Genomic DNA, 57671 nt, shown 5'->3' with positions numbered 1-57671 from the left:
ACTCCGGGAATATCATTAAAAATAGTTTTCGATTTTAATTTTGCCAATTTACAGCTTGACAAATACGATTCTTCATATAGATTACCATTCTTGTATATAAATGATAATGAAGTCGATTTTAAATCTTCTACCGAACTTGAATACGTTCTGAAATTTTGTGTTACCTTAATTTTAAATTTATTACCAACAAAATTTGCTTCGTCAATTATATTATATGAAAAAGGGGCATATCCCAGAATACTATGAGATTCTTTCTCCTTAATTTCATCTTTCATAATATAGAAAATAAAATCTCGATTTGTGTTTGCATTTCCTCCCAACATTCCTTCAGATGATCTGCTAACTACATAATCTGTGATTCCGTCATTATTAAAATCTCCTTTTTCAAAAATTGAAAATGAAACTGTATAAGGATCGCCATCATTTGCAAACGAAACGTAATAAGGCGATTCGGATATTTGCATTTCCTTATATTTTTGTTCGCCAATTTCTTCATTAATAAGCCTTTTTAAAAATTTACTTTCTATTTCGGTCAGAATTACTTTTTCTTCTTCTGGTTCTACAGCCGAAACCGTGTCTTTTGTACTTTTTTTATGCACTGCTTTTATTTCTTTTTTACATGAAAATGCTAAGAAAATAAAGGCAAGAAGAATTATTTTATTACTATGAAAGTATACTGATTTAAAGGTCATAAATGAATCTGTTTTTTATCTGTTAAAAATTTTAAATTTAATTGATTTTTTGGCATTTATTATTTGCAACACAGCTTCAAATTAACAAATAAAAAACCACAAACTCACAAGATAAATTTGCAAATTTGTGGCAAAAACTAATTAAATTTTAATTCTAAATCCCAAAAAAGCTTTCAGAATTCCTAGTAGTTTCCTCCGCAACCACAATTCCCGAAACCCCTTTAAACTGCGCCACAGTTGCTGCAACAAAAGGCAGAAAAGCAGGTTCGCAACGGCTTTCGTGGTTTTTTCATCAAATCTATTTTAGGATTTTATCATTCGGGCAAAAAATAAATCCAACTCCTCATTTATCTTATTCCCACTTCCCAACTTACTGGCATTCTCCTGATTAAATTGTACTGTTTTCAATAAAAAATCAGTTATTAAAGTTTCTTTTGGGTGCAGGTATTTTTCGTTCTGGCTGGCTTTTATTTGTTGTAACTCTATTATTTTATCTTGTACGTTTTGTGGTGCGATTGGCAATAAATCAGCAAAAGCAACAGGCGGAAACGAATTGTTTTCGACAATCCATTTTCCGGCTAAAGCGGTGCGTAAGGCGTAGAAATAACTTTTTAGTTTTACTTCTTCCCTTTCGCAGACTTCCATGAAATTTTTTGTCGTTCCTAAATAGTGGTGTAAAACCGCTATGGGCGAAAAACATTCTGTGGCTATGTCCTGCATTTGTTTTGCAAAGGCATCGTTCTGGTAATACACCACAGGCGAAAACAACCACTCGATCAAAGGTGCGTTAGATTTTGCTAATAATTTTACAGATTTTCGTAAGTCCCAACCGGAACCGTCGAGATCGTCCTGGGTCATGAATTCGATCACGTCTGGTTTTTCCCAAAGCGAGAGATAATACCCGGGTTTGTGTTTGTAGATAAAACGAATATCGTAATCACTGTCCGGCGAGGCAAATCCCCAGGCTCGACTTCCTGATTCTACGGCAAAAAGTATTTCTACGTCGTTTTGTAGTGCTATTTCGTTTAACTTTTTTAGTATTTTTTCTTTCATGGTGGTTTTCAAATATAAATAAACAGGGGACTTTTGAACCAAGTACAAACATGTGTTTTTATGGGGAGAGTTTTTTTTCTTTTGTGATACGATTGGGGTTACTGGGTGTTTTTTAATCGCGCAAAGCCGCAAAGTTTTCAAGCTCCTTTGTTAACCTGTGTACCTTTGAACCTCTGAACCTTTGAACCTAAAAAAAAAAAAAAGGTGTGCATGGACTCGAACCTGCAACCGCTTGCTTGATGGGCAAGAGCTCTTCCAATTGAGCTAACACCTTTTTTGTATTTGCCGAAAAGGTACTAAGCCGCAAAGTTTTTTTATTTTGACTTTTCAACCTCTGAACCTTTGAGCCTCTGAACCTCTGAACCTTTGAATGAACCTCCAAAAAAAAAGGTGTGCTGGGACTCGAACCTGCATCCTCTCCCTGTGCGTGGGAACGCTCTTCCAATTGAGCTAACACCTTAGCAGGATAGTTGGGACTCGAACCCAAAACTTATTCCAAGCCGCAATTGTTTGTCCAGTTAAACTACTATCCTGTTTTTACCATGGAGAAACTTTGTAATTTTTCAACAAGACCCCAAATATACTTTTTCCTTTGATTCCCTGCACTATCGGATCGAAAATTCTGCTGGCGCCATCTACAGAATCCAAAGGCGGAATATAGCCTTCTTCGAATTGTCTTTTTCGCAGGCTTTCTTTGGCCCCGGTCGAAATCCAGCCAACATCGACGCTGGTCATAAAAATCGAATCTACCGCAAATTCTTTGGCAGAAGTGAGCGTCATCATGTTCAGTGCTGCCTTGGTCATATTGGTATGCGGGTGAAAAATGGTTTTGTTGCTATAACTAAAAATCCCCTCGGACGATGTGACATTTACAATAAAACGTTCTTTAAAAACTGAATTTAAAAACAATGGTTTTAATTCTTTTATTAAAAAATACGGCGCAATCTGGTTGATCAAATTGACCTCAACCAATTCGTACATACTGATTTCTTCGAGAGTCGAATTCCAGCTTGTTTTTTCGCGGTCGTCAACGGGTTGTCCAAAACGGGTCAGCGCAATTTCGGTTTTTTCTTCTACACCATATTCCAGTGCTTTGATCTCTTTTGTAACCGGGGTTTGATTCTCAATTAACATCGCATTTGATTTAAATGTTATCCCCAATTGATTTTCTTTTTTAAGTAACGGCACATAATATTCATCTGGATATTTTATGGTTTGTGCGGCGTTGTTGATCAAAATATCCAGGCTCCCGAATTTCGATTTATAAAATGACACAAACTCTTTTATTGCATTTAGGTTTCTCAGGTCTAAACCGTAAACAATCAGGTTTTCTTTCCATTGCTCAAAATCATCTTCCTGACGGAATTGTTCTAACGCCAAAGCCGGAAAACGGGTTGTAAGCACTACAGTGGCATTGTTGCGCAACAATCGTAAAGCCGTTGCAAAACCTACTTTTACACGACCGCCGGTTAAAATCACGTTTCGGCCTTTTAAATCAATATGCTGAAAACGTTTTTCATAGTTTTCTTCGGCACAGACCGGACAAAGCCGGGTATAAAAACTATGCGCCAGTTTGTACGACTGATTACAGCAATAACAGTTTTTAGGCAGGTTTAATGGCGTAAACTGCTGTTTGTCCTGATTTTCTTTTTCCGAAAACAAGGTTTCTCCGTTTAGGGCTTTTGTTACCAGTTCGGCATTCAGGCTTGTTTGAAGATCTTCCTGTTTTTTGGAAGTATAACTGCTGCTTCGGATATTTTTTTTGGCGTTTTTGTGAATCTTCGTAATCAAACCCGCAAACAAATTGTTATCGGGATTTTCGAACGGATCTTCTTTCAGGGTTTTTAAAACCTTTATACACGTTTTCCATTCTTCATCACTAAAAGCATACTTACTGTTTTCTTCCATTTTATTCGTCTAAAAAATCTTCTAAAAATCCTATGAACCGTTTTCCATCAGCAGACCAGCGCATTCCTTGTCCGTTTTCGAGCCTTACTTCGTAGACCAGATCGTGTTTGTAATGGAAAAATATATTCCACCATGTTTTATTGTCCAGGAAATAATGTGCCAGTTTTTCTGCCAGTATGCGTTTCTCGTTACGGTTTCCTTTTATCGCTCCAAGCACACTCTGATGGTCTTTTGTTCTGCCAACATGCTTTTCCCACGCTCTTTCGACAATCGAAATTTTGTTGTTAAAAGGTTGAAAACAGCTTTCTAACAGTATTGCTTTTTCAGGAGGAATTCCTGTTTCGTCACGTCTGCTTGCCGAAGTTAACCTTTGTCCGAGAATTAGCAAAATAATTTCGAAAGGGGTTTCTTCCAGAGCTTTAATGAGATTTGGTTTCAATTGCTCTGAATTGCTTTCAAAAGCATTCAAAACCGCTTCAAAGTAAAACATACAGTCCCAAATCGAAACTCTAATTTCATCTTTAAAATAAGGCTTTCTTACTATTTCAGGTTTTTGATTGTGAAAGAAAATCAGGTTTTCTGAAAAAAGATACAGGTTATCATTTGTCAAAAACAAGGCATATTTTGTTTTCCATTCTTTATTCAGATTGGGAATTATTGACTTTAATACATTAAACAACAGAATTGGATTCATTTTTTTACCGGTGAAATGTCCCAATGGGAGATATTTCCTGAATTATACATTTTTTCAATCAAAGAATAAACTACCAGTCTGTTTTAGAGCAGATGATAGTTTCCTTTATGTTTAATTGTGCCAAAACATAGTGCATTAAATTAAAATTGGCTTTACTATAATCTAAAATCCAGGCATCAGAAGTTATGGCAATTAAATCACTTTCGGCCATTACCTTATCCGGATTATTGACAAGTTCGACTTTCCAGTCATAATGGTTTTCTAATGCCATTTCTTCGATCATTTGTTTCAGTCTGCCACTATTCGAAACCGGTTTATCAAATAACCAATAGGCCGTTTTAATTTTTTCTTTTATAAAAAAATCACCTACAATTTCAATAGCCTGAGCCGTTTGCTTTACTTTTTTGTACGTTCCGTAAACGCTTGACAAATCTCTGATAAAACCGTCTAATCCTCTAAAAACATAAGCATTTGACAAGATACTTTCTAACAAAATCAGCACATTAAAACCGTCGATAATAATTTCTTTTCCCGCCAGATTGTGGCTTTCAGTTTCTTTTGATTTTCGGTTCTCAATCTGACTTTGCGAAGCACTCATACCCCGAACGGCTTGCTGCTGACGGGAATTTAACCGATACCGGTTTCCAACTAGAACCAATGTGGCTTTTTCGCCATAACCTCTGCTCAGAAAATAATGCATATCGGCAACTGCTTCTTTTAGTTTTTCCTGCATTTTTGAAGCACCGAATAAAACATCGTCGCTGGCTTCTTTTCCTCTGTTTTTAAGATTTGTCATTTTGTTTGAAATATAAAAGATCTTATTTTTTCTCTCCTAACCGTTTTTGAAACCTGTTAGGTCTTCTTTTAAGCAAGAATATACAAAAGCTGCTTTCTGATACCTAACAGGTTTTGGAAACCTGTTAGAATAACGACTTTAGATTCCGAAAAAGTGCTTTGCGTTTCTTGTTGTTTCTTCTGCAACACTAATTCCCGAAATTCCTTTAAACTGCGCCACAGTTGCTGCAACAAAAGGCAGAAAGGCAGGTTCGCAACGGCGTTCGTGGTATTTTTTCAGGAGATTACTGGGTGTGTTTTTCGGGAGCATGAATGGCGCATCGGTTTCGATCATCATTCGGTCGACCGGAACGTATTGAATCACTTCTTTTAAATGCTCAAAACGTTTATTGTCGGATATTGCTCCGGTAAAACCCAGGTAGAATCCGTTATCGAGATAGGTTTTGGCTTCGGGCAGACTTCCTGTAAAACAATGCACGACTGCTTTTGGTAATTGTGGCAAATAGTCTTTTGTAATTTCCATAAACTTATTAAAAGCCGCCCTTTCGTGCAAAAACAAAGGTTTCTGAACTTCAATTGCCAATTCTAATTGCGCTTTGTAACATTCTTCCTGCTTGTTTCTGGGCGAAAAGTCACGATCAAAATCGAGTCCGCACTCGCCTACTGAAACGACTTGTTTCTGTTTTAGTAAATTTCTCAGTTTTGAAATACTCTGCGCATCAAAACTCTTCGCATCATGCGGATGAATTCCGGCTGTGGCATATAATACTCCCGGATAATCTTTTGCCATTTCAGCCGAAGCTTCGCTGTTTCGCACGCTTGTTCCGGTAAGGATCATTTGCGATACATCAGCATCTAAAGCATTTTGTACAACATCGTCTATGTCGTTGTGGAATTGTTTATTGGTTAAATTAATTCCTATATCTATGTATGTTTTCATTTTTTTTTAAGTTACAAAGGCTCAAAGAGGCAAAGGTTCAGAGGTTTTTCTCTTTGGGCCTGTATGTTTTTTTGTTTTAATTTGATTTTGATTTTAGAAAAAAGAAGCAAGAGACAAGACTTCAATTCTTTCTTCCTGGCTCTTCACTCTATTCTGTTGCTTCTTGTCTCTTGCTTCTTGCATCTTGCTTCTTGTCTCTATCCTCTTTTCTCTATCCTCTTTTCTCCATTCTCTTTTCTCTATCCTCTATCCTCTATCCTCTATAAATTACCTCATTTTTAAATTCTGCCTGCATTACTTTTCCGTAAATGATTTTTGTCCATCCATTTTCGAAGCCGTGGTTGTTGGCGATTAGGAAACCTTTGTTGGTGTCGGTTTTTATGATTTTATGGGCATCGATATACCTGCCTTTTACTTTGCAGAATACGATATCGCCTATTTGGTACTTATCACTTTTTTCAAAGGTTAAGAGGCTTCCACTTTTTAAAATGGGCCGCATGGAGTCTCCAAATGCTTTCATCTTTCCATTACCGACTGTTTCTAATTCTGTTTTCAGTCGTTCGTATTTATTCATTTTTTTTTTAAGTTTCAAAGGTTCAGAGGGACAGAGGTTCAGAGGTTTTTTCTCTTGAGTCTTTATTTTTTTTAAGTTGCAAAGGTTCAGAGGGACAGAGGTTCATAGGTTTTCTCTCTTGAGTCTAGTCTATGTTTATTTTTTAAAGTTGCAAAGATTCAGAGGGACAGAGGTTCATAGGTTTTTTTACTTTGAGTCTATATTTTTTTTTAAGACGGATCGCGACAAGTATCAGGAATAAAGATTTAAGCTCAATATTTGAACCTTTACCCCTTTGAACCTTTGCCCCTTTGAACCTCTGAACCTCTCAACCTCAACCTTCCTCCTAAAAATTCCCATAATATACCTGGAAGCAAGGTAATTTTAAGTCATTTCTCCAGGTATCTACTACCTGGTTTCTATCGTCCAGAACAAATTCTATAAAATATTTATCTTTTATAGCTTCGTTGTAGATTTCGGTTTTGATGATTGAATCTTTTCGGCTGTCTTTGGTTTTTCGCATGATGAGTTCATCGTATTCGATTTCGTGTTGTTTAAGAAAACGCAAGGTTGGTTCTTTGTATCGGTCTTCTCTTCCTGAAACCAACAATATCTGATACCCCAGTTTTTTGTAATTTCTCAAAACATTCGCCACCGGATTGTTTATTTCGTCTTCGTCACATTTGCTGGCATCAAAAGGATTTCTTCCGTTCATCAAAGCCAGTGTTCCGTCAAGGTCGCAAATTATGGCTTTAGGCAAATCAGGGTTTTGTTCGCAATATTCCAGATTTTTATTCACTTTCTTTACCGGTTTAAACTCAAACTTTTCTTTTGTTTTTTGCAATTGATGGTACATGTTTTCGATCACCTTTTTAGGCACTTTTCGATCTCTTTTTTCATTTCTGATTAAAAGTTCCTCCAGCGGTAAATCAAATACTTTGAATTCAATATTGGCCAATTCCGAAAAATTATCTATTGGTTGTTTGATGTAATCATACTTTACGTTACACGTATCCAGAATCACATTCCATCCATTTGAAAGCAGGGTTTTGATTTGTCCGTTAACAAGTTTAGAAATCATACTTTCTGATGACGGATCCATAACTTCCTGAAATTGCGAAAACCTGATTTCATCACGGCTTATTCTCATCGTTTTAGGTTCAGTTCTCACTTTCCACTCTGCGAAAGTGCTTTTCCCTGATGCCGGACAGCCTGTAAGTATCGTTAATGTTGGTATCTTTTTCATTTTGTTATAATCTTGGATCTAATGTTTTTTCTATTTCTTCGTTATTGATTCTTTTTAAAAGCAACAAACGCATGAGGTAATTTTCTTCTTCTAAATCTTTGTACGGAATCTGAAGCATTTTCTGATTGATTTCCCAACCGTTTATCGATTGTTCCAACTTTTGTTTTATACTTCTTTTTTCTAAATAATGCTCAAAATCCTGATGAAAATTCACTCCGTAAATCATCGTGAGATAATTGTTGTTTCTGACCTTAAAACAAGGAGGTACATTTTTAATGTAATTCTGAACAGGTTTAATCATAATGCCTTCTTCGTTCTCGCCCGTTAGTTTTTCGAAAAACGAATAAATGGTTTTTAACTTTTCTTCTTTATCAGAACTGCTTATTTCCAGCTGTAAAAAAGCGTCATCATTTACCAATTCATACGTCAGATTACTGTTTGGCAATACCTCATCGCCGGAACTGTTTACCACCTTTAAAATTGTAAAAGGTTTAAAATGCAATTCCCCTTCGTTTCCAAATGTATTAATTTGATTTTGAAACACTTTTAAGGATGCTTCCTGTTTCGTTACATCCGGGATTTTTGCAGCCGCCAAAGCTTCGTACTGACGTACAATGTGTGGTTTGTGTTTGCTGCCAAATTCCTTTTTACTAAGCTTGTTTTTATCTGAAAGGTATGTTGTAAAGGCTTCAGCTTGTTTTAAGCTTTTGAGCTTTTCAGGTAATCCCGAAGTTTGCAAATATTCATTATGCGTTTTTAAGGCATCGTAATATCCTGTAAATTCTTTTTCAATTAATCCGGCACCCAAAACTTTCCAAGGCAATAATTCTGAAGCGATCAGAAGGGTTTCAAAATCCGGAAAAGCGATTCGCATTTTAGCATGTAACTCTTTCAGGCTGCTGATTGCTTTTTCTACATCGATATGGTCCATTTTGAATCCGTTTCGGGAAACAAAATACGTTTCTTCGAGATTTCTTTTGAGGTAAATCGTGCAATAAGAACCCATGTATTTTTTTTGAACCACGAATTCAGTTACGCCTTTATCAAGATAATAATTTATGGCTTCTTCGATGCTTTCGATTTCATTTCTTCTCTTGCTTTTTGGCGCTGGCGAAATGGTTGGCGAAAAATCGTTGATCTTATTTTTACAAAACCATTCTATTCTGTTTCTTACTCTATAGTCTAACATCTTTTACTTTTTTTGAATGATTACGGCACTTGTTGGGTACACTCCTTTTACACAGTCTCCTACTCCATAATACGATTTTGGATTTGAAAATATCGAATCGATCAGTTCTGCAAACGCTGCATTCGAAAGTTCAAAATCGTGATCGTCATGCCTGAATTCTTCTGTAAGCTCATAATTTACGTTAAAATCTTTGTCCGGCGTTGTTACATACAATTGTGTGAAATTAGTATGGTCACGAATCCAGATCAGTATTGCTTTTGCTGCTTCTAAAGAATTGTGCTCAATTACTTCACTCAAAATAATCTGACCTTCAAAACCTTTAATTTCCTCCAGGCTTTCAATCCATCGTAAATTATCCGTATTTTCTATTGCTGTAATTTTATCGGCAATAGGTTTGAAATCAACCTCATCATAAGCGAGATATTCCTCTGTGAACCCTTTTTTAAGCAACAACTTGTAATATTGCAATTCGCCACAGCCAAAATCTAAAACCGGTTCATCAAAATTGATTTTACTGCAAATAAATTCTTTTCTGGATTGATGCGTATCGGTAAAAACAAATTGAATTTCGTTATCAAAATAAGCTTCTAACTGAGGTTTGAACTTTTCAAACTGTACCGGAGAACGCATAATCCTTTTTATAAAAAGATAAAACACAAAATACGGAATGCCCAAAATATTGGTTAACATCGTGATATGCTTTTGAATAAAATAATCGTCTATAAAAGTGTAAACCGCATATTTGTTTGTAAAATGGGTAAACAATGCCACGAGCGAAAACTTTTGCACCGCTTCTCTAACCGTTGCTCCTTCGATTTTTAATTCGTAATTATTGCCTACTTTCTTTTGGAGTGAAATTCCGTCAATGTATTTGGACAAAAGATAACGTTCGTTTTTATACCAGTTTGAATCCATAAAAAAAGTTGGGATTTCTATGGTACATTTTTCAGTATCAACTTCGCCATAAGTTTTTTCCAGCCAGGAAATCACGGTTTCATTCAAACTTTTATTTTCTTTATACAAATGATTAAAGAATTCCGTTGCAATGTTCAAAGCCAATAACGGACTGCAATAACTTTGAAAATCGATTTGGTTTCCTTCTTCGGGTAAATAACTGTTTTTGCCATCCAAAAAAACACAATGGTATTCATTATCCGAAATCACATTTCCAACTACAATTCCATTTTTTAATTCTTTCAGATACAAGCCCTGATCTGTATTTGGATTTTTATAAAGAACATCTAAAAAGTGTTTATTTTCTGATTTAAGTTTTATAATCATGGTGTTTATTTTTGTTTGACAAATATAGTTTTGCCACTGCGCAATTATTTTGCGCAGTTAAATTAAAGTTTTATTGTTCCGTATTACTAAACGGTTTTTCAAATTCCGGACGAATTATTTTCCAGATAATCTCCCGGTAATCTTTGCCGTTCAGCATTGCAAATAAGACTCCTGAATATTTAAATGTAAGGAAATACAAAGCAGTTTCTTTACGTGATTCCATAATTTTAAAATCCTTTTTGCATTGTGCTTCGATTGCTGAAAATTTACCTTCCAAATCACTTTTGGTTTCTTTGACCCAATCGAAAAATTCATCCGGAACACGTTCCAGGATTTCTTCCATAGATTGGTTTGCTTTTAAATATTCCCAGATACTCAGATTCGAAACCTGAGTAATGATCCGGTGCAGGCGAAGGTATTCCTCAAATTTAACTTTTACCCGAAAATTATTCGCATACTTAATAATGAAACCTTCTTTGTTTGTCATATTCATTTCTTTTAAAGTCAGGATATCCTTGATTCCGTTGTATTTTTCAACCAGAGGAAAACCAATCTCTTCCAGCGGAAATTCTGCTCCCGATTGTGTATCGATAACCGCCAGTAAGACCAATTCTTCTGCTTTTCCATAATCTAAAACAATCCGGTTTTCAGGATAAATGATTTCAAAAAGATAGGTTTTGGTTTTATCCAGACGTGACCATGATTTTTTGTATTTTCCGTGCAGCATTTCATTCGCTTTATCGGATTGCCCGCTTGAAAAGGAACCTCTGCTTGCCATAAAAGGAACTTCATCTATCCAGTACAAAATCCCCAACGAACCATCCATTTTATCATATACTTCAAAAGCGGCATCCGGAAGGATTTGATTTTCTATTTCGCCTAAATTAAAAAACTTAGGAAAAGGTCTCGCTATTACATTCTCGTTTTCATCCAAAATCAAACCTCTGCATGCCAATGTAACCTCATTCCAGATTCGTTCAAACTGAGCATTTTGAGTGTAGTTGTAAATGTATAAATCATGTTTAGGGTGTTTGTTTACCCTTACATAATTTTTCGAAATCATTTCTTTTAAAAGTGTTGTATTCATGAGTTCTAATCTTTAAACAAAGATTCAAAACATACTGCGCAACTATTCTGCGCAGTTAAAATCATTTTCGTCTTCATATTTATATTCCGACGTGTTTTTCATGATTAAACTTCTGTATTTCAACAATTCAACAAATAACAAAAGCCATTTTTGTAAATCTTGAACAGTAGCATCTTTTTCTCTAAAAAGGTATTTTCGCAAATCCGGAAAACAGGCTGCAATTTCATTTTTAGTATACAGTTCTTTTCCTTCGCAAAGTGCTATAGTCTGCCCTAACTGAAAAGCAACTGATTTTAGAATATCGCAACTACTTTTATCTTTTCCAAAAGAAGTTATGCAGCTTACCTTTATAGTTTCTAGTGCCTGAATTTTTTCATCTAAAACTCCTTTTAAAGCTTTTTTTACTAAAACCCGATACGCTGTTTTGCTCATAAAAGACAAAATCATCCGGGTGCTTCTCAAGAATTTTAAATCAATATCCCGCACCAGAAGCTTCGTAATTTGGTTCTGTTGTTTTTGTTCATGAAAGTTATAAGTATGGAATAATGCATTATTTAATTCATCTGTTGTTCCTTTATACACTGCTGTTAAATGACCATTCTGGCAAACCGCAAGATTGGGATTGATTTCTTTTTCAGGAAAACATGAAGCGACAGACTTGCTGAATTCTTTTGATAAAGCCAGCTTTTCTGCTATCGTTTGGGGCATTTCTTCAACAAAAAAAACCAAATCGGCATCGAGCGAGTTTTCAGAACCAAATATCTGATAAGTGGGCATATTCATGATTTAAAACTTTTCATTTAGCATATCAATACATTCATCGTTACAGGTCAAAAAACCATTAACCGATTTAAATTCCCCGAAATGATGAAGCAGCTTCAGCCAATATTTAATATATTCTTGTACTCTTATTTTATCCTTTACTGTAATTGATTTTCTATAGATAAATACCTCCAGATCAGGATAATGATAAACAAATTTCTTCTTGGTGTATATTTCAGTATCATTTTCAATTAAGGCGATATTTTGTCCAACGTAAAAAGCAATAATTTTCCAGATATCTGCATCTCTGGTATTTTTTTGATCGAATGTAGTAAGCGCGGTAAAATCTATTTTATCAAGTGCTTCCAATTTCAGCTTAAAGTCGTGGATCCCTTTTATAATCGGACGAATCCGGGTTCGGTATGTTGTTCGTGTCAACATGGTCAAAACGGTGCGAACTGCTTTGTAAATGGCCAGGGTTTTATTTCTTGTGTACTTTTCGGTTATGCAGCATATATGATTTTGCTCATGCAGGTTATAAGTTTCGAGTACTGCATTGTTGAGCGAATCAATCCATGACTTCGTAAAAATGGTATCGGTAATTCTCCCGTTTTCGATAACAGCCAATGTTGCATTCCAATTGAGATTGTACTCTTTCAAAAGAAAAAACACTTTATTTTTTCGCTCTTCCTGTGTTTCGGGCATATCTTCTTTTGGAACTACAACTATCACATCACTATCCGTGGAATCGTCAGAACCATATCTATAATACGGATAAGGAAAAGCATTTTTCATTTTTGATTATTTTAATTGGATACTGTAAAGGTTTCATACCAGTACGCAATGATTTTGCGTAGTTTTCTAAATTCTTAAAAGTTCATTTTTTAAGTACTCTCTTAAATTATTTCCAAACAGAATAATATCTGCACCCCACACTGAAATAACCGGTGAAAGATATTTATCTTCAAAAACTACAAGAGCCCGATGATTGTACATTGGAATATAACCTACTATTTTTGAAACATCAAAACCAGCCCCGGAAAGAACGGATTCTGCTTCAAATTTATTTTCGTTAATTTCGTTGATAAGCCATCTTGATTTTTCGTAATCTTCAGGATATTGATGAAAAAAGTTTTCATGAGCATATTCAATATCTGATTTGTCTTCCGGATTTATTGAAATCAAATTAGTCTCTATATTCGAAAAAATCAGAAGCATTTCCCGATAATCCCAGGGAAAATCAAATCCGAACCGTAGTTGTAACTGATCAATTTCTTTTTGGCTAATACCTTTTATAAATTTAGCATCCGGTAAAATCTGAAATCCGTAAACATCATCCCTAAGTTCTATTCTTTTAAAATTTTTTTCGGCTTTGTATTTTATTTCTTTGATTGTCATGGTTATTTTATAAAGGTAAAAAACCACGAAATCAGTTAAGAATTCGTGGTTTCATTTTTAATCTATTAATAATTGTGTTACTGCTGCCGGGTTCATGGCCCATTGCGCGGTATAAACCTCATCAGCCATTTGATCTTCAGTAAGTATTAAACCCTGAGCTTCCGCTTTAAGTTGTAACAAACTACCAATATTCAATTTGCTGTTTAGTTTTGCCAGTAATGCCTGAACTCCTTTAAAATCCAAACCTTGCACGACCTGGCCTCCAAAAGTCATCTCTAACCAAACGATTTCTCTTTTGGCTACATCCAACACTCCAAAAACCAAACCTTTGGCAACATTCTGCGTCACACGAACCTGATGATCGACACACGACGGATCGTAAGCCACTCCGGTTTTCTCCGAAATTTTCATCTGGTGTTTGCTGTTCATCCAACCTACGACAAGATTTGGCGTAATACTTCCGTTGCTGTATGCATTACAAGTAAAAGTCACAAATTTTGTACCGGCTTTCGCCAATTCGTCGATGTCGATGTTGATATATTCAGCTGTTCCAATTTTATTTGGGATACTTCTGATATCACCACTATGTTTACAGCCTGTTGTGACCAATCGGCTGAAAGAACACATATCTGATTTCTCTTCATACGCAATATGACAGCTTAAATCCATATCCAGATGTTGTGCAGGCAAACCTGTACCCCATTGCAGGAACAATCGCACTTCGTTGCCTTCAACCGGGAAACGTGTTCCCATTAAAGCAACCGGCAAATCCTGAACAGTATCGCTTCTGTCCCCTATAGCAACCGGAATGTTAAACAGCTGCGGATCGATATACATTGTTTTGTTTGTATTAGAAACTGCTGCAAATCGCTTTTTCATGGCCAAAATACACAATTCTTCGATTTGATTTTTCATCGCCTCTAATTGCGCCTCGTCGTACAAATTCAATAAAGCATTTGCTGGAATTCGTTTGTTGGTCCCGCCCAAAGGTTTCACACTTCTTTGTATGTTTTTATCGAAATAATTTTGAGCATACATATTTAAGGTAAAAATTAATCTTGCCGGAACTTTATCAATAATTTCTTCAAAATGCGCTACAGTTTCGTCTGCACCAAACCAAAGCATATTCGAGAATAACGAACGTGCAAACAATCCCGGACGTTGTTTCAACAATGCAAATGTTTTATCGGCATCAAACTTTAATCTTGAACTGTTTACTTTACTTTGCCAAACCTCATACACCTGATTGTAAAATACATCCAATAAAAAAGCCAATTTTTCAAAGCCTTTTCTTTTGCTGTATTCTGCCAAACGCAACGCTCGTATAAAACGAACCCACATTCCTCTTTTTGGGTGCATGATTTCGCACATGGTCTCCACATCCATATCCAGGTTATTCAGCCAGGAAGCGACCATTAAACATTCTTTTCGGGAATATTTAAGTTTCAGATCTTTTTGGGATGCCACTTTTGCCTGTGCACTTGTATCCAAAAAATTGTAAAAATGTGCTGCATTTTTTGATGCGCGTTTTACAATGGTTTTTGGCTCGATAATTTGTAAAAACCCTGTATTCTTAAACCATAAATAACGTAGAATATCAGTTGGTGTTTTTAAAAACTGAGAAGCCTCATCTTCTTTACCGTTTTCAATCAAAAGATCGATTACCAGCATTAACGTTTCCTTCATGGCAACATCTGTTGTTGGCAAAGGCAAATATTTCATCGCCGTTTTTAAACTCTCTGCCTGCGTAGCATCCAATGCGGTTTTGGATTGCAATAATGATGTATAGAAATCTTCCAATTCCTTTTCTGTCCATAAATCCAATACTTTCAATTTGCTTCCCTGTCCGTAATTTTCGATTTTACCAAATTCAAACGGAGTTCCGCAGAATGGGCAGCCATTGTATCGTTCTAAAGGAAAAGTATTGTCCGGAATAATATGTCCGCATTGTAAAGTAGTTCCGCTTTTTGTTTGAAAAAAGTTGGCGAAAAAAGTCGCAACGTGATCTATGGCAGATTCTCCTGTTGGGATATTCCACTCTTTTACTAAAGGCGTCCAGTTCTTATCGGTTCCTAAAACTTCTCTTAGTACTTCTAAAACTTCTATTTTATATTTCGGGTTTACATTATTTAAAGCATGTAATAACGATTCAGAAAACGTAAATCCGAGTTTTGAAACATTAGCCATTAAAACCGCTGTTGTTCCTGATATATTTTTGATATCATTCGCAATCATTGCTGATGGAATGAAAATGGCGTTTTGACGTAAACTGATTTTTAATAATTCTTGTGTTTTCATTTTTTTAATTTTTAAAATTTAGATAATGGTGCTTCTGGTTCTACCTAAAAGATTTGAAGTAAGAAACACTTGACCTTAAATTTGACGATAATGGATTAACTAATTCAAAGTGACAGTTTGGTGGGTTTCCCCGGAAGTAAGTTAATCTTGACCCTCATTTTTATTAATGATGATTTTAAAACTATGTTCAGATTCGAACCGAAATGAGCCGTGGTCTGAAGTAAGTTTTAATTGATCATTAATTGTGAAGCAGATGGGATTCGAACCCACGACCCAGACATTAGAAGTGTACGAAGTAAGTTTTGATTGACCTGTTAGGATAATTTCAAAACTACCTGCTCTAACCGCTGAGCTACTGCTTCATTATAAATTGTGTTAACTGGTAATGGTGTAAGTGTGTACGTTGGAAAGTTTTCGAAGTAACTTAAACTTGACCTGTTGAACTCAATTTTTTATTTCAATGAACTTGTTTTATTTCCTGAACAAAGATTTCAATACCACTACGCAATTATTCTGCGCAGTAAAAAAATCTTTTATTTTTCGTGACCCTGATGAGATTCGAACTCATATTCCCTTTCGGGCATTGCGGCTCTAAATACGCTTCCCTACTTTCCCTGACGATTTCGGTGCTTCTGTAAATTCTACCCATTAGTCCGCTCGGGTCTAACCGGAATATCCGCAAACTCTACAGCTCGTATTTTTCTGTAGGCTTTTCCTTTTAAGCTACAAGGCCTTTCGTTTTGACATTACAAAGATTTCAAAACGACTACGCAATTATTTTGCGCAGTAAAAAAAGAATTTTATATTTGAGTAAAAAACACCATGAATCTTAAGCAGAAATATACTCCATTACTTCTGAATATTGGTTTTGATGAAAAGGAGATTCAGCACAATTGGCAGAATTTACAAAGCGCCTATTCCGGTAAATCAAGACATTACCACAACCTGACACATCTAAAAGATATGATTGGGAGTTTTGAAATCTATTCTGATAAACTTCAAAACACTGATGAAATATTATTTTCTATTTTTTACCACGATTACATTTATAAGAGCAGCAAAAAGGACAATGAACTTAAAAGTGCCGAATATGCTTTGTCTATTTTGCCTGAAAATATACAACTCGATAAACAATTGGTTTTTGATGCGATTTGTGCCACTCAACAACATCACTATAATGCCAATGAAGATATCAATTGGTTAATTGATTTTGATTTGAAAATTCTCGCCCGCGATTGGGATGAATATCAAATTTACTTTGAACAGATTCGAAAAGAATACAGTATTTATCCTGATTTTCTCTACAAACCCGGAAGAGCGAAAGCCTTAAAACATTTTCTGGAGAATAAATTTATTTTTCAGACCGGGGAATTCAGGGGTTTATATGAAGATAAAGCGAGATTGAATATTCAGAAAGAGATAAAGTTATTAAGCTAAAAAATTGAATCGCCCAATCCCGATAGCTAACGGGAGCAAAGGCGTAAAGTTTATTTTTCTCGCAGATGGAGCAGATTTTTTATTGGTCACATAATTAACGTTTACAATAACTATTAAAAACAAAATTTTCTTATTAATGTGAATGCGTGAGGGATTGTAGTGGAAATCCTTTTGTTTTTTTCTTTAAAAAACAAAAGATTGAAACGGAAAGCCCGACCCGGAGGGGCACGCCCAAATAACACCTATTATGTCACAAAACAAAAACGCCTTAATACGGTACAAAACCATTGACAAATGCCTGCAGAATAAATACAGGCAATGGACCCTGGAAGATTTAATAGAATGCTGTTCTGAAGCTTTGTTTGAATACGAGGGACGCGCAAACCCCATTAGCAAACGAACGATTCAGATGGATATTCAGCTGATGCGCAGTGAAAAACTGGGCTATAACGCTCCAATTGTCGTTTACGATAAAAAGTATTATAAATATGAAGACGACGAATTTACGATAACCGATATTCCGCTAACGGAAACGGATATGAATGTTTTGACCGAAACCGTTTCGATGTTAAAGCAATTTAAGGATTTCTCACTGTTTAATGATGTTTCGGATATTTTACAGCGACTGGAAGATAAAATCTACTCGGAGAAATCGAATACAAATCCTGTAATCTACCTAGATAAAAATGATAACTTAAAAGGTTTACACTATTTAGATGAAATTTATCAGGCAATTATAAAAAAAGTAGTCCTGGTGATTACCTATAAATCATTTAAATCGAGAGAAGAAACCAAGTTTCATTTTCATCCCTTTATTTTGAAGGAATTCAATAATCGCTGGTTCTTAATCGGGAAAAAGAAAGGTTCTCAACCTATTACCAATTTGGCACTAGACAGAATTATTGCCATAGACTATGATTTTAATTTGCCTTATCTGGAAGAAAATTTTGATGCCGATCTATTTTATCAGAATGTAATTGGGGTTACCGTCAATACAGGTTTGCATCCCAGAAAAATTGAACTTTGGATTGATGCCGAAAATGCTCCGTATGTACTTACAAAACCATTACATAACAGCCAGCGGCTAATTCAGCAAAATGAAGACGGAAGTGTAATCGTTCACTTGTTTATTTCTCCTAATTATGAAATGGAAAGGCTTTTATTGGGTTTTGGCTGTGGAATTGAGGTTTTGAAACCGGAAAACCTGCGAAACCGAATGAAAAAAACACTTCAGAAGGCTTTGAATAAATACAATGATTAAACTTTATTTCGCATTAATATCATCTTTTTTTACAAAATTCAGAATTAAAAGCTGATTTAAAACCATAAAACGATTTTTATGACATAAAATTTGTTAAAATACCAAAAAAGAATAGTATATTTCAACTTAAAACCAACCATAAACCACTCTAAATCAGAGGTATTTTTTTACTAACCAAAAATTTATTAAAAAATTATATGCGTGCATAGTATTTTTTGATTATATTTGAAATCGATATAGTTAACTATGAAAGACAAAACAATAGATTATATTTTGAGAGCCACATGGCAGGCTGTTTCCAGAATGTACAACGAAGAAGCTGCAAAATACGACGGCACAATGGCAACAGGATTTGCTCTTTTAAGTATGGACAAAGAAGATGGTACGCCATCTACGGCTTTAGGACCAAGAATGGGTATGGAAGCCACCAGCTTGACCAGGACATTAAAATCTATGGAAGAAAAAGGTTTAATTGTTCGCAAAAAAAACCCCAGTGACGGTAGAGGCGTTTTAATTTACCTGACCGAATTTGGAAAAGAAAAAAGAGAATTATCTAAAAATACAGTACTGAAATTTAATGAAAGTGTCAGAAAACATGTTACTGACGAAAAATTAAAGCATTTTATTGAAGTTTCGGAAATTATCAATGAACTGATTCAGGACAAAAACATATTTAATCAAACAGAAAAAACCGAAAATGAATAACCTTACCTTATAAGCAAACTTCAAATTCAAATAAAAAACAATATTAATTATGAAATCGCCCATTAATTTTTTTCCAAATAATAAAAAGGCGATAACATATTTGACCAATAGAAAATAAAATTAACAAATATGAAACGCACAATTAAAAAAGTTGCTGTAATTGGATCCGGAATTATGGGTTCAGGTATAGCTTGTCATTTTGCCAATATTGGTGTTGAAGTTTTATTGCTTGACATCGTACCCCGCGAGTTGACAGAAGCTGAAACTAAAAAAGGATTAACGCTTGAAAGTAAAGCTGTTCGCAACCGAGTGGTAAACGAGCACTTGGCGAATTCATTAAAATCGAAACCATCCCCTATTTACAGTCAAAAATTCGCAAGCAGAATCACGACTGGAAATACGACTGATGATATAGCAAAAATCGCTACTGTAGACTGGATTATTGAGGTTGTTGTAGAACGCCTTGATATTAAAAAATTAGTTTTTGAGCAAATCGAAAAATTCCGTAAACCGGGAACTTTGGTGACTTCAAACACTTCCGGTATTCCGATTCATTTTATGAGCGAAGGAAGAAGTGAAGATTTTCAACAACACTTCTGCGGAACTCACTTTTTTAACCCTGCGCGTTACTTAAAATTATTTGAAATTATTCCTGGTCCAAAAACTTCTACTGAAGTATTAGACTTCTTAAACGAATACGGCTCTAAATTTTTAGGAAAAACATCTGTTGTTGCTAAGGATACTCCGGCGTTTATTGGAAACAGAATTGGTATTTACGGGATTCAGAGTTTGTTCCATTTAGTTAAAGAAATGGGATTAACGATTGAAGAAGTGGATAAATTGACCGGCCCGGTAATTGGCCGTCCAAAATCAGCTACTTTCCGTACCGTTGACGTTGTTGGTTTGGATACTTTGGTACACGTTGCCAACGGTATTTATGAAAACTGCCCGACAGACGAACAACACGAATTGTTTAAACTTCCTGATTTCATCACCAAAATGATGGAAAACAATTGGTTAGGAAGCAAAACAGGTCAGGGTTTCTACAAAAAAGTAGACAAAGATATTCTTACGCTTGACTTAGATACATTAGAATATCGTGCTGCTAAAAAAGCAAATTTTGCGACACTTGAACTTACCAAAACTATTGATAAACCTATCAACCGTTTTAAAGTTCTGGTAAAAGGAAAAGACAAAGCAGGAGAATTCTACCGTAAGAGTTTCGCCGGAATGTTTGCTTATGTATCCAACAGAATTCCAGAGATCTCAGACGAATTATATAAAATTGATGATGCGATGAAAGCCGGTTTTGGATGGGAAAATGGTCCATTCGAAATTTGGGATGCCATAGGTGTTGCCAACGGAATCGAAATCATGAAAGCAGAAGGTTTAGAGCCTGCTGCGTGGGTGAATGAAATGTTGGCTTCCGGAAGCGAAAGTTTCTACTCTGTAAAAGAAGGAGCAACATATTTCTACAATATCCCAACAAAATCTCAAACTAAAGTTCCGGGACAAGATTCATTTATCATCCTGAACAACATTCGCGAAAGCAAAAAAGTCTGGAGCAATAGCGGTGCAATTATCCAGGATTTAGGAGATGGAATTTTAAACTTAGAATTCCAATCCAAAATGAATACCATTGGTGGCGATGTACTTCAAGCCATCAATAAAGCAATCGACTTATCTGAAAAAGAATATCAAGGTTTAGTTATTGGAAACCAGGCAGCGAATTTCTCTGTTGGGGCTAATATCGGAATGATTTTCATGATGGCGGTTGAGCAGGAATACGACGAATTGAACATGGCGATCAAAATGTTCCAGGACACGATGATGCGCGTTCGTTATTCTTCAATTCCGGTTGTTGTAGCGCCTCACGGAATGACTTTTGGTGGTGGATGCGAAATGAGCTTACATGCTGACAAAGTGGTTGCTGCCGCTGAAACCTATATGGGATTAGTTGAGTTTGGTGTTGGTGTGCTTCCTGGTGGTGGCGGATCTAAAGAAATGGCTTTGAGAGCTTCTGATTTATTCCGTAAAAACGATGTGGAATTAAACGTTCTTCAGGAGTATTTCTTAACAATCGCTATGGCCAAAGTATCAACTTCAGGTTACGAAGCTTTTGACACAGGACTTTTACAACATGGAAAAGATGTTATTGTAGTCAACAAAGATCGTCAGATTGCCGAAGCTAAAAAACATGCTTTGTTAATGGCAGAAGCTGGTTATACACAACCGATCAGAAGAACTGACGTGAAAGTATTAGGAAAACAAGCTCTTGGAATGTTCTTAGTAGGAACTGATCAAATGGAAGCCGGAAAATACATTTCTGAACACGATAAAAAAATCGCAAACAAACTGGCTTATGTAATGGCCGGAGGTGATTTATCTGAGGCGACTTTAGTATCTGAACAATATTTATTAGATATCGAACGTGAAGCTTTCCTGAGTTTATGTACAGAGAGAAAGACTTTGGAGAGAATCCAATATATGTTAACTAAAGGTAAACCACTTCGTAATTAGAAAATAAGATGAAAGAAGCAAGAAGCAAGATTTCAAAATTAAGTTTGTCTTGTTTCTTGCCTCTTGCCTCTTTTTCCTAGAATCTTAAAAAACAAAAACAAATGAAAACAGCATATATAGTAAAAGCTTACCGTACCGCGGTAGGAAAAGCACCAAAAGGGGTTTTTAGATTTAAAAGACCTGATGAATTAGCTGCGGAAACCATTCAGTTTATGATGGATGAACTGCCTGATTTTGACAAAAAACGTATCGATGACGTGATGGTAGGAAATGCCATGCCGGAAGCAGAACAAGGACTAAACGTTGGGCGTTTAATCTCTTTAATGGGATTAAAAGTAGAAGACGTTCCTGGTGTAACCGTAAACCGTTATTGCGCATCCGGACTTGAAACTATCGGAATGGCAACTGCTAAAATCCAATCCGGAATGGCAGATTGTATTATTGCCGGTGGTGCAGAAAGTATGAGTTTTATTCCGATGGGAGGTTACAAACCAACTCCGGATTATAAAGTGGCCGCTGCAGGTCACGAAGATTACTATTGGGGAATGGGTTTAACTGCTGAAGCGGTTGCCAATCAATATAAAATTTCAAGAGAAGATCAGGATGAGTTTGCTTACAACTCACACATGAAAGCCCTGAAAGCACAAGCGGAAGGAAAATTCGACAAACAAATCGTTCCGATTACTGTTGATCAGACTTTCATCAATGAAAATGGTAAAAAAGAAACTAAATCATACGTGGTAAAACAAGACGAAGGCCCTAGAGCCGGAACTTCTGTTGCTGCCTTGGCAGGCTTAAAACCTGTTTTTGCTGCTGACGGAAGCGTTACTGCCGGAAACTCATCTCAAATGAGTGATGGCGCTGCTTTTGTTTTGATCATGAGCGAGGATATGGTAAAAGAATTAAACCTTGAGCCAATTGCAAGACTGGTAAACTTTGCTTCTTCTGGTGTTGAGCCAAGAATCATGGGTATTGGTCCGGTAAAAGCAATTCCGAAAGCCTTGAAACAAGCTGGTTTAGAATTGAAAGATATCGACCTGGTTGAATTAAACGAGGCTTTTGCTTCTCAGTCTTTGGCTGTAATTCGCGAACTGGGCTTAAATCCTGATATCGTAAACGTAAACGGTGGAGCAATTGCTTTAGGACACCCTCTGGGATGTACAGGAGCTAAACTTTCTGTTCAGTTATTCGACGAAATGAAACGCAGAGGTAGTAAATACGGAATTGTTTCTATGTGCGTGGGAACTGGTCAGGGTTCTGCGGGAATTTACGAGGTGTTATAGCCTTTTTAAGAGGAAAGAAGCAAGAAGCAAGACTTAATTTTGGAATGGAAACAGATTCTGGAAACAAGACTTTTAAAGTAGTAAAAAACTTACTTTTTAATTTTTCTTTCTTATCTTGCCTCAAAAAACATGAGACACAATTTTAAGAATTTGAAAATTTGGATTTTAGCTATGGAAATTACAAATGACATCTATAAACTAACCGCCACTTTTCCAAAATCAGAAATTTATAGTTTGGTAAATCAAATGAATCGATGTTCTGTTTCAATGCCTTCAAATATTGCTGAGGGCTCAAACAGAGGAAATAAACACTTTCAACATTATCTAAATATTAGTTTAGGTTCGTCATTTGAATTACAAACACAATTGTTAATAGCTTGTCAAAATGACTATGTAACAAAAGAAAAAACAGAAAAATTAGAAAACAAAATAATTGAATTTCAAAAGATGACCACAGGCTTCATAAGCAAGTTAAATTAAATCTTGCTTCTTGCTTCTTTCATCTTTTACCTAAAAAAAATAAAAATGGCAGATACAATCGAAAAAAACGTAACCCGTGGTGGTCAGTTTTTAGTTAAAGAAACAAAATGCGAAGATGTCTTTACACCAGAAGATTTTTCGGAGGAGCAGTTAATGATGCGTGACTCTGTGAAAGAGTTCGTTGACAAAGAATTATGGGCACATAAAGATCGTTTTGAGAAAAAAGATTATGCGTATACAGAATCCTCTATGCGTAAAGCGGGTGAACTGGGACTTCTGGGAGTTGCGGTTCCTGAAGAATACGGCGGATTAGGAATGGGATTCGTATCTACCATGTTGGTTTGCGATTACATTTCCGGAGCTACCGGATCTTTCTCTACTGCTTTTGGTGCTCATACCGGAATTGGAACTATGCCAATTACACTTTATGGATCTGAAGAACAAAAGAAAAAATACGTTCCTAAATTGGCTTCAGGAGAATGGTTTGGAGCTTATTGCTTAACTGAACCAGGTGCAGGATCTGATGCGAACTCAGGAAAAACAAAAGCTGTTTTATCTAAAGATGGAACTCATTATAAAATTACTGGTCAAAAAATGTGGATTTCGAATGCAGGTTTCTGTAGCGTTTTCATCGTTTTTGCCCGTATCGGAGATGACAAAAATATTACAGGTTTCATCGTAGAAAACGATCCGTCAAACGGAATTTCTATGAATGAAGAAGAGCATAAATTAGGAATCCGTGCTTCGTCTACACGTCAGGTTTTCTTCAACGATACAAAAGTTCCTGTTGAAAATATGTTGTCTGAAAGAGGAAACGGTTTCAAAATTGCAATGAATGCTTTGAACGTTGGTCGTATTAAATTGGCTGCGGCTTGTTTAGATGCACAACGTAGAGTGACTACAAATGCAGTAAAATATGCTAACGAAAGAATTCAGTTTAATACTGCAATTTCATCTTTTGGAGCTATCCGTTCTAAATTGGCAGAAATGGCAACTAATGCCTACGCTGGAGAAAGTGCTTCTTACCGTGCTGCAAAAGATATCGAAGACAGAATTGCTGCTCGTGAAGCGGAAGGAACTACGCATCAGGAAGCTGAATTGAAAGGTGTTGAAGAATATGCTATCGAATGTTCTATCCTGAAAGTGGCAGTTTCTGAAGACGTACAATCTTGTGCTGACGAAGGAATTCAGATTTTTGGCGGAATGGGATTCTCTGAGGATACTCCAATGGAAAGTGCCTGGAGAGATGCCCGTATTGCTCGTATCTATGAAGGAACAAACGAAATTAACAGAATGCTTTCTGTTGGTATGTTGATCAAAAAGGCTATGAAAGGCCATGTTGATTTATTAGGACCAGCTATGAAAGTTCAGGAAGAATTAATGGGAATTCCATCTTTTGACACGCCTGATTTCTCTGAATTATTTGCTGAAGAAAAAGGAATTATCGCTAACCTGAAAAAAGTTTTCTTAATGGTCGCCGGAAGTGCTGTTCAAAAATACGGACCGGATTTAGATTCTCACCAACAGTTATTAATGGCTGCTTCTGATATCTTAATCGAAATCTACATGGCTGAAAGTACAATTCTTAGAACTGAAAAATTAGCCAAAAATCAAGGTGAAGCTAAAGTACAAGAGCAAATTGCTATGGCAAAATTATACTTATACAAAGCAGTAGATATTGTAAACTCAAGAGGAAAAGAAGGAATTATTTCTTTTGCTGAAGGTGACGAACAACGTATGATGTTAATGGGATTAAAACGTTTTACGAAATATACAAACAATCCAAATGTTGTAGCTTTAAGGGAGGTTATTACATCAAAATTAGTTGCAGAAAACGAATACTGCTTCTAATATAAAAATAGTTTTTAGCTTTTAATTTGTTTAAACCCGCACTCCTCCGAAACAGTGCGGGTTTATTTTTTGTTTTATTTTAACCTTATAAGTGATATCCGTTTATTTAAACAGGAATATTGATTAAAACACTTTACTTATATTTTTTTATATGACTTATCTGATTTAAAAAATATCATTTCACAAATCTTTATTAAAATTAGGTTTATGTTACAGGATCAATAGCAAAATTTAGATTCTAATGTTTTATATTTAGCATTCTAAAACTTCAAAAAACATAAAATGAAACAAATTAACCTGATTGCTTTGCTTTTGCTGTGCAGTTTTACTACGAATATTATGGCGCAAAAAAACAAAAAAATGGATATTATTGCCTATTACACAGGTGATTCCAAATTAATTGACCAGTACGAAATAAATAAACTCAATCAAATTATTTTTAGTTTCTGTCATTTAAAAGATGGAAAATTAAGTGTTGATTCTACCAAAGATTCTATAACAATTAAACATTTGGTTGCTTTAAAAGCGTCAAATCCGCAACTTAAAATAGTCCTTTCGCTTGGTGGCTGGGGAGGTTGTGCACCTTGCTCTGCAGCATTTTCAACAGCCGAAGGAAGACTTACCTTTGCTAAATCAGTAAAAGAAGTGAGCGATTATTTTAAAGTGGATGGTTTAGATTTAGATTGGGAATATCCGGCAATTGAGGGACTGCCTGGACATTTATTTCAAGCTGCTGACAAACCTAATTTTACAGAATTAATCAAAATTTTACGTGCTACCTTAGGAAAAAAATACGAGTTAAGTTTTGCTGCGGGAGGTTTTCAAAAATATCTGGACGAATCTATCGATTGGAAAGCTGTAGCGCCACTGGTAAATCGTATCAACATTATGAGTTACGATTTAGTAAACGGATACTCTAAAGTTACCGGACATCATACACCTTTATACAGTACCAATGCAAAAGAGGAATCTACAGACAGAGCCGTTACCTATTTATTAAAACAAGGGGTTCCCGCTGAAAAATTAATTATTGGAGGTGCATTTTATTCCAGAACATGGCAAAATGTCGAAAATATAAACAATGGCCTTTATCAGGCTGGAGAGCACATTCAGGGTGCTGATTTTAAAAACTTTGCTACAACTTACACCGAAGCAAACGGCTGGAAATATTTTTGGGATGATAAGGCAAAAGCTCCTTATTGGTATAATACAGCATCAAAAACTTTTGCAACATCAGACGATCTTACATCTATAAAGGCCAAAACCGAATATGTAAAGTCTAAAAAATTAGGAGGCATTATGTTTTGGGAACTAACCTTAGATAATCCTCACGACGGGATGGTTAATGCAATTTATGAAGTTAAAACTTCTAAATAAAGATACATTTTAAGTCATAAAAAACGGCAACTGTTATAGTTGCCGTTTTTCATTATATAAAGAAAGTTATTGCACTTTTGTCTTGTCCAGTTCTCCTATAAAAGGAATAGACTCCAAAATTTCGGCTCTGATTATAGTTTGTAAATACACTTCTAACTGAATAAATTTAGCAGCATTTATGGCCCCAACAGCCTTTTTAGCATGTCCGTAAGTTTTAGAGTATAGTTTCTCATAAGCTAAATGATTTTTTAAGGTTCCTTTTGCCAGTTCATCTGCTTTTGCATCTGTAAGGGTAGCGTAATTGGCAGCATAATCATTAATTAATTGAAACTTGGTCTGACCAAGAGCTTTACGCTCTGTTTCGTAAGTGTCGTAAACTTTGGTAAAAGCAACAGATTGTGTATCTGATAAATTCATGTATTGCTTTACAAGATCACTTTTCGATTTACCATAAACACTTTGCAACACATCTACATCTTCCTTAAACGAAGATTGGGCATAAGATGCGAATGACGCAACTGCCATAACAAGAATAAGAATTAATTTTTTCATAGTCTAAATTTTAAATTTGTTTCTAAAAATTTACGCGTCATCAAATATACTTATTTTTCTTACATTACATAATCTTACTTTTGAATATCTTCAGTCACGGGGGCTCTGATTCTTCCATCATAATAAATAGATGCCCTGTTATTGCTGTTAATAGAAAGCGTTGCTCCTCCATCGAAGAAAATTGAAAAAATAAGACTATAAACATCCTCTTTACCTCTAACTGAAGCCCTTACAACATAGTTTTTCTTCTTTTTCTCTACCTTAATATTCTCAGGGACTCCTTCAAATTTAATTCCGCCATCGCCGCCATACGGAACACTAAATGCCCGTCCAAAAAATGGCAAATCACAAGTCGTTTTTTCCGTATTGAATTTTAAAAAATAGGTATTGTAGTCTAAAATAATAAACCTTCCTCCTTGCGGATTGGCTTTTTGTGCTTCAAAATCAAACTTTTTAGAATCAATAAGAGCTTCTATTTCTTTTTGTTTCTCTAAATCTCTTTCTGTTTTCAGTTCTTTTTTTGTTTTTTCCTGTGCAAAAACCGGAAAACTTAAAAAAAAGCATAACACTAATAAAATGGATAGTTTCGTTTTCATAAAAAGATATTCAATAGCGTTAAAAAGTATTTTTTTATTTTTTAGTAAATCGCATCATAGCAATATCTCCGGAGATAAAATGTAAGGTTTTGCCATCATCTGTAATATCATACGAAGTTATTTTGGGTAAAGTACCCATAAAAACCTGCTCACCCCGGCTATTATCCATACACATCATTTTAGTTACGGCCATAGGTTGGGTAAAATCAATTTTGTGTTCGTTCACGCTAAGTTTTCCTGTAAAAGAATTGCAACTGTTGTTTCCTGAAACACGGTTTTCTTTCAGTTCAAAATTTATTGTAGGCTTTTTATCCGGATACAAACCATCAAAGGCAATTCCCGGACCGTTTATATAATTAAGTTCCCAGGTACCTTCAAGGGTAGGATCTGAATTGGCTTTTTGAGTTTTAGAAGCAGTACAAGAAGTAAAAAGTATACCCAGAAAAATGAAAGTTAAAATTTTCTTTATCATATTTTTAAAGATTAAATTAAAAAATAACGAACGCAGGTTCTCAAAATTCTCTTCGGGATTATACGAATTTACGCAATAATTCTTTGATGTTTGCTTAAAATGGGATTAAATTACCATAGATAGTTTTAGATTTTTTTAACTTTTGGCGGCAATCAATGTCGGAATTTTATGTTAAATTTACTTAATCTTTAATTCAAAAGTCACATATATGAAAAAAATAATCGTCTCATTCGCTATAATTACAGCTTTAATTATTGGTTGTAAGACCAATACAAAATCAAGTGATGCCAAAACCCTGACCGTAAATTTAGAGCCAAAAAGCAATAGTACAGTTGCGGGAACAGCTACTTTTACAGAAAAAAATGGTACAGTAACTTTTGTTGCCAAAGTGTCTGGTTTACAACCCGGAGTTCACGCCATCCACATTCACGAAAAAGCAGATTGTACTGCTGCTGATGGAAGTTCTGCAGGCGGACACTGGAATCCAACTTTTAAAAAGCACGGAAAATGGGGTGTTGCCGAATATCACAAAGGTGATATAGGAAACTTTACTGCCGATGCAAAAGGAAACGGAACAATCACATTAACTACTGATGAATGGTGTATTGGTTGTGGTGACGCTACCAAAGATGTATTAGGAAAAGGGTTAATTGTACATCAGGGAACAGATGATTTCACCACTCAGCCTACAGGAAATGCCGGCGGTAGAGTTGCCTGCGCAGGAATAATCAAATAATAAAAAGCAATAACCACTATTTTTCACAAAAATCTAGTGGTTATTTTATTTTTAATCCCTTCTAAAACAAGAAAAAGATATAGCTTTGCAGCTATAAATTTAATATAATGATTAACCCATCAGCACACGGCTGGATAGATAAGTTTTTTAGCGAGCAAAAGTTTTCAGAAGCCATTCCTTTTGAAACTGCTGATTCGTTTTACTATAAAGTTAGGGAAACCGGATTTATCTATGGGCATATCATCGCTATTGATTCTCAAATTCCTGTTCCTATAAAAGGCTGGTTTAAGACTGAAATCTCTAAGGTTGCTTTATTAAACACTTTATATCATGTTTTTTGTCTGGAAAAAAGAAGCTCTGAGCCCAATAACTTTATTGCCGAAGTTTTAAAATTTTACAACGAAATGAATCCTGAAGGATTTAATTTGTTCAAAATATTACTTCCAAAAGATACTCCTTCCCTTTCTTTAGAAAACATTATAGATCAGCGCGTTCAGACGAATGACAGTATCATCAGTAAAAACTTTTCGCATTTAGTTACCAATGCCCTTTTGTTTATTGATGTCCTGGCTTTTAGACAATATCTGGAAAAAGGGACAATTCCTGAAAAATATCTTAAGCGTATTGAAGAAACCGTTCTTGGTATAGTTGCTTTGGCACTAAAAACAAAAACCGTAAAATCGCAGCACGACGATTTATTAATTAAACTTTTTGAGGCTTCTATCCGATATTCAAAATTTTCTAAAGTAACGGTTGATACTTTAGAGACTTTACAACTGGATTATTTTAGTAATAAGCTGGAGCAGTATTATTTAATCGATATGGCCGGAATGGCATTGTGGAGCGATGGTGTTGTAGAAAATGAAGAAGCTTACTTTTTATATTCATTAGGATCAATGATGGGCGTTTCTGATGATTTTGTAACGAAAAGTGTCGACACAACCCATACTTTTATTACCACGCATAAAAAGAAAATCCCTTATTTTAATTACTCCAATCCTGTAAAGCATTTTTATGATCAAATGACACATAGTGTCGTAAAATTGATTGTAAGAAACAAAAACAGACTGGTTAAGGAAATTATTCAGAGTAAAGAATTAATGGTTCTGCTCGCTTATTCGACTACCAGAGATCTCGATGCCAAGGAAAAGAAGAAAGTAAAAAAACAACTTTTGGATATTTGCAAAACGATTCCTTCACTGACTATATTTTTGCTCCCGGGCGGAAGCTTATTATTGCCAATTTTAATCAAGTTTATCCCCACTTTATTGCCTTCTGCTTTTAACGAAAATCTGGATGAAAACGAATAAAAAAAATCGCCCTTTTGAGGCGATTTTTTAATTTTTATAGATTGCTTAGCTGATAAACCTCATCTAATTCCTCATTTGAACTGATCGTTACATTCAAATCGGTTACAAAACCGGAATTTAATCCGTAAACCCATCCGTGAAGCATCAGGTCCTGACCGTTTTTCCAGGCTCCCTGTACGATTGAAGTTTTTGCCAGGTTGTAAACTTGTTCTTTAGCATTAACCTCAACAAAAGCATTAAAACGCTCCGTTTCATCCTCAATTGAATTCAAATATTTATCGTGTAAACGATATTCATCTTTAATGTGACGGATCCAGTTGTCAATAATTCCAAAAGACTGATTCCCCATGGCAGCTTTTACACCTCCACAACCATAATGCCCGCAAACAATAACGTGTTTTACTTTTAGAACATTAACGGCATAATCCAGTACGCTTAACATATTCATATCAGAATGCACTACCATATTGGCAATATTACGGTGTACAAAAACTTCACCCGGTTTAGCCCCTATGATTTCATTTGCAGGAACACGGCTGTCAGAACATCCAATCCATAATAAAGGCGGAGTTTGTCCTTTAGCTAAATCTGCGAAATAATTTGGGTCTAACGCTAATGATTTTTCAACCCACTGTTTGTTATTTTCTAATATTTGTTTATAAAACTCTTTCATTTTTTTGTTTTTTGAATCGTATTTCTATCTGTTTAAGAGCATCAAAAATAACTGTCCTGTAAAGTTATTTAATTTTTAATACTTCTCAACCTTAAAGAATACCTTAATTTATTTAATCTGTAAAATTTTCTTTTGTTACTTCTTTTTTAACCAGTGCTCTTTTGGCAACATCATAATAATGTTCGATCGAAACGTGATTGTCTCTGTCAGGAGTATTTTCCAGTTCATACGCTTTTTTAAAGCCTTTTAGTTTTACTTTGATATTATCATCAATTGCACGGGTTTCTTTAAACTCGCGAATCAAATCTAAAACATCATGTGCAATATACTCAGTATCATGAGCATTGATAATTACTTTAGAATTCTCAGGAATATCATTCAGCGTTTGCTTAATCGCCGCTTTGTTCAGGAATGAAACTTCCTGGGCTAAGTCGATATGAATAACATCACCATCTTCATACTCTTCTTTTTTGAACACATAAGCTCTTTTTAAGTTTCCTCTTAAAACAAAAATGATACTGATGATGATTCCTAAAGCAACCCCTTTAAGTAAATCTGTAGCCACTACAAATACCAAAGTTGCGATAAAAGGTACGAATTGGTATTTTCCTTTCTCCCAGAAATGTTTAAAAGTTGCAGGCTTAGCCAATTTATATCCCACTAAAATTAAAACAGTTGCTAATGTTGCCAACGGAATTTTATTTAAAATCGTTGGAATTGCCAAAACACTTATCAGCAATAACACACCGTGAATAATAGCCGACATTTTTGATTTTGCCCCTGCATTATTATTAGCAGACGACCTCACTACAACAGATGTCATGGGTAGACCACCTAAAAGCGAACTCACAATATTACCAATACCCTGCGCCCTAAGCTCAACATTGGTGTTGGTATAACGCTTTTGAACATCCATTCTGTCAGCAGCTTCAATACAAAGTAATGTTTCAATAGAAGCTACAATGGCAATTGTAATAGCAACTACCCAAACTTGCGGATTTGTAACAGCAGCAAAATTTGGCGTAATTAGAATTGATTTAAATTCATCAAAAGATTTTGGAACTGGCAAAGAAACCAAATGTTCTTTCGCAATTGCCAATGAGCTTCCTGTAGAAACAAAAAATTCATTTAAAACTACTCCTGCAATTACTGCAATAAGCGCTCCCGGAACTAATTTTAATCGCTTTAAAAAAGGAACTTTCTCCCAGGAAATTAATATGATAAGCGAAATAACCGATATCACAACTGCCCCTAAATTAATATGATTTAACACATTGAATAAAAATGAAAATGAATTGCTTCCGTCATTTTGAACAAAAGCCTGATCACCTTCAAAATCTGCATCATAACCAAAAGCGTGAGGCAATTGTTTTAAGATGATGATGATCCCGATACCCGCCAGCATCCCTTCAATGACATTGGTTGGAAAATAATTGGATATACTTCCGGCTTTTAAAAACCCTAATGCTAATTGAATTAATCCAGCAATAAAAACAGACATTAAAAACACATCGAAAGCACCAAGATCCGTAATAGCGGTTAAAATAATAGCTGTTAACCCAGCTGCCGGTCCTGATACACTAATATGCGACTGGCTTAAATAACCAACAACGATACCACCAATAACACCTGCGATAATACCAGAAAATAATGGCGCTCCGGAAGCCATTGCAATACCTAAACACAACGGAAGAGCCACCAAAAAGACCACTAAACCTGATGCAAAATCAGATTTTAGGTTGGCAAAAAGATTGATTTTTTTTGTCATAATACAATACTAAAAAAATTATTCATTAAAGATTTACCACATTTAATCAAAAATGCAGTTCGTTCAAAATAATCGGAAGTATTATACCAGGTTAGGAGGGGGAGCAAAAATGCTCGGAGAAATATTGTCCAGTTTTACAATATTTTCAGACACGATGGTCTTTTTTTCAATATAAACCGGCATTAAAACTTCATGCTGAAGTATTGCCGGATAAACGGCAGCCTTAAGTTCTTTATGAGAATGCTCTTCTTCAGAAAAACTGAAAAACATAGATGTATCATTACTTTTCTTTAGCACCGTAACAATAGCAGGCGTTGCCAGAAAAGCAATAAATATGAATAATAATATGCGAGCGATTAATTTCATTGCAGCAAAAATAGTGTTAAACAAATAAAATCAAAGCCTGAGAGCAAAAATTTTATACAAATTTAACAAACATAAAAAAGCAGAATGAAGGCGAACCAACATTCTGCTTATATCTCATTAAAAGACAATTAATTACAGCTCTTCTTCTAGCCAGGCATTCATCATCCAAATGGTTTTTTCCTGCTCGGCAATGAAGTCACTCATCATAGAATTAGTCCCTTCATCTCCAATTTCATCTGATTGTTTCAATATTTCTCTTTCGATTTTTAATAAATCAGACAAAGAGCTTACAATTAAATGGACTGCTTTTTCATCGTTAGAAATATTTTTACCAACGGTTAACTTATTGTTTTTTATATAATCTTCAAAAGTATGAAGCGGAGTTCCTCCAATAGTCAAAACCCTTTCGGCAATCATATCAATCTTTAATTGAGCATCTGTATATAATTCTTCAAATTTTACGTGTAAATCAAAAAAACGTTTTCCACGGATGTTCCAGTGGATGCCTCTTAAATTTTGATAATAAACCTGAAAACTCGATAATAAAACATTTAATTCTTTTACTAATAATTCTGATTCTTTAACGGGTAATCCTAAAATATTTGTTTTCATAGTTATTATTTTTACACTAATTTACTACAAATTTAAAAGAAGTTCTCCTAAATTTAGATAAATAAAAATTATATTTTCTTATTTTTGCATCAAAAATTACTATCAAAATGACGATAACTCAATTACAATATGTGTTAGCTGTTGCGGAACATAAAAATTTTACTCTGGCTGCCGAAAAATGTTTTGTAACACAGCCTACTTTAAGTATGCAGATTCAGAAAATTGAAGAAGAACTGAATATTTTGATTTTCGACCGAAGCAAAAAACCTATTCAGCTTACGGATATTGGTCAGAAAATTGTCAATCAGGCTAAAAATATCGTAAACGAAGCCGACAGAATTAAAGATATTGTAGAACAACAAAAAGGTTTTATAGGAGGAGAATTTCGTTTAGGAATTATCCCAACGATTATGCCTACGCTTTTGCCAATGTTTTTAAACAACTTCATCAAGAAATATCCAAAGGTCAAACTTTTAATTGAAGAGTTAAATACAGACGAAATTATTCTAAAATTAAAAAATGGTCATCTTGATGCTGCGATTGCCGCAACTCCGCTTGAAGATGAAAAAATAAAAGAGATTGTTCTCTACTTTGAACCATTCGTGGCTTATATCCCGGAACATCATGCCAGTTTTCAAAAAGACGAAATCGAAGTTGCCGATTTAAACATCAACGAAATTTTGCTTTTACAGGACGGACATTGTTTTAGAGACGGAATTTTAAATTTATGCAAAAATGGTACTGACATCGATCAGAATAATTTTCAGATTCAAAGTGGAAGTTTTGAAACCCTGATAAAATTAGCCGATGAAGGTTTGGGCACAACGTTACTTCCGTACTTGCACACCTTAGACTTAAAAGAATCCGATAAACTGAAACTACGAAATTTTAAGGAACCAAAACCTGCCCGTGAGGTAAGTTTAATTTACCCGAAGAGCGAATTAAAAATGCAAATCATTGACGCCCTCAGATCTACAATCGCCGGAGTTGTCAAAGGAGCAATTGTTTTTCAGAATGTTCAAATCATTAGTCCGCTACAAAAAAAATAGTCCTAAAAAAAGGAGCCAAATTGGCTCCTTTTTTTTATACTTTGATTAGTAGTAAACTTTGTTTTAGTTCTGGTTTTTCAATAATAAAATTCATCAACCATTCCTGCAATTGTTCCATTTCGTATGGTAACAGTGTTTTGATAGCTTTTTCTAATTCTTTACAGAAAAGTATCGGATCGAAACTTACTCTTTCAAGTATTGATTTCGTGTAATCAAACATCATTTTTGACATAATAAAATAAGATTTTTGGGGGTTATCTATATTTTTAAACTCGCACAAATTTAATCAAATATCATTCATACGCGTTCATTTTAACTTATTTTTTTAAAAACTTTAGCAACGAATACGTTTTCTTAATAAACATACATCAATATAGAACCATTCTAAACAGTTCATTTAAACCTTTTTAAAGGCCCTAAACATTTCTCGTTTTCCGGGAGGCCCTGCCAATTTTTCAACTGTAAATCCAACTTCGATCATACTTCTTTTAACAACTCCCCGTGCAGCATATGTAACCAGCACACCATCCGGCTTTAAACTATTGTACATTTTACGGAAAATTTCAGTACTCCACAACTCCGGTTGTACCCTATATCCGAAGGCATCAAAGTAAATCAAATCAAAAATTTCAAAATCGTCGATTTCATCAAAAAATTGTTTCCTTTTGGTTAACGAAAACGCATTGCAAATTTCATTTTTTTTATCCCATTCACATTTATGCATTTTCTCAAAAATGTTCTCAAATTCCAATGCTTCAAGTTCCGTAACATAATTCATTGCTAAAACTTCTTTTGCTTCAACCGGATAAGCTTCTACCCCAACATAATCGATCTTTTGATTTTTTTGCTTGGATTCTAAAAAAGTAATAAAAGCATTTAAACCGGTTCCAAAACCTATTTCCAGAATACTTACCGGATTATTCCCAAATAATGAAAGTCCGTTTTTTATAAAAACATGTTTTGCTTCCTGAATTGCACCGTGCTTGGAATGGTAACATTCGTCCCATTCCTGCAAATGAATTGTCGTTGAGCCATCTAGCGTTTTAATTATTTCTCTTTTCACTTTTTTGAAATTTACGTTCTGATTTTACTGGCTATCAGTGTATTTTAAGAGTCAAAAATAGTCAAAACAAATGCGTAAAGCCTTAAAAAACGGGTGTTTTTTCATAAATTCTTTATAAAATTGTCTTAATTTTTAAAGTTTATTATAAGATAAATAAATCTCAGTTAAAGGGCGCAAATAATGCAGTTTTACTAAGTAAATTATATATTTTTACTTAATTTTGCATTCAGTAAATTCTATTTCACACCAAATCATTGCTTTAGAATTCTTCTTCGGCAATGAAAATTACATCAAAACTTTACATAATTATGAGTACAACTCAAACAAACAAAATTGAAATCAGAAAAGCAACTTCGTCAAAAATAAGCGGAGTAGACTTTCAAAACTTAAGCTTTGGTGCTGTTTTTACAGACCATTTATTCGAATGTGATTTTAAAAACGGAGAGTGGCAAAATCCTGTCATTAAACCTTATGCTCCTATTTTAATGGATCCTTCTTCAAAAGTCTTTCATTACGGACAAGCTATTTTTGAAGGAATGAAAGCTTACAAAGATGACAATAATGATGTTTGGTTGTTCAGACCTGACGAAAACTTTAAACGTTTTAATAATTCTGCCGTTCGTATGGCAATGCCGGAAGTTCCGGAAGCTATTTTTATGGATGGTTTAAATGAATTATTAAAAATTGACCAGGAATGGATCCAGAGAGGAAACGGAAGCAGTATGTACATTCGCCCTTTTATGATTGCTACGGGTGCTGGTGTTGTTGCAAATCCTTCTGACGAATATAAATTCATGATTTTACTTTCTCCTGCGCAATCGTATTATGCAGGTGAAGTAAAAGTTATTATTGCAGAACATTACAGTAGAGCTGCAAATGGTGGAATTGGAGCTGCAAAAGCTGCAGGAAACTATGCTGCACAGTTTTACCCAACAAATCTGGCAAATAAAGACGGCTTTCAACAAGTGATCTGGACAGATGATGCCACGCATACAAAACTGGAAGAAGCGGGAACAATGAACGTTTTCTTTAGAATCAACGATACTTTACTGACTGCCCCTACAAGCGAAAGAATTTTAGATGGTATTACCAGAAAAAGTTTGATTGCGATGGCAGAAAAAGAAGGGCTTAAAGTAGAAGTTCGCCCGGTTATTGTTTCAGAATTAGTAGAAGCTGCGAAAAACGGATCTCTAAAAGAAATCTTCGGGGCAGGAACTGCTGCAGTTATCAGTGTTATCAAAGGTTTCTCTTATCAGGATGTTTATTATGAAATGGCTCCGGTGGAGAATTCATACGCTGCTCTTTTAAAAGAAAAACTAACCAATCTTCAAAACAAACTTTCTGAAGATACTTTTGGCTGGACTGTAAAAGTGCAATAACTAAAAGACAGATATTAGATATAAAAAACCCAACAGCTTAATAGTTGTTGGGTTTTCTATTTTATATTTGTTTTTTAATTACAAAAAATGATGGAAAATCTGGTTTTAAAAAACATAGCCAAACATATTTCGCTTGATGAAAACGAAACCTCTTATTTTCTTTCGATTTTAAAAGAAAAAAAATACGCCAAAAAAAACATCATTTTAAAAGAAGGGGAAATTTGCCGAACCATAAACTTTGTGCAGTCCGGAACTTTAAGAGCATTTTACCGGGATCCGCAAGGAAAAGAATCTACTATTATGTTTGCCATTTCAGACTGGTGGATTACAGATATGGCCTGTTTCATCAATCAACAACCTGCAATGCTCAATATTGAAACCATCGAAGAAAGTTCTATATTTCATTTACATAAACAAGATCTGGATGATCTATATCTTAAAATCCCGAAATTCGAGCGCTTTTTCAGGATTATTATGCAAAACGCTTACATAAGAGAACAGTTAAGAGTCATTCAGAATCTTTCACTCTCAGCAGAACAGCGCTATTACATTTTTTTAGAGAAGTATCCGCAAGTCGCCAAACAAGTTACCCAAAAACAAATAGCCTCGTACTTAGGAATCACACCGGAGTTCTTAAGCATGATACGAGCTCATAAAAATAAATAAGCGTTTTCTTAAACTACATTATTTTTTTACTGTAATATCTTCACGTGCTTTGTAAAAAAGAAACAGACATGCTTATACTTATTGCAGGACCTTATCGTGGCGGGACAAATGATGACCCCAAATTAATCCAACAAAATTTAGAAAAATTAGAAGCTGTAGCGCTTCCTTTATTCAGAATGGGACATCTGCCTGTAATTGGGGAATGGCTCGCTTTACCACTACTTCATTTAGCAGGATCGAAACATATTGGCGATAGTGCCTGGGACGAAATTCAATACCCTGTCGCCCATCGTCTTCTTGAAAAATGTGATGCCGTCCTTCGTCTCGAAGGCGAATCAAAAGGAGCTGACAATGATGTTCGCATTGCAACGGAAAGAGGACTGAAAATCTACTATCGTTTAGAAGATATTCCAGATGCAGAATAATGCAAAACAAAAACACCTAATAGGTTTTACGATCTATTAGGTGTTTTGCAATTTATTCTTGAAATTATAGCATAAAATATTTAACACATAAAGACATCGATTTAAATGTATTCAAAAACGATGTCTCTATGTGCTTAGCAATTTATTTATAAAAGTTTAGAAAAATCAGGTTTAAAATAATTAGGACCTTTCATTACTTTTCCGTCTTCTCTGTAAATTGGTTGTCCGTCTTCGCCTAATTTACTCATATTACTACGTTGGATTTCATCAAAAACAGCTTCAATTTTATCCTGTAAACCATGCTCGATAATGGTTCCGCATAAAATATACATCATATCACCAAGAGCATCTGCAATCTCTACTAAATCATTATTCTGAACTGCTTCCAGATATTCTTCGTTTTCTTCCTTCATTAAATTGTAACGAAGTATTTTTTTAGTTTCACCCAAATCAGCAATTGGCGTCTGACTATGACCTATTTTAAAAGCAGTATGAAATTCAGTAACCGCATCAAGTTGTTTCTTCATGATATTATTTGATTAAATGAAAAGCCAAATTAGCAACAATTCGTGTACAATTCTCTAAATTTGCCAAAAATAATTTCAACTATGTTTAGTCAAGGACAATTAATATTCGCTCTCTGTTTTTTTATTGCATTTGTAATCGTAATGATATTTGCTTATCGAAAAGATCTTGCATTGCACAAAATTTTCTATAAAGACAATTACAAAGTACTAATTGTATTCCTGCTTTTTATTGCTATCTTATTTGTGATCAAATTTTTCTTTAAAAGATAATTCCGGAATTTTATTTCTATATTTAGAAATAAAATATTTTTCTGAAGTTTATAATTTAACTTCTTCAAAAACGTTTTATACTGAAGCTTTTTTGATCCAAATATTTTTTAAAGCCTACTTTTATTCCTGCGTTGTTAGTGGGGCTAGTAATAAAATTTATAACTTTACGACATTAAACATCCTACTACAATGAAGATTCTAAAATATTTATTCCTTTTATTATTATTAAGCTTAGTTGCTCTTACTGTTTTTGTTGCTACTCAAAAAGGAATTTTCTCTATTGAAAGAAGCAAAGTGATTAATTCACCTAAAGCGACAGTATACAACTATGTAAATGATTTTAGAAATTATGAAGATTTTGAATCCTGGTCTGTCGAAGATCCGTCCATAAAAATGACATTCCCAAACAAAACCATTGGCAACGGTGCTTCATTTTATTGGGCCGGAGCCAAAGGAAACGGAAATGCTATTACATTAAAAACGAAAGATGGAGAAAGTATTCATCAAAAAATAAAATATAACGGAACAGAAGCGGATGTAAACTGGACGTTTAAAGACACTCTTGCAGGAAAAACAAAAGTAACCTGGAAAGCATCCGGAACCATGAGTTTTTTGTTTAAAGTCTATACTGCTTTAAACGGCGGATCGGATAAAGTTATTGGAACTATCTACGAAAAAAGCCTTGCTAATATTGACAAAAATTTAGATTACGAAACTAAAACTTATGCCGTTCAGGTAAATGGCCTGGTCAAGAAAACTGAAACTCCTTACATTAAACAAACCTTTACAAGCGAAATTTCGAAAATAGCTAAAAATGCAAAAATTGTAATTCCAAAACTTATTGAGTTTAGCAAAAATAATGGATTAGACACCAATGGAAAACCTTTTATAATTTATCACACTTACGACACCACAACCGGATTAGCCAAAATTTCGATCTGTTTGCCTGCCAATAAAGAAATCATGACCACTTCAGGAAGTGATATTTCGGGCGGAACCCTAAACGGTTTCGAAGCAGTTAAAACAACTTTAAAAGGAGACTACACCCATATCAATGAAGCCATTGCCAAAACAACAGCTTTTATAAACAAAGAAAAAATTACCCCGGATTTAAGCTGGTCTCACCTGGAGATTTTAGCAATTAACAAATTAGACGTTAAAAGTCCTTCGAAGTTAATGACAGAAATTTATTTCCCGACAAAACCCAAAGTAATTCCGGTTGCAAAAGAGCCTGTTTATAAACCAGCAGCCGAAACTGATGCATCGCAGCCTGCAGAAGCTCCAAAAACAACACCAAAACCAACCCCAAAACCAGCACCTAAGCCAACCCAAAAAACTACAGAGGAAGAGCAATCAGAATTCTAAAACAAGAACTGATTAAACCTTTTACATAAAATTCATTCTAACAAGATAAATAGGGAAATTTGACAGAGGAGAAGGAATTTATACAACAGTTATTAAATCCTCAAACGCAAAATACGGCGTTTCAAAAACTCTTGTCCGACTATCAAAAACCCTTATATTCTCATATTCGAAACATTGTTCTGAACCATGATGATGCTGATGATGTATTGCAAAATACTTTCATCAAGGTCTTTCAGTATTTAAAAAATTTTAAAGGAGAAAGTAAACTTTTTTCCTGGATGTACAGAATTGCAACTAATGAAGCTTTGACTTTTCTTAATCAAAAAGCAAAATTAAACGGAATATCATCTGAGGCCTTACAAAATAAAACGATCGATAATTTAAAAGCCGATACTTATTTTGACGGTGATGAAATCCAGATAAAATTACAAAGAGCAATCGTGACATTACCGGAAAAACAACAATTAGTCTTTAAAATGAAATACTTTCAGGAATTAAAATATGAAGAAATTGCTGAGATTCTGGGAACTTCAGTTGGTGCTTTAAAAGCATCTTATCATCATGCGGTAAAAAAAATTGAAATATATGTTACATCAAATTAAACCTTTTGTTATAAAATATATCTTATAGACATTATGAAAGCATTTAAACTAGAAAACGAGCCAAAAATAACAACCGGATTTAAAACTCCGGAACACTATTTTGATGATTTTTCGACAAAAGTTCTACAACAGATAAACGAAAAAAAAGAAGTAAAGGTCATTCCGATTTACAAACGTAAAAAAGTATTATCTATCGTTGCCGCTGCAGTAGTTGTTCTTGCCTTTACGATTCCAATAGTAAGCAATTATAACGCTGCTTCTAAAGATTTTGATGAAGACACTCTGGAAACCTATTTATCTTATCAGTCGAATTTAAATCAAGACGATCTGATCCAGAATTTAGATACGAAAGACATTCAGCAGCTAAGCAAAAATGTTGCCATCGAAAATGAAACCCTTGAGGACATTTTAGCAAGCAATCCAAATATTGAACACTTAATTTCAGAATAAAATAACTTAAAAGATGAAAATCAAAAACATACTTCCGATAATTTTGTTTCTGGTGAGTTTTTCATTTTATGCACAAGGTGGCAAAAATGATGAAAAACGCGAAAAAATAAAAGCTTACAAAGTTTCATTTTTAACCACTGAGCTTGAACTGACACCTACAGAAGCTGAAAAATTCTGGCCAGTTTACAATGCTTATGACGACAAACAATTCGAATTAAGACATTTGAAAATGAAAACGTATATGCACAAACTGGATGATGACAACATCAGTTCCATGTCAGAAAAAGATGCTACTGCACTTCTTTCTCAAATGGAAAGTACAGATAAAGAATTATACCTTTTACGTGATAAGTATATGACCAATTTAAAGAAGATACTTTCACCAAAAAAAATACTGAAACTTAAAAAATCAGAAGACGATTTTAGTCGTAAATTATTGCAGCAATATCGCGATAAAGCAGGAAAAGACTAAAATAAATTTACAGAACAACAGCGGCAGGAACCCTATATAATAATACTTACTTTATTATTTAGGGTTCTTGTTATTTAAAGCGAATTCGGATTACTTTATTATGACCAGCAGCTATAGCGGTATTTCTGTTAACAAAACGAATTGTAAAAAGTTTTGAATCCGTTGATAATTGTGTCCAGTTTTCACCACCATTTTGAGAATACTGAATCCCTTCAGAACCCACACAAATAATTTCTCTGCCATTTCCTCCCGGAACATACTGAACACATGACGCGTATCCAAATCCCATATCCTGGCCTATTAATTTCCAGGTGTTTCCTCCATCTGTGGTAAAAGCTTTATTATCTGATTTTTTGTTTGGCAGTTCATAATTACCACCCGCAATAAACCCGTGTTTATTATCGTAAAAATCCGCTGTAAAAATACCCGTCATTGTATTCCCCTGAACAATAGGAGTTTCAACCACTTTCCATGTTTTTCCTTTATCAGGAGAATAAAAAACACGTGCTTTTTTTCCTCCGGACACTAACCAGGTATCATTTCCTTTAATAACAATATTGGTATTACTGGCTGCAAAAGCAGCTTCGCCTGTGGAGTTTGTAGGCAGTTTATCAGATAATAATTTTGTCCAGTTTTCTCCCCCGTCTCGTGTAACGATTATAGAAAAAGTATCTTCAGTAGGATCACCAATTGCAATTCCTTCCTTATCATTCCAAAATTGCATGCTGTCATAAAAAACCTTCTCATTTACTTCTTTGTAAACTAATTTAACTTTTTGTGTTTTTTTAGAAACAGAATACAAAAGTGCAGGATTTCCTACGCTTAAAAGAAATACATTTTGAGAATTCTGAGCAATGCTTCTAAATTCTAATTTTAAGGTATCGCGATAAATATGATCTTCAAATTTTTCTTTTTTATCTAAATCATAATAGCCAAAGCGAGAATTATCAGCCCCGTACCAAATTTTATTTTTATCAATTGAGATCGCTCTAATACTAATTTTATCCTGAAATAAAGTATCGATTTGTATTGATGTAAAACCACTAAAAAATGCCTTTTTATCATTATAATTCAACGTTTTAAAAGACATAAATAAAATAAAAACACCCAAAAACAAAACTACTTTTCTCATATAAATTAAAATTTGTTTGATGCTAAAATACAATTATTTACAACATCTCAAATAAGTTTTATTTTTTTTGAGAAGTAATAATTTTTAGGGCTCTATTTTATATAATCAATATCAAAATTAGCAACCCGAAACCTAAATACCTGAAAACGTAAATCTTACATAACACAAAACTACAAATATAATTTGTGGCACAGTAATTGGATATCTCACAACATTAATCTTTAATATGATTTTATCATGAAAACTAAATTACTTCTAATAGCGTTTGCAGCCGTAGTTTTTGGTTCTTGTTCTGTACAAAGTCAAACTACCGTTTACGCAAAAAACTCTGACATAAGCGACAACTTAGATCTTAGAGCGGTTGCCTCTATGTTTGGAGAATCTTCTAACTTACAGGATTTTGAAAGACGTCTAAACGATCCTAAATATCAAATATCAAATCTTGACTTAAATGGTGATGACGAGGTGGATTACCTGCGCGTAATTGAGTCTGTTGAAAACAGAACCCACGTTGTAATTATTCAGGCGGTTCTGGATCGTGATGTTTATCAGGACGTTGCCACAATTGATATTGAAAGAGACAATTACAACAAAGTAAGTGTACAAGTAGTGGGTAACAGCTATTTATATGGTGCCAACTATATTTACGAGCCTGTTTATAGTGTAGTTCCGGTAATTTATTCTTCATTCTGGGTAACGAATTACAGACCTTACTATTCTACCTGGGGATGGAATTACTACCCTACTTATTACACAGCCTGGAATCCATATCCTGTTTACAGATACAGAAACAATATCAATGTTTGCATCAATGTAAACAATCATTATAACTATGTAAGTACAAGAAGAAGTTACAGAGCTCCGGTTTTATACGAATCAAGACGTACTTACGGTTATGAAAGCAGACGTCCTGACTACAGTTTTGCTCAGAGACACTCTAATGTAAGCAACAGATATGATTTAGACCAAAGACGTATTGCCAGCAGAGATGCAGGAAGAACTTCAAATACTTACAATATAAACAGACAAAATTCAGGAAGAGTTTCTACAAATGAAAATAGAACTCCCGATAGAAATTATTCTGAAAACAGAACTAATCCAAATAGGGATTATAATACAAATCGTACAACAGCTACAAGCAGAGACAATTCGGCTACAGTAAATAATCCGGTACGAGTAGATAATACTCCCAGAACAGAAAACAGAAGAGATTACGGTCAAAATAATGCCAATGTTTCAAGAGGAAATTCGCAAGGTAACATGAATACCAACAGAAATTCTGCAAATCAAAGAACAGAAGCACCCCGAAATTACTCTGAAAACAGAGGGGGTTCAGAAAGCAGAGCAAACACTTCGAGATCACAAAACACACAACGTTCTGAATCGCCCCGAGCAAGTCAGGAATCAAGAAGCAGCCAGCCACAAAGAGAAAGCAGCTCTGGTTCAAGAGGCAATGGAGGCAGAAGAGGCTAATATTAAAATCATAACTATCAATAAAAATTTAAAGCACAATTTAACGATTGTGCTTTTTTTTATCTTTTTAATTATAATTGACGCTAATTTGTTTTAAAACAGTAAATTTGCAACCGTCTTTTATAAAAACATACATGAGCGCATCGCATAAAAACTTACATAGTAAGTTGTCTATAGGGGGTTTATTGATAACATTGGGAATTATTTATGGAGATATAGGAACTTCTCCGTTATATGTAATGAAAGCCATTCTTGGTGAGTATGCCATAAATTCTGATATTGTTTTAGGTGGGATTTCCTGTGTTTTTTGGACTTTGACTTTACAAACTACCATCAAATATGTTCTTATTACCTTAAGTGCTGATAATCATGGCGAAGGCGGTATTTTTGCCTTATATGCCCTGGTTAAAAAAACTAAAATTCAATGGCTCATTGTACCTGCTATTATTGGAGGAAGTGCTTTGTTAGCCGATGGGATTATAACACCTCCCATTTCAATTTCATCTGCAGTAGAAGGGATCAGGGCGTTTTATCCTACTATGGAAACCGAGACCATTGTTTATATTGTTATTGGAATTCTATTCGTTTTATTTACCATACAACAATTTGGAACCAAGCTAGTTGGGAAATTTTTCGCTCCCATGATGCTAATCTGGTTTGCCATGTTGGGAACTTTAGGGGCTATTCAGATAATGACCCATCCCGAAGTTATAAAAGCGGTAAATCCATATTACGCGTATCATTTATTATCTATTCATCCTGACGGATTCTTTGTATTGGGGTTTGTATTTTTGTGTACTACAGGTGCCGAAGCGTTATACTCTGACATGGGACACTGTGGTAGAAAAAACATTAGGATCAGCTGGATTTTTGTAAAAACAACCTTAGTATTAAACTACTTTGGTCAGGCTGCTTACTTAATTCATCACGAAGGAAGTACACTACAACAATTAGGCGGAGAAAACGGAAATCCTTTTTACCTCATCATGCCACACTGGTTTCTTCCTTTCGGAATTGTAGTAGCAACTTTAGCAGCCGTAATTGCGTCTCAAGCCCTTATTAGTGGGTCTTTTACTTTGATAAATGAGGCAATGCGATTGAATTTCTGGCCAAAAGTAAAAATCAAATATCCTACAGAAGTAAAAGGACAATTATACATTCCATCTATAAACTGGTTGTTGTTTTTTGGTTGTGTTGGTATCGTTTTACATTTTGAAAAATCAGGAAATATGGAGCATGCCTATGGTCTTGCCATTATTTTATGTATGATCATGACTACTATTTTACTTAATTATTATTTGATAATGAAAAGAGTAAAACTGTATTTGATGGTTCCACTTATAACCACTTATTTGTTAATCGAATTTAGTTTCTTAATTGCAAATATTACCAAATTTGCCGAAGGTGGTTATGTAACGTTAATTATTGCGGCTTTACTGATCTCCATAATGACAATTTGGTACCTGGCTAAGAAAATCAATAAAAGCTATACTAAAATCATCAAAATTGACGATTATAAGAAAGTGCTCATGGAATTGAGTGAAGACTTATCGATTCCTAAATACGCAACACACTTGGTTTATATGACCAATGCAAATCGCGTTGATGAATTAGAAGAAAAAGTAATTTACTCTATCTTGCAAAAACGTCCAAAAAGAGCTGACATCTATTGGTTTGTACACGTTAACATTCTTACTGAACCTTATAAAACACAATATAAAGTTACCGAGATTGCGAAAGACGATATTTACAGAATCGATTTTAATTTAGGATTCAGAGAACCTACCAAAATCAATTTAATGTTTAGAGAAGTAATTCGTGACATGGTAAAACGTGGTGAAGTTGATATTACGAGCCGTTACGAATCATTGAACAAAAACAATATTATTGGTGATTTCAAATTCGTATTGTCTGAAAAATTCCTATCTAATGATAATGATTTAAGATGGCACGAAAATATTATCATGAATTCTTATTTCTTCATCAAGAAACTAAGTTTATCCGAAGAAAGAGCATTTGGTTTAGACAGCAGCTCGGTAAAAATTGAAAAATTCCCAATGGTGCTTCATGCTCCGGAAAACATCGGACTGACCCGAATCACGAAATAAATCATTTCTACAATACATCTCAAAACACTCTTTTAAATTTTATTAGAGTGTTTTTTTTTCTTTTAAAAGAAGTTAAAATAACAATCCTAATTAAAAATTTAACTTTCAATCAATTAATAGTACCTTTGCAACTCAAATAATAAAAATGAGATTACACAGAAATTTAGTTTATACTACCATCGATTCCTTAAATGCCATTTTCAATGAAGGAGAATATGCAGACAAAGTGGTAGCTAGAGCCTTAAAAAAAGACAAACGTTGGGGAAGTTCTGACAGGAAGTTTGTTGCTGAAACGATATACGAAATTGTTCGTTGGAAACGATTATATGCAGAAATTGCCGAAGTAAAAGAGCCTTTCGACAGAGATAATTTATGGAGAATGTTTGCCGTTTGGGCTGTTTTAAGAGGATATCCAATTCCGGACTGGAGACAATTGGAAGGAACTCCTGAAAGAAAAATAAAAGGACGTTTTGATGAACTTTCTAAAATTAGAGCCTTAAAAGAATCTATTCCGGACTGGATGGATGAATTGGGTGTAAAAGAATTAGGCGAAAAAGTCTGGTCTACAGAAATTGCAGCCCAAAACCAGCCTGCTAAAGTTATTTTAAGAACTAATACACTTAAAGGAACCAAGGAAAGCCTGAGAAACACTTTGATGGATTTAAATATCGAAACAGAATATTTAAAAGATCAGCCGGAAGCTTTGGTGCTAAAAGAAAGAGCCAATGTGTTTTTAACAGACGCTTTTAAACAAGGCCTTTTTGAAGTGCAGGACGCAAATTCACAATTGGTTGCTGGTTTCCTAGATGTAAAACCAGGAATGCGTGTAGTAGATACTTGCGCCGGTGCCGGAGGAAAAACTTTGCACATTGCCTCTTTAATGGAAAACAAAGGACAATTGATTGCAATGGATTTGTATGAAAGCAAACTAAAACAATTAAAATTAAGAGCAAAAAGAAATGGTGCTTTTAATATTGAATATCGTATTATTGACACCACAAAAGTGATCAAAAAACTGCACGAAAAAGCAGATCGTGTTTTAATTGATGCACCTTGTAGCGGTTTAGGGGTTTTAAAAAGAAATCCTGATGCAAAATGGAAATTAAAACCGGAATTTATTGATAACATCCGTAAAGTTCAGGCAGAAGTTTTAGAAAGTTATTCTAAAATTGTAAAACCAGGCGGAAAATTAGTGTATGCTACATGTTCCGTTTTACCATCAGAAAATCAGGAACAAGTAGAGAAGTTCCTGAAAACTGAAATCGGAAAGCAATTTACTTTTATAAAAGATCGTAAGATCCTGGCTTCAGAGTCAGGTTTTGATGGATTTTATATGGCGTTATTAGAACGTAAAGAATCGATTTAAATTCCAAATTTTTTAAAATTCCAAATTCCAATTTTACCTTTGGAATTTGGAATTTTTATTTTTCGGCTTTTCCTAAACTAAGCTCGGCTTACGCAATAATTTTCCGTTTTCGTTTTCTTTGAATTTCGGAACAAAAACAATTTCCTTTGGTTTTTCGTATTTTCCTAAAACATCAAAAAAATCAGGAGCAAATTCCCGCTTTTCTCCTTCGATAACTAAAATCAGTTTTTCTCCTAAAACAGTGTCCGGAACCCCGGTTACAAAAAACCGGTTACTGATTTTATCAATCAATTTTGCTTCTATTTGTTCCGGAATAAGCTTTACCCCTCCACTATTAATCACATTATCAATTCTTCCCAGAAAAATAAACTGGTTATCATTTATCAATTCGACCAAATCGTTCGTTACAATTGGTTCATCAGACACAGAAGCCAAATTAATAACCAAACAATCCCGATCATCTTTTGAAATTTTTACATTCGGCAAAATCGAAAAAGCCTTCTCTCCCACTCTTTTTGCAGCGATATGAGTAATGGTTTCCGTCATACCATACGTTTCGTAAATTTCAGTTTTTAAGGGCAAAAGTTTTTCTTCGAGAGCACTGTCTATTTTAGCTCCCCCGATAATTAGTTTTTTGATATTTATAAGCTTTTCGATAGAGTTCTGAACCTGTACAGGAACCATAGCTACAAAATCATATTGCGTTTTATTATACAAAAGCGGTGCTGTACTTGGCGATACGACATCAATATCCAAGCCTAAAATCAGGCTTCGGACAAGCATCATTTTACCTGCTATAAATTGCGTTGGCAAACACAATAAAGCCCTGTTGCCCGGTTCTAAACCAAAGAAATCTCCAGTTGCTAATGCAGACTGAATCATGGCTTGCTTTTCTAACCGAACTACTTTAGGAAGTCCCGTCGTACCGGAAGTTGTCATTTCGATATATTCCTTATCATCGAACCAATCCAGTAAAAACTCTCCGATTGCCCTTTCGTAAACATCTCCTTCCTTGATATAGCTATATCCTACCTGACATAAATCTTTTCCGCTTAAATGATAACCATTTAACTTAAAATAATTATGGACATTTTTATGTGTTAATTTTGACATGAATTTATTAATTTGAAGATTCTACAACATTTATTTTACCTGCTAATTTTTCTTTCCAATTACTCCAGTTGTATTTTTTACTAAAGATAAAAAGCAAAATAGGATAAATTACGACTATAGGCAAAATGACATCAAAACCGGCAGATGGTTCTGACATATCTTTAAAAACAGAATGCGTTTGAAAAACAGACCAATCTGAAGTGACCAGTAAAGCACCTATCAGGTTATTTGCGGCATGAAAACCCAGAGCCAGTTCCATGCCTTCATCCATCAGCGTTATAATCCCTAAAAACAGACCGGTTCCTATATAATACACCATGATGATATACCCCATTTTTGCTACTTCCGGATTAAAAACATGCATCGAGCCAAATATAAGTGAGGTCATCATTAAAGGAAACCACCTGTTTTGGGCCAAATTAGCAAATCCCTGCATCAAATATCCTCTAAAAACATATTCTTCGGTACTGGTTTGTACAGGTATCAGTATCGATCCCACAAAAACCAAAATCAAAAAAGGAACTAATTTAAAATTCCACACAAAATTTTCAGGAGATTTTAAATACACTACCCAAAAACTTAAAACAGAAAATAAAGACCATAAAAAAAATGAAAACAAAATACGGCTCCAATCTATTTTCTTTCTGGATGTCGTAACGGATAAGATGGTTTGATGATGCAGATACTTCACCACAAAATAAATTCCGGCAAAGGCAAATGCAAACGAAATCATGACCAAAAACAAAGTAAGATTTGGTTCAAATATCTTCATTATAGCAGCATTATCTGTTGGAAAAGCTTCTTTAGCACTATAACTTTTATAGAGCACTGCAACTGAAAAAGGAATTTGACCAATAAAAGAAGCGATGATAATCAGTACTGATCCTAAAAGATACAACCAGAATTTATTCTGAGGTTTGATTCCTTGTTCTAAAAACATACATAATAATTTTAAAATGAGAATTTGTTTTAATAAGTAAAGCTTATTTTTGGTCTTGCTAAAATACCTAATTTTCAGCTCAATTATCTTACAACTTTTTAAATATAATCAGAATGATACAAATTTATCATAATCCGCGTTGTGGAAAATCAAGAACCTGTCTGGCATTTATAGAACAATCGAAACAGGAATATGAGATTATTCAATACCTAACAGCAACCCCAAGTTTTGATGAACTAAAAGTTTTGCTTGAAAAGCTAAACCTGCAGCCTATTCAATTAGTGCGAATTAAGGAAAAAATATGGATTGACAATTTCAAAGGAAAAACATTGAATAACGAACAAATTATTCAGGCTATGGCAGATCATCCTATTTTGATTGAGCGTCCCATTGTCGTAAAAAACGGACAGGCAATTATTGGGCGTGATATCGATTTGGTTGCCTCTTTTTTAGACTGATTATAAAGTATCAAATTAACATTATTTTGTGAGTAACCTCTTTAAACCAAAAGCTAAATTTGCCGTCTAAAGAGCAATTGAAACCAAAATAAACAATGAAAAAAATCAAATTTGCTGTATTACTTGTACTTTTATTTACGGGTTTTTACAACTATGCACAACAAGGACCACCGGCCCAAAATAAAGTAAAAGTTACAGGGAAAGTTTTCGAAAAAATAAGCAAACAACCTCTTGAATATGCCACTATTTCAATTACTGCCCCAAATGACACTAAAGTCATTGCAGGCGGGATCACTAATCCAAAAGGTGAATTTGACGTAGCCGTTGCTCCGGGAACTTATGACATTAAAGTTGAATTTATTTCGTTTAAACCAACTGAAATCAAAGGAAGAAAAATTCAGGGCGATACTAATTTAGGAGTTGTAAACCTATCTGAAGATGCTGCACAATTAAATGAAGTTGTGATTCGTGCCGAAAAATCGACCGTAGAAATAAAACTGGACAAAAAAGTATACAATGTTGGGCAGGATATGATGGTAAAAGGCGGAACAGTAAGTGACGTTTTAGACAATGTACCTTCTGTTTCTGTTGATACCGAAGGAAATGTAAGTTTAAGAGGAAGTGATAACATCAGAATCTTAATCGACGGAAGACCTTCAAATGCTATAAATGTTGCTGAAGCCTTACGCCAGCTTCCTGCCGATGCTATTGATAAAGTAGAAGTAATTACAAACCCCTCTGCACGTTATGACGCCGAAGGAGGTTCAGGAATCATCAACATCATTCTTAAAAAAGGAAAAAATCAGGGTTTAAACGGAACTTTCATTGCCTCTACAGGACTTCCTGAAACGTATGGTTTAAGCGCAAACCTGAACTATAAAACAGAGAAATTCAACTATTTCACCACTGCAGGATACAACCACAGAACAAGTGAAGGAGCCGGTTTAACCAATTCTCAGTATTTTAATGCTGATGGTACGACTAAAAATTTCCTTGACGAAGACCGTGACACAAAAAGGACTTCAGACGGATTTAACGGAAGAGCCGGTATAGAGTGGACTGTTGCCCCCAATACTTTTTGGACTAACGCAATTAACTATCAAAAAAGTACAGGTGACACCAGGGATTTAATTAACTACAATAATTTTGATGCTGCCCACGCTTACACAGGTTCTACTTATCGTTTAAACAACGGAGATACCGGAAGCGAAAATGTGGAGTATACCTCAAATTTAATCAAGAATTTCAACGATAAAGGTCACAAATTAACTGCTGATTTATCGGTTTCAAGAAATACAGACGACAGCAACAGCCTTATTACAGGTTCTGACAGTTTTAACAATACACTAAACAATCAGGTTCAGAAACAAGTACAAGTACAGGCTGATTATGTTTTACCATTAGGCAAAGGAAGTCAGTTTGAAGCCGGGTACAAAGGAAGTTTTGGTGATTTAAACAACAGATATTACGTCCTTGATGACCAAGGCGCAACAATCCCCAGTTTATCCAATACTCTGGAATACAAAGAAAACATTAATGCGTTATACACGCAATACGGCTTTAAAGTAAATAAGTTCTCTTATTTATTTGGCTTACGTTGGGAAGACACCAACATTCAGGTAAACTTATTAGACACAAAAGATTTCAATACTAAAAAGTACAACAACTTATTTCCAAGTGCATTTATTAGTTATGAAATTTCAGATCAGAGTAATTTTACAGCAAGTTATAGCAAGCGTTTATCAAGACCAAGAGGGCGTTTCATGAATCCGGCGGTAAATTACTCCAGCAACATTAACATCTTTCAGGGAAACCCTGACTTAGACCCCTCTTTAACAGATAAATACGATATCGGATACATCAAACGTTGGGATAAAGTAACCTTTAATACCTCAGCTTATTTTGAAGATACTAAAGATGTCTTCAGCTTTGTGAGATCTCCTACAGGTGATAATGTAAACGGTATTCCTGTTATTTTAAGCCGACCTATTAACTTAGGAAAAGAACAAAAATTTGGTTTTGAATTTACCATAAATTATACCCCTTTCAAATGGTGGAAAGTAAACAGTAACTTCAATCTTTACAATGTAAAAACAACCGGAGAAAACAGTTATACAGATGCAAATGGTGATTTAGTAGTACAAAACCTTGACAATCAAGCAAATTCATGGTTTGCAAGAATCAACTCAAAAGTTACTTTACCATACAAAATCGACTGGCAATTAACCGCCATGTATAATGGAGAACAAAAAACGGCACAAGGTAAGAACTTAGGTCAGTTTGGTATGAATACTGCTTTAAGCAAAGATGTTTTAAAAGACAAAGCTACCATTGCATTCAATATTAGTGACGTTTTCAATTCCAGAATCATGAAGTCGTATACTTATCTTGAAAACCAAACATCATACGGCGAAATGCAATTTCGTAAACGTCAATTCAATTTATCATTTACTTACCGTTTCAACAAAGCAAAAGGTGAAAGAGACAAGAATGCAGCACCTAAAAATGATGGCGGAGGCGATGGCGGAGGAGAGTTTCCCGGATAACATAGGTTAAAATCCAAATTAAAAAAATCCGAATCCCAATTTTATAAATGTCATTTATCAGTACATTTATAAAATTGGGATTTGGATTTTTTTGCAATAAAAAAAAGGACTCGTTTTCACGGGTCCTTTTTTATCGAAATCAATTAATTAATATTTAACTGATTGTTCTTGTCTTTTCTTTGCTCTTTTCTCTTTGAACAATTCCCAGCTAGCTCCCGTAACCCAGTAAGATACGAAACCAACTAAGAAAAACATCAACCAAAACCCTATAGTTAGTATGGTCAAGAAAAGTAAAAAACCTAAGTACTGTGAAAATTCAAACATGTTTTCCGGAATTTTTGAATGTAAGGACAAATGTAAGTTTTATATTTTTCGTTAGCAATAAAATCGAAATCAATTTTCATGAAATAACTTTTATACGTATATTTATACTCATTTTAAATAAGCTGTTTTTCTTTGCCGTTGCCCCATTTAAACAGAAGAAGTTCAAATACAAGAACATAAGTATTTTCAGGAGTTATTTCCTGCTGTACACTGTATCTTTTATGGTGGAGCCCACCACAAAAAGATGCCGTTTCCATCAGGGATGGGGAAACCGTTTTCAAAAGAAGTTTAGTTTAAATGCATTTTTATAAACAACCTATTTTACAAACAAAATGAAATACCGTATAGAAAAAGACACCATGGGCGAAGTTCAGGTCCCGGCCGATAAATATTGGGGTGCCCAAACAGAACGTTCAAGAAACAACTTCAAAATCGGAGCTTCGGCTTCTATGCCACAGGAAATCATTGAAGGTTTTGCCTATCTAAAAAAAGCTGCAGCCTATGCAAATTATGATTTAGGCGTTTTACCAATAGAAAAAAGAGATGCAATCGCAGCTGTTTGCGATGAAATATTAGAAGGAAAATTAGACGATCAATTTCCGCTCGTTATCTGGCAAACAGGTTCCGGAACACAAAGCAACATGAACGTCAATGAAGTTATTGCTAATCGCGCACAAGTTTTGAAAGGATTCGAAATTGGTGAAGGGGAACAATTTATAAAAGCAAATGATGATGTTAATAAATCTCAATCATCAAATGATACCTTTCCCACCGGAATGCATATTGCAGCTTACAAAATGGTCCTCGAAACTACCATTCCGGGAGTTGAAAAACTTCATGCAACTTTGGTAAAAAAAGCAGCTGAATTTGCAACCGTTGTAAAAATTGGACGTACACATCTTATGGATGCAACCCCTTTAACATTAGGACAGGAAATTTCAGGATACGCTGCTCAATTATCTTTTGGATTAAAAGCATTAAAAAACACCCTGGCTCATTTATCTGAAATCGCTTTAGGCGGAACAGCAGTGGGGACCGGATTGAACACTCCAAAAGGATACGACGTAAAAGTTGCCGAATATATTGCCAAATTTACCAACCATCCCTTTGTTACTGCCGAAAATAAATTTGAAGCACTGGCAGCACATGATGCTATTGTTGAAACGCATGGTGCATTAAAACAATTGGCTGTTTCTTTAAACAAAATAGCAAACGATATCAGAATGCTGGCATCGGGTCCTCGTTCCGGAATTGGGGAAATTCATATTCCTGAGAACGAACCGGGGTCGTCTATCATGCCGGGGAAAGTAAATCCAACGCAATGTGAAGCATTAACAATGGTTTGTGCACAGGTTATAGGAAACGACATGGCCATTGCTGTGGGCGGAATGCAGGGACATTATGAACTGAACGTTTTTAAACCGGTTATGGCAGCCAATTTTCTACAATCGGCCCGTTTAATTGGTGATGCCTGTGTTTCATTCGACGAGCACTGTGCCCAGGGAATTGAACCAAACTACAAACGTATCAAAGAATTAGTAGACAATTCATTGATGCTAGTAACAGCTTTAAATACTAAAATTGGCTATTATAAAGCAGCCGAAATCGCTCAAACCGCTCACAAAAACGGAACAACCCTAAAAGAAGAAGCCGTTCGTTTAGGATATGTAACTCCGGAAGATTTTGATGCCTGGGTAAAACCGGAGGAAATGGTGTAAACGGGTTTCAGGTTTCAGGTTTCAGGTTTCAGGTTTCAGGTTTCAGGTTTCAGGTTTCAGGTTTCAGGTTTCAGGTTTCAGGTTTCAGGTTTCAGGTTTCAGGTTTCAGGTTTCAGGTTTCAGGTTTCAGGTTTCAAAATCGGAATCTAAGATTCCGATTTTGAAACCTGAAACAAGTTCTAAACCCAATCGATAAAAATAAACACCTAAAAAACAGCACTTTAAAATTTAATGTCGTTTCCCATTATAACAAAACCAGGTGAATCATCATTTGTAGTAATTTTCTTATTATATTGATTATCAACAGTATACCTTTAAAAAATAGCTTATTCTGTTACTTTAAAAACGTTTAGTGACACAAAAAAAACAAGTCTCCATATACATTTGTCTATTTAAATAAAGTGTCAAATTTTAGAACAATTAGCTTAAAAGAAGATTACAAATACTAACCTTAATAATTATGAAAAGTTTAAAAAATGTACCACAAATCATTTTAAATGCAAAAAATATCGGGCATCCAATTGACTTTAAATGGACCAGAAAAAAAATGAATTTAATCTTAGATCCTTTAGAAGGAAATGAAGAATTAGAAACTATATTGTCAGGCATTAACCATAAAGCTTCTGTGGGGCTTACAGCAGCATTACTCGAATGGATTTACTGGCGATTTACAGGATATACCACAAGTGTAAACGATACAGAAAAACGTATTGAAGCACTTTGGTGTTCTATCGAAAATCCGGAGCAAACAGATCCTTTAGTGTTTGATCTCGATTTTGAAATTCCGGCTTCTGGCCATATAAACGGACCACTATGGGTTGCGCTGATGAATGTGAGAATGATCGACATACGATATCGCAAAGGATCGTTCTATTTGCAAAATGAACTTGTGGGACTGGTATTGCTGGCACGCCATATTACCCCAAAGAAAAGCATCTTTGATAAATGGTTCAGCAACGTCACTACAGAATTAAGCCGTCTATACCCTTGTACATACAATTATACAAATCTGGACGAAACAGATGAAGCTATCTACGATTCATCAAATGAAGCTATAATCTGTCGTGATTTTTTCTTTGATTCTGAATTTCAATATACAATTGAAGCATCAAAAACTGCGATACATCGTTTTATTGAAAATTTAGACCATAAAGCAAATCCATTTTTACATCTGACACAAAAAGCATCTTAAAGACATGATAAATGTACAAGTTGTAAAATGTAAATACCGTCAACGAACTTTTTTTATTACGTAATGAAAGAAGAAGACTTCGTTATAAGGAAAAAAGTTAAATTTTTATTATGGTTGAGTGTCCCTTCTGTGGGCTCTCAACCAAATAAGAAGCCGAAAATAAAGAAGTTAAACGGATACAGTCAGCAATCAAAAATGAAGATAAAAATTATGAAAAATTAATTGAATCTGAACCACTTGATAAAAACAAAAGCTTCATTCGGGGATGAAACTTATATTGAAGGCAAATCATTTTTTGTGATTGTCCAAGAAGGTATTTTAATCTGAATAAATTTCAAACTAATAAACTTCACAGTTTAATTGATTACACAACTATGAAGTTCATTTTTTTTTAGAATAGTAAAACTTTCAATGATTTAAAATAAAAAAATGGCAAAAAAAAGAAAACATCAGGTAAAAATTGGAGACGTATATGCTGTACCATTAGACACTTTAAACCTTCGATATGGTTATGTACGAATGTATCGTGATCCTAATATCGCTATTTTGGCAGTTACGTCAAGGAACCAAATTTTATCATTAGAAGAAATTAAAAAGTATCCAATTGTACTTGATGCATTCGCTTTGAGGACTTCAATTGAAAAAGGATTATGGCCATTAATTGGAAATATTCCCTTTGAAAATGAAGAAGAAGAATGGCCTGGCCCTCGCAAACAAGTTTCAAAAATACGACCCGATGTTAGAATGGTTGTCTACAAGGGACATTTTATATCTGAAGAAAAATTTGGTGAATATGACAATTTACCTGAATATAAAAAATTAACTGATGAGCATCTTATCGAAGAAATTAACCTAAACCCAACGCTATATCATCATATCGAAAAATAAAAAAAATAAAAAATGACCAAGAAAAGAAAACATCAGGTAAAAATTGGAGACGTATATGCCGTACCATTAGACACTTTAAACCAGCGATATGGTTATGTAAGAATGTATCACGATCCGGATATAGCTATTTTGGCAGTTACGTCAAGGAACCAAATTTTATCATTAGAAGAAATTAAAAAGTATCCAATTGTACTTGATGCATTCGCTTTGAGGACTTCAATTGAAAAAGGATTATGGCCATTAATTGGAA

Annotated in this window: 55 protein-coding genes and 4 tRNA genes (1 of these 59 running past the window's edge); 27 read left to right on the top strand and 32 right to left on the bottom strand. The window is 34.7% G+C overall.

Annotated features, from left to right (window positions below):
* The 19 genes from ACHRWY_RS18195 to ACHRWY_RS18105 all read right to left on the bottom strand — a co-directional run.
* Positions 1-692, bottom strand: the 5' portion of a protein-coding gene (locus tag ACHRWY_RS18195; protein ID WP_395356574.1) for a hypothetical protein. Its footprint begins 460 nt before the window's first position; 692 of the gene's 1152 nt are visible here — the first part of the coding sequence; its start codon is at positions 690-692; its stop codon lies off the left edge, out of view.
* 303 nt (positions 693-995) lie between these two features.
* The gene (locus ACHRWY_RS18190) at positions 996-1745 is read right to left on the bottom strand and encodes a DNA polymerase beta superfamily protein (protein ID WP_395356572.1); all 750 of its coding nucleotides are present in this window, start codon (positions 1743-1745) and stop codon (positions 996-998) included.
* A gap of 200 nt (positions 1746-1945) precedes the next feature.
* Positions 1946-2019: transfer RNA gene (locus ACHRWY_RS18185), tRNA-Asp, on the bottom strand.
* Positions 2020-2131: 112 nt separating this feature from the next.
* A tRNA-Cys gene (locus ACHRWY_RS18180) sits at positions 2132-2205 on the bottom strand.
* A 2-nt stretch (positions 2206-2207) separates the two neighbouring features.
* Positions 2208-2278 (bottom strand) — tRNA-OTHER (locus ACHRWY_RS18175).
* Positions 2279-2282: 4 nt separating this feature from the next.
* Entirely contained in the window at positions 2283-3653 is a 1371-nt protein-coding gene (locus ACHRWY_RS18170; protein WP_395356570.1) for an SDR family NAD(P)-dependent oxidoreductase, read from the bottom strand.
* A gap of 1 nt (position 3654) precedes the next feature.
* Positions 3655-4347 carry a hypothetical protein gene (locus ACHRWY_RS18165; protein ID WP_395356569.1) on the bottom strand — a complete coding sequence of 231 codons (693 nt, stop codon included), beginning with the start codon at positions 4345-4347 and terminating at the stop codon, positions 3655-3657.
* Positions 4348-4417: 70 nt separating this feature from the next.
* Positions 4418-5143 (bottom strand): DUF434 domain-containing protein, encoded by a 726-nt coding sequence (locus ACHRWY_RS18160; RefSeq protein WP_395356567.1) that lies wholly within the window; start codon positions 5141-5143, stop codon positions 4418-4420.
* 138 nt (positions 5144-5281) lie between these two features.
* Complete coding sequence (locus ACHRWY_RS18155; RefSeq protein WP_395356565.1) at positions 5282-6082, bottom strand: TatD family hydrolase; 801 nt, start codon at positions 6080-6082, stop codon at positions 5282-5284.
* Positions 6083-6335: 253 nt separating this feature from the next.
* Positions 6336-6656 carry a S24 family peptidase gene (locus ACHRWY_RS18150; protein ID WP_395356564.1) on the bottom strand — a complete coding sequence of 107 codons (321 nt, stop codon included), beginning with the start codon at positions 6654-6656 and terminating at the stop codon, positions 6336-6338.
* A gap of 325 nt (positions 6657-6981) precedes the next feature.
* Positions 6982-7881 (bottom strand): AAA family ATPase, encoded by a 900-nt coding sequence (locus ACHRWY_RS18145; protein WP_395356563.1) that lies wholly within the window; start codon positions 7879-7881, stop codon positions 6982-6984.
* 4 nt (positions 7882-7885) lie between these two features.
* Positions 7886-9070 carry a hypothetical protein gene (locus ACHRWY_RS18140; RefSeq protein WP_395356561.1) on the bottom strand — a complete coding sequence of 395 codons (1185 nt, stop codon included), beginning with the start codon at positions 9068-9070 and terminating at the stop codon, positions 7886-7888.
* Between the two features lie 3 nt (positions 9071-9073).
* Positions 9074-10351: a hypothetical protein gene (locus ACHRWY_RS18135; protein ID WP_395356560.1), complete on the bottom strand. Its 1278-nt coding sequence runs from the start codon at positions 10349-10351 to the stop codon at positions 9074-9076.
* A gap of 70 nt (positions 10352-10421) precedes the next feature.
* Positions 10422-11438 (bottom strand): RNA ligase, encoded by a 1017-nt coding sequence (locus tag ACHRWY_RS18130; RefSeq protein WP_395356558.1) that lies wholly within the window; start codon positions 11436-11438, stop codon positions 10422-10424.
* A 42-nt stretch (positions 11439-11480) separates the two neighbouring features.
* Positions 11481-12221 (bottom strand): hypothetical protein, encoded by a 741-nt coding sequence (locus ACHRWY_RS18125; protein WP_395356557.1) that lies wholly within the window; start codon positions 12219-12221, stop codon positions 11481-11483.
* Positions 12222-12224: 3 nt separating this feature from the next.
* Complete coding sequence (locus ACHRWY_RS18120; RefSeq protein WP_395356555.1) at positions 12225-12995, bottom strand: hypothetical protein; 771 nt, start codon at positions 12993-12995, stop codon at positions 12225-12227.
* Positions 12996-13061: 66 nt separating this feature from the next.
* Positions 13062-13598 carry a hypothetical protein gene (locus ACHRWY_RS18115; protein WP_395356554.1) on the bottom strand — a complete coding sequence of 179 codons (537 nt, stop codon included), beginning with the start codon at positions 13596-13598 and terminating at the stop codon, positions 13062-13064.
* A gap of 57 nt (positions 13599-13655) precedes the next feature.
* The gene (locus ACHRWY_RS18110) at positions 13656-15896 is read right to left on the bottom strand and encodes a hypothetical protein (RefSeq protein WP_395356552.1); all 2241 of its coding nucleotides are present in this window, start codon (positions 15894-15896) and stop codon (positions 13656-13658) included.
* A gap of 245 nt (positions 15897-16141) precedes the next feature.
* Positions 16142-16258 (bottom strand) — tRNA-OTHER (locus tag ACHRWY_RS18105).
* Between the two features lie 460 nt (positions 16259-16718).
* On the opposite strand from ACHRWY_RS18105, the gene ACHRWY_RS18100 reads away from it, so the two are divergent.
* From ACHRWY_RS18100 to ACHRWY_RS18065, 8 genes are all read left to right on the top strand, one after another.
* Positions 16719-17333, top strand: a complete 615-nt coding sequence (locus ACHRWY_RS18100) for a hypothetical protein (protein ID WP_395356551.1) — start codon at positions 16719-16721, stop codon at positions 17331-17333.
* Between the two features lie 247 nt (positions 17334-17580).
* The gene (locus tag ACHRWY_RS18095; protein WP_395356550.1) at positions 17581-18594 is read left to right on the top strand and encodes a helix-turn-helix transcriptional regulator; all 1014 of its coding nucleotides are present in this window, start codon (positions 17581-17583) and stop codon (positions 18592-18594) included.
* 246 nt (positions 18595-18840) lie between these two features.
* Positions 18841-19299, top strand: a complete 459-nt coding sequence (locus ACHRWY_RS18090; protein WP_395356549.1) for a MarR family winged helix-turn-helix transcriptional regulator — start codon at positions 18841-18843, stop codon at positions 19297-19299.
* A 129-nt stretch (positions 19300-19428) separates the two neighbouring features.
* Positions 19429-21819 carry a 3-hydroxyacyl-CoA dehydrogenase/enoyl-CoA hydratase family protein gene (locus tag ACHRWY_RS18085; RefSeq protein WP_395356548.1) on the top strand — a complete coding sequence of 797 codons (2391 nt, stop codon included), beginning with the start codon at positions 19429-19431 and terminating at the stop codon, positions 21817-21819.
* Positions 21820-21920: 101 nt separating this feature from the next.
* On the top strand, positions 21921-23102 hold the full coding sequence (locus ACHRWY_RS18080; RefSeq protein WP_065450543.1) for an acetyl-CoA C-acyltransferase: 1182 nt from the start codon (positions 21921-21923) through the stop codon (positions 23100-23102).
* A 129-nt stretch (positions 23103-23231) separates the two neighbouring features.
* Positions 23232-23582 carry a four helix bundle protein gene (locus tag ACHRWY_RS18075; protein ID WP_395356546.1) on the top strand — a complete coding sequence of 117 codons (351 nt, stop codon included), beginning with the start codon at positions 23232-23234 and terminating at the stop codon, positions 23580-23582.
* Positions 23583-23627: 45 nt separating this feature from the next.
* Entirely contained in the window at positions 23628-25433 is a 1806-nt protein-coding gene (locus ACHRWY_RS18070; protein WP_395356545.1) for an acyl-CoA dehydrogenase family protein, read from the top strand.
* 282 nt (positions 25434-25715) lie between these two features.
* Entirely contained in the window at positions 25716-26810 is a 1095-nt protein-coding gene (locus tag ACHRWY_RS18065; RefSeq protein WP_395356544.1) for a glycoside hydrolase family 18 protein, read from the top strand.
* 66 nt (positions 26811-26876) lie between these two features.
* Here the strand turns inward: ACHRWY_RS18065 and ACHRWY_RS18060 are convergent, their stop codons facing one another.
* From ACHRWY_RS18060 to ACHRWY_RS18050, 3 genes are all read right to left on the bottom strand, one after another.
* Positions 26877-27362 carry a hypothetical protein gene (locus ACHRWY_RS18060; RefSeq protein ID WP_395356543.1) on the bottom strand — a complete coding sequence of 162 codons (486 nt, stop codon included), beginning with the start codon at positions 27360-27362 and terminating at the stop codon, positions 26877-26879.
* Positions 27363-27436: 74 nt separating this feature from the next.
* A complete protein-coding gene (locus ACHRWY_RS18055; RefSeq protein WP_395356542.1) occupies positions 27437-27958 on the bottom strand; it encodes a DUF4251 domain-containing protein in 522 nt (173 codons plus the stop codon).
* Positions 27959-27992: 34 nt separating this feature from the next.
* Positions 27993-28430 carry an META domain-containing protein gene (locus ACHRWY_RS18050; RefSeq protein ID WP_395356541.1) on the bottom strand — a complete coding sequence of 146 codons (438 nt, stop codon included), beginning with the start codon at positions 28428-28430 and terminating at the stop codon, positions 27993-27995.
* A 208-nt stretch (positions 28431-28638) separates the two neighbouring features.
* Between ACHRWY_RS18050 and ACHRWY_RS18045 the strand changes: the two genes are divergently transcribed.
* Together ACHRWY_RS18045 and ACHRWY_RS18040 are read left to right on the top strand one after the other, a co-directional pair.
* Positions 28639-29166 (top strand): superoxide dismutase family protein, encoded by a 528-nt coding sequence (locus ACHRWY_RS18045; RefSeq protein WP_395356540.1) that lies wholly within the window; start codon positions 28639-28641, stop codon positions 29164-29166.
* Positions 29167-29273: 107 nt separating this feature from the next.
* Positions 29274-30476, top strand: a complete 1203-nt coding sequence (locus ACHRWY_RS18040) for an LETM1-related biofilm-associated protein (RefSeq protein WP_395356538.1) — start codon at positions 29274-29276, stop codon at positions 30474-30476.
* A 34-nt stretch (positions 30477-30510) separates the two neighbouring features.
* Here ACHRWY_RS18040 and can read toward each other — a convergent pair whose 3' ends face one another.
* The 4 genes from can to ACHRWY_RS18020 form a co-directional block, all read right to left on the bottom strand.
* The gene (gene can, locus ACHRWY_RS18035) at positions 30511-31149 is read right to left on the bottom strand and encodes a carbonate dehydratase (RefSeq protein WP_395356537.1); all 639 of its coding nucleotides are present in this window, start codon (positions 31147-31149) and stop codon (positions 30511-30513) included.
* 112 nt (positions 31150-31261) lie between these two features.
* The gene (locus tag ACHRWY_RS18030) at positions 31262-32917 is read right to left on the bottom strand and encodes a SulP family inorganic anion transporter (protein ID WP_395356536.1); all 1656 of its coding nucleotides are present in this window, start codon (positions 32915-32917) and stop codon (positions 31262-31264) included.
* Between the two features lie 81 nt (positions 32918-32998).
* On the bottom strand, positions 32999-33283 hold the full coding sequence (locus tag ACHRWY_RS18025; RefSeq protein ID WP_395356535.1) for a hypothetical protein: 285 nt from the start codon (positions 33281-33283) through the stop codon (positions 32999-33001).
* 132 nt (positions 33284-33415) lie between these two features.
* The gene (locus ACHRWY_RS18020) at positions 33416-33895 is read right to left on the bottom strand and encodes a Dps family protein (RefSeq protein WP_395356534.1); all 480 of its coding nucleotides are present in this window, start codon (positions 33893-33895) and stop codon (positions 33416-33418) included.
* Positions 33896-34002: 107 nt separating this feature from the next.
* Between ACHRWY_RS18020 and ACHRWY_RS18015 the strand changes: the two genes are divergently transcribed.
* Entirely contained in the window at positions 34003-34944 is a 942-nt protein-coding gene (locus tag ACHRWY_RS18015; RefSeq protein WP_395356532.1) for a LysR substrate-binding domain-containing protein, read from the top strand.
* A 34-nt stretch (positions 34945-34978) separates the two neighbouring features.
* On the opposite strand, the gene ACHRWY_RS18010 is transcribed toward ACHRWY_RS18015, so the two are convergent.
* Positions 34979-35176, bottom strand: coding sequence for a hypothetical protein (locus ACHRWY_RS18010; RefSeq protein ID WP_065450557.1), 198 nt, complete (start codon positions 35174-35176; stop codon positions 34979-34981).
* A gap of 165 nt (positions 35177-35341) precedes the next feature.
* Positions 35342-36007, bottom strand: coding sequence for a tRNA (5-methylaminomethyl-2-thiouridine)(34)-methyltransferase MnmD (mnmD, locus tag ACHRWY_RS18005; RefSeq protein WP_395356531.1), 666 nt, complete (start codon positions 36005-36007; stop codon positions 35342-35344).
* Positions 36008-36315: 308 nt separating this feature from the next.
* Between mnmD and ACHRWY_RS18000 the strand changes: the two genes are divergently transcribed.
* From ACHRWY_RS18000 to ACHRWY_RS17990, 3 genes are all read left to right on the top strand, one after another.
* Positions 36316-37386 (top strand): branched-chain amino acid aminotransferase, encoded by a 1071-nt coding sequence (locus ACHRWY_RS18000; RefSeq protein WP_395356530.1) that lies wholly within the window; start codon positions 36316-36318, stop codon positions 37384-37386.
* An 87-nt stretch (positions 37387-37473) separates the two neighbouring features.
* The gene (locus tag ACHRWY_RS17995) at positions 37474-38052 is read left to right on the top strand and encodes a Crp/Fnr family transcriptional regulator (RefSeq protein WP_395356529.1); all 579 of its coding nucleotides are present in this window, start codon (positions 37474-37476) and stop codon (positions 38050-38052) included.
* Positions 38053-38120: 68 nt separating this feature from the next.
* Positions 38121-38477, top strand: a complete 357-nt coding sequence (locus ACHRWY_RS17990; RefSeq protein WP_395356527.1) for a DUF4406 domain-containing protein — start codon at positions 38121-38123, stop codon at positions 38475-38477.
* A gap of 146 nt (positions 38478-38623) precedes the next feature.
* On the opposite strand, the gene ACHRWY_RS17985 is transcribed toward ACHRWY_RS17990, so the two are convergent.
* Positions 38624-39004: a nucleoside triphosphate pyrophosphohydrolase family protein gene (locus ACHRWY_RS17985; RefSeq protein WP_055096002.1), complete on the bottom strand. Its 381-nt coding sequence runs from the start codon at positions 39002-39004 to the stop codon at positions 38624-38626.
* A 459-nt stretch (positions 39005-39463) separates the two neighbouring features.
* Between ACHRWY_RS17985 and ACHRWY_RS17980 the strand changes: the two genes are divergently transcribed.
* From ACHRWY_RS17980 to ACHRWY_RS17965, 4 genes are read left to right on the top strand one after another with little or no spacing between them, the layout of a single operon-like run.
* Positions 39464-40639, top strand: a complete 1176-nt coding sequence (locus ACHRWY_RS17980; protein WP_395356526.1) for a transcriptional regulator — start codon at positions 39464-39466, stop codon at positions 40637-40639.
* Positions 40640-40698: 59 nt separating this feature from the next.
* On the top strand, positions 40699-41241 hold the full coding sequence (locus tag ACHRWY_RS17975) for an RNA polymerase sigma factor (RefSeq protein WP_395356524.1): 543 nt from the start codon (positions 40699-40701) through the stop codon (positions 41239-41241).
* A gap of 33 nt (positions 41242-41274) precedes the next feature.
* Positions 41275-41691 carry a hypothetical protein gene (locus ACHRWY_RS17970; protein ID WP_395356523.1) on the top strand — a complete coding sequence of 139 codons (417 nt, stop codon included), beginning with the start codon at positions 41275-41277 and terminating at the stop codon, positions 41689-41691.
* A 13-nt stretch (positions 41692-41704) separates the two neighbouring features.
* A complete protein-coding gene (locus tag ACHRWY_RS17965; RefSeq protein ID WP_395356522.1) occupies positions 41705-42163 on the top strand; it encodes a sensor of ECF-type sigma factor in 459 nt (152 codons plus the stop codon).
* Between the two features lie 70 nt (positions 42164-42233).
* Here the strand turns inward: ACHRWY_RS17965 and ACHRWY_RS17960 are convergent, their stop codons facing one another.
* The gene (locus ACHRWY_RS17960) at positions 42234-43295 is read right to left on the bottom strand and encodes an oxidoreductase (RefSeq protein ID WP_395356520.1); all 1062 of its coding nucleotides are present in this window, start codon (positions 43293-43295) and stop codon (positions 42234-42236) included.
* 237 nt (positions 43296-43532) lie between these two features.
* On the opposite strand from ACHRWY_RS17960, the gene ACHRWY_RS17955 reads away from it, so the two are divergent.
* The 3 genes from ACHRWY_RS17955 to ACHRWY_RS17945 all read left to right on the top strand — a co-directional run bounded on the left by ACHRWY_RS17955 (position 43533) and on the right by ACHRWY_RS17945 (position 48242).
* Positions 43533-44768 (top strand): hypothetical protein, encoded by a 1236-nt coding sequence (locus tag ACHRWY_RS17955; protein WP_395356519.1) that lies wholly within the window; start codon positions 43533-43535, stop codon positions 44766-44768.
* Between the two features lie 134 nt (positions 44769-44902).
* Entirely contained in the window at positions 44903-46876 is a 1974-nt protein-coding gene (locus ACHRWY_RS17950) for a KUP/HAK/KT family potassium transporter (RefSeq protein WP_395356518.1), read from the top strand.
* Between the two features lie 145 nt (positions 46877-47021).
* Positions 47022-48242 (top strand): RsmB/NOP family class I SAM-dependent RNA methyltransferase, encoded by a 1221-nt coding sequence (locus ACHRWY_RS17945; RefSeq protein ID WP_395356516.1) that lies wholly within the window; start codon positions 47022-47024, stop codon positions 48240-48242.
* A gap of 72 nt (positions 48243-48314) precedes the next feature.
* Here ACHRWY_RS17945 and ACHRWY_RS17940 read toward each other — a convergent pair whose 3' ends face one another.
* Complete coding sequence (locus ACHRWY_RS17940; protein ID WP_395356515.1) at positions 48315-49355, bottom strand: AMP-binding protein; 1041 nt, start codon at positions 49353-49355, stop codon at positions 48315-48317.
* Between the two features lie 7 nt (positions 49356-49362).
* A complete protein-coding gene (locus ACHRWY_RS17935) occupies positions 49363-50295 on the bottom strand; it encodes a lysostaphin resistance A-like protein (RefSeq protein ID WP_395356513.1) in 933 nt (310 codons plus the stop codon).
* Positions 50296-50408: 113 nt separating this feature from the next.
* On the opposite strand from ACHRWY_RS17935, the gene ACHRWY_RS17930 reads away from it, so the two are divergent.
* From ACHRWY_RS17930 to ACHRWY_RS17905, 6 genes are all read left to right on the top strand, one after another.
* On the top strand, positions 50409-50753 hold the full coding sequence (locus ACHRWY_RS17930) for an arsenate reductase family protein (protein ID WP_395356512.1): 345 nt from the start codon (positions 50409-50411) through the stop codon (positions 50751-50753).
* A gap of 95 nt (positions 50754-50848) precedes the next feature.
* Positions 50849-53299, top strand: coding sequence for a TonB-dependent receptor domain-containing protein (locus ACHRWY_RS17925; protein WP_395356511.1), 2451 nt, complete (start codon positions 50849-50851; stop codon positions 53297-53299).
* 656 nt (positions 53300-53955) lie between these two features.
* Complete coding sequence (gene fumC, locus ACHRWY_RS17920; RefSeq protein ID WP_395356510.1) at positions 53956-55341, top strand: class II fumarate hydratase; 1386 nt, start codon at positions 53956-53958, stop codon at positions 55339-55341.
* A gap of 460 nt (positions 55342-55801) precedes the next feature.
* Positions 55802-56533: a hypothetical protein gene (locus tag ACHRWY_RS17915; RefSeq protein ID WP_395356509.1), complete on the top strand. Its 732-nt coding sequence runs from the start codon at positions 55802-55804 to the stop codon at positions 56531-56533.
* 429 nt (positions 56534-56962) lie between these two features.
* Positions 56963-57421, top strand: a complete 459-nt coding sequence (locus tag ACHRWY_RS17910; RefSeq protein ID WP_395356507.1) for an Imm26 family immunity protein — start codon at positions 56963-56965, stop codon at positions 57419-57421.
* 12 nt (positions 57422-57433) lie between these two features.
* Positions 57434-57671, top strand: a 238-nt coding sequence (locus tag ACHRWY_RS17905; RefSeq protein WP_395356505.1) for an Imm26 family immunity protein, incomplete at its 3' end; no start/stop codon positions are given.

The sequence above is a fragment of the Flavobacterium sp. FlaQc-48 genome (assembly GCF_044007335.1).
Classification (GTDB): Bacteria; Bacteroidota; Bacteroidia; order Flavobacteriales; family Flavobacteriaceae; genus Flavobacterium.
This window is presented reverse-complemented; position numbering and strand designations above follow the sequence as displayed.

Excerpts from the sequence above, each read along its gene's own strand:
- ACHRWY_RS18125 (WP_395356557.1), bottom strand. The coding sequence starts at position 12,221 with ATGAATATGCCCACTTATCAGATATTTGGTTCTGAAAACTCGCTCGAT.
- ACHRWY_RS18070 (WP_395356545.1), top strand. The coding sequence starts at position 23,628 with ATGGCAGATACAATCGAAAAAAACGTAACCCGTGGTGGTCAGTTTTTA.
- ACHRWY_RS18160 (WP_395356567.1), bottom strand. The coding sequence starts at position 5,143 with ATGACAAATCTTAAAAACAGAGGAAAAGAAGCCAGCGACGATGTTTTA.
- ACHRWY_RS18065 (WP_395356544.1), top strand. The coding sequence starts at position 25,716 with ATGAAACAAATTAACCTGATTGCTTTGCTTTTGCTGTGCAGTTTTACT.
- ACHRWY_RS18190 (WP_395356572.1), bottom strand. The coding sequence starts at position 1,745 with ATGAAAGAAAAAATACTAAAAAAGTTAAACGAAATAGCACTACAAAAC.
- ACHRWY_RS17940 (WP_395356515.1), bottom strand. The coding sequence starts at position 49,355 with ATGTCAAAATTAACACATAAAAATGTCCATAATTATTTTAAGTTAAAT.
- ACHRWY_RS17985 (WP_055096002.1), bottom strand. The coding sequence starts at position 39,004 with ATGAAGAAACAACTTGATGCGGTTACTGAATTTCATACTGCTTTTAAA.
- ACHRWY_RS17945 (WP_395356516.1), top strand. The coding sequence starts at position 47,022 with ATGAGATTACACAGAAATTTAGTTTATACTACCATCGATTCCTTAAAT.
- ACHRWY_RS18060 (WP_395356543.1), bottom strand. The coding sequence starts at position 27,362 with ATGAAAAAATTAATTCTTATTCTTGTTATGGCAGTTGCGTCATTCGCA.
- ACHRWY_RS18010 (WP_065450557.1), bottom strand. The coding sequence starts at position 35,176 with ATGTCAAAAATGATGTTTGATTACACGAAATCAATACTTGAAAGAGTA.
- ACHRWY_RS18015 (WP_395356532.1), top strand. The coding sequence starts at position 34,003 with ATGACGATAACTCAATTACAATATGTGTTAGCTGTTGCGGAACATAAA.
- ACHRWY_RS18000 (WP_395356530.1), top strand. The coding sequence starts at position 36,316 with ATGAGTACAACTCAAACAAACAAAATTGAAATCAGAAAAGCAACTTCG.
- ACHRWY_RS18090 (WP_395356549.1), top strand. The coding sequence starts at position 18,841 with ATGAAAGACAAAACAATAGATTATATTTTGAGAGCCACATGGCAGGCT.
- ACHRWY_RS18110 (WP_395356552.1), bottom strand. The coding sequence starts at position 15,896 with ATGAAAACACAAGAATTATTAAAAATCAGTTTACGTCAAAACGCCATT.
- ACHRWY_RS17960 (WP_395356520.1), bottom strand. The coding sequence starts at position 43,295 with ATGAGAAAAGTAGTTTTGTTTTTGGGTGTTTTTATTTTATTTATGTCT.
- ACHRWY_RS17930 (WP_395356512.1), top strand. The coding sequence starts at position 50,409 with ATGATACAAATTTATCATAATCCGCGTTGTGGAAAATCAAGAACCTGT.
- ACHRWY_RS17925 (WP_395356511.1), top strand. The coding sequence starts at position 50,849 with ATGAAAAAAATCAAATTTGCTGTATTACTTGTACTTTTATTTACGGGT.
- ACHRWY_RS18150 (WP_395356564.1), bottom strand. The coding sequence starts at position 6,656 with ATGAATAAATACGAACGACTGAAAACAGAATTAGAAACAGTCGGTAAT.
- ACHRWY_RS17995 (WP_395356529.1), top strand. The coding sequence starts at position 37,474 with ATGATGGAAAATCTGGTTTTAAAAAACATAGCCAAACATATTTCGCTT.
- fumC (WP_395356510.1), top strand. The coding sequence starts at position 53,956 with ATGAAATACCGTATAGAAAAAGACACCATGGGCGAAGTTCAGGTCCCG.
- ACHRWY_RS18080 (WP_065450543.1), top strand. The coding sequence starts at position 21,921 with ATGAAAACAGCATATATAGTAAAAGCTTACCGTACCGCGGTAGGAAAA.
- ACHRWY_RS17910 (WP_395356507.1), top strand. The coding sequence starts at position 56,963 with ATGGCAAAAAAAAGAAAACATCAGGTAAAAATTGGAGACGTATATGCT.
- ACHRWY_RS18075 (WP_395356546.1), top strand. The coding sequence starts at position 23,232 with ATGAGACACAATTTTAAGAATTTGAAAATTTGGATTTTAGCTATGGAA.
- ACHRWY_RS17990 (WP_395356527.1), top strand. The coding sequence starts at position 38,121 with ATGCTTATACTTATTGCAGGACCTTATCGTGGCGGGACAAATGATGAC.
- ACHRWY_RS17955 (WP_395356519.1), top strand. The coding sequence starts at position 43,533 with ATGAAAACTAAATTACTTCTAATAGCGTTTGCAGCCGTAGTTTTTGGT.
- ACHRWY_RS18030 (WP_395356536.1), bottom strand. The coding sequence starts at position 32,917 with ATGACAAAAAAAATCAATCTTTTTGCCAACCTAAAATCTGATTTTGCA.
- ACHRWY_RS17965 (WP_395356522.1), top strand. The coding sequence starts at position 41,705 with ATGAAAATCAAAAACATACTTCCGATAATTTTGTTTCTGGTGAGTTTT.
- ACHRWY_RS18085 (WP_395356548.1), top strand. The coding sequence starts at position 19,429 with ATGAAACGCACAATTAAAAAAGTTGCTGTAATTGGATCCGGAATTATG.
- ACHRWY_RS18055 (WP_395356542.1), bottom strand. The coding sequence starts at position 27,958 with ATGAAAACGAAACTATCCATTTTATTAGTGTTATGCTTTTTTTTAAGT.
- ACHRWY_RS18130 (WP_395356558.1), bottom strand. The coding sequence starts at position 11,438 with ATGAATACAACACTTTTAAAAGAAATGATTTCGAAAAATTATGTAAGG.
- ACHRWY_RS18025 (WP_395356535.1), bottom strand. The coding sequence starts at position 33,283 with ATGAAATTAATCGCTCGCATATTATTATTCATATTTATTGCTTTTCTG.
- ACHRWY_RS18020 (WP_395356534.1), bottom strand. The coding sequence starts at position 33,895 with ATGAAAACAAATATTTTAGGATTACCCGTTAAAGAATCAGAATTATTA.
- ACHRWY_RS18115 (WP_395356554.1), bottom strand. The coding sequence starts at position 13,598 with ATGACAATCAAAGAAATAAAATACAAAGCCGAAAAAAATTTTAAAAGA.
- ACHRWY_RS18050 (WP_395356541.1), bottom strand. The coding sequence starts at position 28,430 with ATGATAAAGAAAATTTTAACTTTCATTTTTCTGGGTATACTTTTTACT.
- ACHRWY_RS18040 (WP_395356538.1), top strand. The coding sequence starts at position 29,274 with ATGATTAACCCATCAGCACACGGCTGGATAGATAAGTTTTTTAGCGAG.
- ACHRWY_RS18145 (WP_395356563.1), bottom strand. The coding sequence starts at position 7,881 with ATGAAAAAGATACCAACATTAACGATACTTACAGGCTGTCCGGCATCA.
- ACHRWY_RS18100 (WP_395356551.1), top strand. The coding sequence starts at position 16,719 with ATGAATCTTAAGCAGAAATATACTCCATTACTTCTGAATATTGGTTTT.
- ACHRWY_RS18120 (WP_395356555.1), bottom strand. The coding sequence starts at position 12,995 with ATGAAAAATGCTTTTCCTTATCCGTATTATAGATATGGTTCTGACGAT.
- ACHRWY_RS18155 (WP_395356565.1), bottom strand. The coding sequence starts at position 6,082 with ATGAAAACATACATAGATATAGGAATTAATTTAACCAATAAACAATTC.
- ACHRWY_RS17970 (WP_395356523.1), top strand. The coding sequence starts at position 41,275 with ATGAAAGCATTTAAACTAGAAAACGAGCCAAAAATAACAACCGGATTT.
- ACHRWY_RS17915 (WP_395356509.1), top strand. The coding sequence starts at position 55,802 with ATGAAAAGTTTAAAAAATGTACCACAAATCATTTTAAATGCAAAAAAT.
- ACHRWY_RS17950 (WP_395356518.1), top strand. The coding sequence starts at position 44,903 with ATGAGCGCATCGCATAAAAACTTACATAGTAAGTTGTCTATAGGGGGT.
- ACHRWY_RS17980 (WP_395356526.1), top strand. The coding sequence starts at position 39,464 with ATGAAGATTCTAAAATATTTATTCCTTTTATTATTATTAAGCTTAGTT.
- ACHRWY_RS18165 (WP_395356569.1), bottom strand. The coding sequence starts at position 4,347 with ATGAATCCAATTCTGTTGTTTAATGTATTAAAGTCAATAATTCCCAAT.
- ACHRWY_RS18170 (WP_395356570.1), bottom strand. The coding sequence starts at position 3,653 with ATGGAAGAAAACAGTAAGTATGCTTTTAGTGATGAAGAATGGAAAACG.
- ACHRWY_RS17935 (WP_395356513.1), bottom strand. The coding sequence starts at position 50,295 with ATGTTTTTAGAACAAGGAATCAAACCTCAGAATAAATTCTGGTTGTAT.
- can (WP_395356537.1), bottom strand. The coding sequence starts at position 31,149 with ATGAAAGAGTTTTATAAACAAATATTAGAAAATAACAAACAGTGGGTT.
- ACHRWY_RS18045 (WP_395356540.1), top strand. The coding sequence starts at position 28,639 with ATGAAAAAAATAATCGTCTCATTCGCTATAATTACAGCTTTAATTATT.
- ACHRWY_RS18095 (WP_395356550.1), top strand. The coding sequence starts at position 17,581 with ATGTCACAAAACAAAAACGCCTTAATACGGTACAAAACCATTGACAAA.
- ACHRWY_RS18135 (WP_395356560.1), bottom strand. The coding sequence starts at position 10,351 with ATGATTATAAAACTTAAATCAGAAAATAAACACTTTTTAGATGTTCTT.
- ACHRWY_RS18140 (WP_395356561.1), bottom strand. The coding sequence starts at position 9,070 with ATGTTAGACTATAGAGTAAGAAACAGAATAGAATGGTTTTGTAAAAAT.